The sequence below is a fragment of the uncultured Porphyromonas sp. genome, from assembly GCF_938046015.1.
In the GTDB taxonomy this organism is placed as follows: Bacteria; Bacteroidota; Bacteroidia; order Bacteroidales; family Porphyromonadaceae; genus Porphyromonas.
This window is the reverse complement of record NZ_CALIXW010000027.1, coordinates 1-57,016: the sequence shown is the minus strand read 5'-3', so window position 1 is coordinate 57,016 and position 57,016 is coordinate 1. Positions and strand designations below refer to the sequence as shown.

Sequence of the window (57,016 nt, the reverse complement as noted above, 5' to 3'; positions counted from 1 at the left end):
CCATACCGCCGTTGTACTCGCGCTCGTAGCTGGCCTGTCCGTAGGAGGCCAGGCCGACGATGACGTCCCCGGGGCGTATGCGGGCGTTGTCGATGACGTCGCTGCGACGCATGCGGCAGGTGACGGTGCTGTCGACGATGATGGTACGCACCAGGTCACCCACGTCGGCCGTCTCTCCGCCCGTGGCGTAGACGCCTATGCCCTGCTCGCGTAGCTCGGCGAGCAGCTCCTCGGTGCCGTTGATGATGGCGGCGATGACTTCGCCAGGGATGAGGTGCTTATTGCGCCCTATGGTGGAGGATACGAGGATGCCATCGACGGCGCCCACGCAGAGTAGGTCGTCGATGTTCATGATCAGCGCATCCTGCGCGATGCCCTTCCATACGGAGAGGTCGCCCGTCTCCCGCCAGTAGAGGTAGGCCAGCGAGGACTTGGTGCCCGCGCCGTCGGCGTGCATGATGTTGCAGTACTCAGGATCACCGCCGAGGATGTCGGGGATGATCTTGCAGAAGGCCTTAGGGTAGAGTCCCTTGTCTACGTTCTTGATGGCGGCATGGACGTCCTCCTTGCTGGCGGAGACGCCGCGCTGCATATAGCGTTCGTTCATATTCGGTGCGTGGTCACGAGGCAGCCGCTATCGCAGACGAAGGACATCGCCTTCCTCTGGAATGTAGTCGCCATCCTTATTGTTGAGCTTGTATAGTCGGTCCAGACGGATGCCGTAGCGCTGGGCGATGTCGTGCATGGAGTCTCCGATGCGGACGGTGTAGGTGCTATAGCGCGGAGTGGCCTCCGTGTTCTTCGTCTCGAGGTAGACGATGTCGCCCTCGCTGAGGGGGAAGTCCAGCGGCGTGTCGTTGTACTTAGCGAGCTTCTTGGCAGGGATGCCCATATCCTCGGCGATGCGCTCGTAGCTGTCGTTCTGATCCGCCAGCACATACAGCAGGCCGTAGCTGATGTAGGCACGGCGCTGGGGCTGGTCGTAGTGGCGCGCGGTGCGGAGCGGGCTACGGGCGCTGCGGGCCTCGGCACCAGTATACCAGCTGGGGGTATTGCCGTGGTCGAAGGTGTAGAGCTCGTAGTCCTCGATGACCTTGATGAGCATGTTGGCGTAGCCCTTGTTGGTGGCGTAGCCGCATAGCTGTAGACCCTGGGCCCAGCCACGGTAGTCGTCGTAGCGCAGGGCGAAGAGGCGCTGGTAGCGCTTGCCCTTGAGGAAGGCGGAGTGATCCTCGTAGGATTCCCTAGCCGAGGGGTAGGAGCGGAAGCAGTCGTTGGGGCGGTCGTCCTTGTGATAGGTGCGCTTGCCCATCCAGCTGTTGTGGCACTTGATGCCGAAGTGGTTGTTGTGCTCCAGCGCCAGTATGCTGGAGCCTGCGCCCGTCTCGATGAGCCCCTGCGCCAGGGTGATGCTGGCGGGGATAGCGTGGCGGTCCATCTGTCGCTTGGCCTCGGGGCTGAAGCTCCGTATATAGTCCATGTAGGACTGCTTACGCGGGGTCTGTGCGGAGAGCGTGACGAGGCTAAGGAGGCTCAGACAGAGGGCGAGAGCCATGCTGTAGAGACTCCGTGCGCGGCTGAGTGCGGGGCAATTATTCATCTATCTATAACTGTCGGACGTAGCTAAGAAATAGCTATATACGAGCACAAAGATACGAATAATGGACTAATCCCTTGAGCCGTGCGTAGCGGCCTCTCCTAGGGCTAGATAGCGCTGCGGGCTGCCTCGGGAGTGCGCTGCGCACTGCCTCGGGACGGCACTCCCATGATGCCCGCTGCGCCTCGGGGATCGGGATGGAGCTTCGCCCCAGCTATTCCTCGAGACTCCTAACTGATATCCCTCAGCCTCCTGACGGACGTCCCTCACGGTGCTGACTGATACCAGCGAGTGGGGCTGAGGGATATCGGTCAGCGCGGTGCAGGCTAAGGCGGCCCTTTGCCCGCCCGCGTAGCTCAGAGCGCTCGCATGGGGGAGAACTCGTACCTTTGTGTACAGCCCTGCCTTAGGTCAGGGCTAGCCCTCAGGGCCAGGACTTCACCTAGATAACCCTAGACATATACAATAATGAGTAGCAAGCGCATCATCCCCTCCTCCGAGCTGATCATCAATGCCGATGGCTCGGTCTTCCACCTGCACCTGCGTCCCGAGCAGCTCGCCGATAAGGTCTTCCTCGTCGGAGACCCTGCGCGTGTCGATATGGTGGCCTCCCGCTTCGAGCGTATCGAGTGCAATGTGTCGAGCCGTGAGTTCCACACCATCACGGGCTACTATCAGGGCAAGCGGATTACCGTCGTCAGCCACGGGATAGGCACGGACAACATCGACATCGTGCTCAACGAGCTCGATGCGCTGGCCAACATCGACTTCGAGACGCGTCAGATTAAGGACGAGCTGCGCCAGCTGACCCTCGTGCGTGTCGGCACCTCGGGCGGCCTGCAGGACGAGACGCCCATCGGCAGCTACGTGGCGGCGGTGAACTCCGTGGGCTTCGACGGCGTGCTCTACTTCTACGCCGATAGCCAGCGGGTGCGTCATCGTGCCTTCGAGGAGGCGCTCGTCCAGCAGCTGGACTGGCAGGTCGAGGGCCTGCGTCCCTACGTCGTGCCAGCAGATCCCTCCCTCATCGAGCAGATCTGCGGCAGCGATATCCTGCGCGGGAACACCATAGCGGCCAACGGCTTCTACGGCCCTCAGGGACGTCAGCTGCGCCTAGCCCTGCAGGATCCAGGGCTCAATGCCAAGATCCAGGCCTTCGACTATGAGGGCCTGCGCCTGACCAACTACGAGATGGAGAGCTCTTCGCTGGCGGGGCTCGCGGCCCTGATGGGGCACCGCGCCATGACCGTCTGCTGCATCATCGCTGGACGCAAGGCGCAGACCATGAATACCGACTATAAGGGCAGCATCGAGGGGCTCATCGACCTCGTCCTCGAGCGTATCTAGCCGCGCGAGGCGCTATGTCGGCACTCCCTGCTCCGCTGCCCGCACTGGGCCTGGCCTTCGTCGGTGGAGGCCTAGGCAGCGCGCTACGCTACCTGCTGGGGCTCCTCGGGGCTCAGCTCCTCGGGCAGCCCAGCCCGTGGATGACCTGGGGGATCAATCTCCTCGGTTCGCTCGCCCTTGGCTACCTCCTTGGGCTCTCGGATCGCACGCTGGGCTCGTGGAGCCCCGAGCTGCGTATCCTCCTCGGCGCGGGCTTCTGTGGCGGCTTCACCACCTTCTCTACCTTCTCAGCCGAGGCGCTGGGACTGCTTCGCTCGGCGGCCTATCTCGAGGCTGCCCTCTACATCCTGCTCAGCGTCGCGCTGGGGCTAGGGGCTAGTCTCCTCGGGCTCCGACTGGCGCAGGGCTAGTATCTCACGACCATGATCCTACTGGACGATCTCTATCAGCTCTATCTCGAGCACCCTACGGTATCGACTGATACGCGGCGCCTCAGCCCGGGCTGTATCTTCTTTGCCCTCAAGGGGGCGAACTTCGACGGCAACCGCTACGCCCGCCAGGCACTCGAGGCGGGGGCAGCCTACGCCGTGCTGGACGATCCCGAGCAGCTCATCGACGAGCGCACCCTCCTCGTGCAGGATGTCCTCATGAGCCTGCAGCAGCTGGCCGCTCACCACAGACGGCAGCTGGGGACGCCTATCCTGGCGATCACAGGTACCAATGGCAAGACGACGACCAAGGAGCTGACGGCCGCCGTCCTCTCCGCACGCTACCCCATCCTCTATACCGAGGGTAACCTCAATAACCACATAGGCGTGCCGCTGACGCTGCTCCGCCTGCGTCCCGAGCACCAGTGGGCGATCATCGAGATGGGGGCCAGTCACCCCGGGGACATTGCCGAGCTCTGCGCGATTGCCGATCCTGACTACGGGCTCATCACCAATATAGGCGCGGCGCACCTCGAGGGCTTCGGTTCGCTGGAGGGGGTACGGGCGACCAAGGGCGAGCTCTATGACCATATCCGCGCCAAGGGCGCTCAGCTCTTCGTCCACGCCGATGATCCCATGCTGCTGGAGATGAGCGCGGGCGTCCTACGCCATACCTATGGGACGAGCCCCGAGGCCGAGCTCCGAGGTGAGGTGCTCCATGAGGGCAGCTCGCTGCAGCTAGCACTCCGCTACCGCTCGGGCGACTATGAGGGGCATCTAGCCACCCAGCTCGTGGGGGACTACAACCTGCCCAACGTGCTGGCGGCGCTCGCTGTGGGGAGCTACCTAGGCGTGCCCTATGCCGCTATGGAGGAGGCCTTAGCCCGCTATGCGCCCAGCAACAGCCGCTCCCAGCTCATCGAGACCGCCCGCGGCAATCGCCTCATCGCCGACGCCTACAATGCCAATCCCTCTAGCATGCACACTGCCTTGCAGAACTTCCTCGCCATCCCTCAGACTCCAGGGCAGGGGCGCGTCCTCATACTCGGGGATATGAATGAGCTCGGCGCCGCGAGCGAGTCGGCACACCACGAGCTCCTCGAGGAGATCCGTCGCGCAGGGCAGCCGCTCCAGCTCTACCTCTGCGGGCCCTGCTGGATGCGTGAGCTGGCGGCGCACCCCGACCCTGCGGTCGCTGTATTCGCCGAGGTAGGGGAGCTCATCCGCAGCCTCGAGGCCGCACCCATCAGCGATAGCCTCATCCTCATCAAGGGCTCCAATGGGATCAAGCTCGGCAGCGTGCTGGAGCATCTGTAGCCCTTCTCCTGCCTTGCCCTAGAGCAAAGCAGCGCCGCCCCCTCACTCATAGCGAGTGAGGGGGCGGCGCCGTTTATAGAGGATCTTCGACTGCGCTCGGGGCAGCCTGCTGCGGGGAGCTTATTCGCCCTTGACCCAGACCTGATTATTAGCTACCGAGGTGAAGATCTGGTAGCGGCTATTGCTGGGGTCCTCGCTGAGCACGTAGGGCGACTGCGCCACGATGTAGGCGTAGAAGCGGTCCATCGCGCGGCGGCCGTAGAACCATGAGAGCCCCTGCTGGATCATGCGCGTCATGTGGATCTGCTTCGGCTCGTTGTAGACCGAGGTGAAGTCCGTGTAGTAGTCCACCCAGTTCCTGAAGTAGTAGCCCGCATCCAGGTAGCTGCCCATCACGGGCAGACTGCGCTGCATCATCCCTAGGTGCAGGGTGAAGATGTAGCTGCCGGGGTAGCTGTCCAGTGCCTGCGTCTGGTCGGCCTGTCGCGTCTCCGCCAGGAAGGGCTCTGAGGCATAGCCCTCGTAGAAGTAGAGCTGCATGTAGCGGCGCGTCAGGTCTACCTCGCCCTGATAGAGTGCCAGCTTCTGGCGGCCGTCGGCCGTGGTCATCGACTGCTTATCAGCACTGAGGTGGAGCGCTGTGAGACTGTCGCTACCTACGACGTAGGGGCGCAGCAGCTCGATGCCCTGAGGGGTGTAGTGGAAGGGGAGCAGCTCCTCCTTGCCGCCCGAGCGTAGGCTCAGCTGACGTGCGAAGCCGAAGATGGAGAGCTGGTACTGCTTGCCCCCGAGGGTGATCGGCGCCAGAGCCTTGCCCTGCAGCTCCTGTTTCATGGCGAAGCACTGCTGCAGCTGATCCTTGTCGGCGCTGGTGCGGCGCGTCAGGCGCATGGGCGTCTTGGTACGTGAGCCTTGCAGGTAGATGGTGTTGCGGTCGCGGCTGATGGAGTCCACGCGGAAGGTGAAGTCCCCGTTGTAGGAGTCGGGGACGCCCCAGCCAGGATTGGACCAGCTATGCAGCGCTACGTTGAAGGTGTCGAAGGTCAGCTGTATGCCGCCCCTGTCCGTCAGGTGGTAGGTGGAGCCGAACTCCGTCTTGGTGACCGCCTCTAGGTCGCTCGCGGGATTGGTCACTACGGAGGGGATGGTACCGCCCTTCTGGTAGGCCTCGCTGCTCATGACGACCTCCGAGGCGGAGGTGAAGCGCATGGAGAGGTTGATCCCACCGAAGTTGCCGCCGTCGGGGATGAGGACGAGGTCCCAGCCCTCAGTGCTGGAGCGCAGCGCCGTGTGGATCTCCTCGAGGCCCCGAGCGATGCGGGCCGAGGGGTACTGATCGTGGCTGGGAAGATCCTCGTACTGGGCACAGGAGGCGAGGAGGCCTAGGGCTAGCAGGCCAGAGAATAGGGGATAGGTGCGCATGATCTAGTATCCTTTAGGGTAGTGGGAGAAGTCCATCGAGCCGACCAGCGCCAGGCGGCGCTGCACCTCGGCACGCATCGCATCCAGGTCGGCCGAGTACTCGTCACGCAGGTACTTCTTCATAATCGCGACCTTCGCAAGTAGGATCTGGCGCCCTGTGTACTGGGCGTCGCTGCGGTTGCGCCCGTCGGCGCCCGTCAGCTTGGCCTGCCATTCGCTGTCTGAGTCAAGGAGGTAGTAGGCGAAGAGCTCGGCGAAGTCTTCGTCAGGGTCCGTGCTGGCGTAGTCCGAGACGAAGCCCGCACGCAGCGAGCTCTGTCCCGTACGTGTCCAGTAGAGGAAGGCGTCCTGCTTCTGATACTCGAGGGAGGAGAACTTATCGTACTCGGGCGGATAGGCGCGCTCCTCGTGTAGCGTGTGGGCCGACTCGTGGAAGAGCACGCTGATGAAGTTGCTTCGCAGCAGGCTGTTGTCCTGTATGTCGAGGTTATTGATGTCGTAGATCCAGATCTCGCCCTGCGGTGCGGCCCCCAGCATCTTACGGTCGATGCCGTAGCCCGAGGATCCGAAGAGGCTGAGGTACTTGATCGTGTGCTCCTCGAGATAGCCCGAGGGCGTCGCAGCGCGGTAGGAGCCGAAGAAGACGTAGTCCATGACGTTGAGGAACTCCAGTATCTTACCCTCGAGCGCTGGGGCGAGCAGGAAGCGGCGGTCGGTATTGCTGTCGTCGTAGCGGTAGCGTATCGAGACGTTGTACTCCTTGGCGAAGTGCTGCTCTATGTAGCGGTCCAGTCGGCTCTTGGACTGCGTCTGCTGGGTGAAGACCCTAGCCTTGCCGTCGACGATGTCGCTATCGGGCGAGCAGCCAGCCAGGAGGCCGAGCACGCCGAGGAGGGCAGTGGTGATGATTTTCTTCATTGCGGTGTGTCGGCTAGTATTTGTTGCCCTTGATCGAGCCCTGGACGGCGAGGTCGGGCAGCTGGATGGCGTGGCGGGGATCCTGGGCGGTGAGCTCAGCCTTGACGGTGTAGCGACCGCTGCCATCGTTCTGCCTGCGGTAGACGGGGATGCCGTAGCGCTTGATGTCCTGCCAGCGTAGGCCTTCGTGCAGCGTCAGGAGGCGGCGGCACTGCAGCAGGTGCTGCAGCAGGGCGTTCTCCTCGTCGCCCGAGATGGTGAAGCTGGGGCTGAGCGGCTTGCGCAGCGAGGCCGCCTCACGGCTGTCGACGTCGAGTGCCTGGTAGAACTTGACGATGTCCGCGCGGCTGAAGCTACGGGGCATCGAGCCCGTGCTGCCGCCGTTGAGGTAGCGGCTCGTCCAGAGGTTGAGGTCTGCGACCGCTGCGTCCCACTGCGCCTTCCCGAGGTGGATCTTGGCCTCAGCGCGTACCATCAGCGTCTCGTCTGTGGTCAGGGGGACGGCGAAGGTGACGTTGGCGTTGCTCGGGAGCTTGGGGTACTTCGGCTGCACGGTCTTGTTGATGTTCGTCTCCGTGTAGATGAAGGGCTGGAAGTAGTAGCGGTCGGAGTTGCCCCAGATGTTGCGGGCGTAGAGCGTCTCGGTACGCGTGAGCTCCTGCCCCTGCCCGAAGCGGGTGTTGAAGTAGATGACGCCGCTCGTCGTGATCGAGGAGAGGACGGAGTAGGTGCTGTGCGTCAGTAGGTTCGCGGGGTTCTTGCTGTCGTAGTAGGCCAGGGCATAGGACTCGTCGGTACGCGGCGTGGCGGTGAAGGCCGACCAGTCGCGCAGCACGCGTGTAGGGTCGTTGCCGAGCACCTTGTCGGCGTGGCTGACGGCCTCGCTCCACTTCTGATAGTAGAGGTAGAAGCGTGCGGCGAAGGCGTTGGCCGAGGCGGCGGAGAAGTGGTAGGGCTTGTAGCTCTCCGTATAGTGGAGGTACTTCTCGATGAGGGGGATGCCCTCCTTGAGGTCACGCTCGATCTGCTGGTAGGTCTCGGCCAGCGTACCGCGGGGGTAGTCGGGGCGTACGTTGGGGACGACGGTGGAGATATAGGGGATGCCGGGATCGGAGCTGCTGGCGGTCGGGCTGTAGGCCTTGCAGAAGAGGTTCGCCAGGCAGAAGTGCGCCCAGGCACGTGCTACCAGTGCCTCCCCGCGTAGGCCTTGGAGCTCCTCGTCCTGGCTGTCCAGCTTCTGGATGCTCGCTAGCGCCTCGTTGGCGTGGGCGATAGCCAGGTAGTGCGACTCCCAGATATTGTAGACGGCGTCGTACTCCCCGTCCGAGTTGAGCGCGGGACGCCAGTAGGCCACGGACTCGACGAACTGCGTGGAGAAGGGATTGCGTGTGCCGTCGTCGAGGGTGTTGTCGCTGGAGAGCTCCTCGATGTAGCACGTCGAGCTACGGGGATAGGCGTAGACCAGCAGGCCACGTATCCCAGTGGCATCGTGGGGCTCGACATAGTTGGAGCGGGGATTGGCGTCGAGATAGGAGTTGCAGGAGCTGACTCCCATTGCTAGGGTGAGGAGCGCCAGTGACGCCGTCAGGATGATGCTTCGCTTCATAGTGTACAAGTACTATAGTCGTCAAGGGCGCTTAGATCCCCACGACGCAGGTGAAGATGAGCGCGTGCGGGCGATAGTCGTAGGGCAGGGCTCCGTTGAGCTTCTTGCTCGAGTAGAGGAGGGCGACGTTGGAGGCCTGCAGCTTGAGGTCTATGCTGTGGATGAGGCTACGCGTCAGCAGACGTCTCGGGATGCTGTAGTTCACCGAGATGTCGCGCAGCTGTATGTAGTCCAGTGGTGCGATGCGCACGTCGGAGTAGTTATAGGTGCGGTAGGCACGCGAGAGGGTAGCGTTGTCGTAGAGCTGGGCGGCCGTCGGGATGGAGGGCACGTCGGTGGTGGCCTCATCGCCAGGGCGTACCCAGCGGCGGTTGAACTCCTTGCCGCGCAGCTCGTGGTCGTAGTACTGCGAGCTGAACTGTGTGGGCAGGCGGCGTACGTGCCCCATAGCGTAGAGCAGGTAGACGCTGAGGCGGACGTTGCCGATGCGTAGGCTATTGGTCAGCCCTCCCTGATCGGTCGGGGTGCGCGTCCCTGAGTAAACGAGGTAGTCGAGGTCGGTCGTCTGGCTGAAGTTGATGAGGTCGCGCGTCACCTTGCCATCGGCATTGCGGAAGAGGGGGAAGCCCTCGCTGGAGAGCCCATGGAAGGGGACGGAGAAGATCGAGGATAGGGGGTAGCCCTCGCGCGCTGCGCCAGAGGAGCCCGTCAGGACGGAGACGGAGGGTCGGGCATTGAGCTTGGTGATCTTGTTGGTGCTATGCGTGTAGCTGAAGTTCGTCGTCCACTCGAAGTCCTTGGTCTGGATCTGGTGCGTGGTCAGACTCAGCTCCAGCCCGTGTGCCTCCATGCTGGCCACGTTGGCATAGGGGCGGAAGAAGCCACCCGTACCCTGATTGTAGGAGACGTCCATGAGGTCGCGCCCCTGACGCTGGTAGAGGTTGAGCCCCAGGCTGACGCGCTCGCGCCAGAGTCCCAGGTGTAGCTCCCAGTTCAGCTCGTACATACGCTCGTAGGTGAGGTCCCTATTGGTCGGCTCGCTGATGGTGAGGCCGGGCTCGACGAGCTTATTGGGGCGGTAGGGCAGCTCGGCGATGATGCGGCGATTGGAGTTGTAGACGAAGGGTAGCGTCCCCGTCATCCCGTAGGCGATCTTGGTCGAGAGGGAGGAGAGGGGCTGCAGGTGGGAGAAGAAGGACTCACGGCCGAGGTCCCAGCCCAGGGCTACATTCCACGTCGGGGTCCAGCGGCTGGTGCGGGAGGCCCCGAAGCGGTTCGTCCCCTCGTAGCGCATCGATCCCTCGAGGCTGTAGCGTCCGAGGTAGGTGTAGGCGAAGTTCGCCAGGAAGGAGACGTTGCGGTCGAGCTCCGTCAAGCGGTAATAGTAGTTATTGTTGGCATCACGCAGCCAGGTGAAGGCGAGCGGGTCGAAGGTCGCGAGCTCCCCGAAGGCGAAGTTGACCCCGTACTCGTCGTGCCAGCCGTTCTTGCTCGTCTGGTCATAGAGGTCGAAGCCTGCCGTGGCCGAGAGCTGATGCCTGCCGCTCCACTCGTCGCTGTAGCTGAGGCGTCCCTGCAGGTCGAGGCGGGAGTCGCTGGTGCTGCTGATATTGCGCAGCCCCCCGTAGGGCATTACGCTCTGGGGGATGGCATAGACGTCGTCGGCGGGCTTATAGAGGTAGCTGTTGTTGTCACGGATGATGCGCTTCTGCATGGCGCGGTAGCGCTTGGCTACGTTGGAGTTCTCGGTGCGTATGTACTCGGTCTCGCTACCGCTGTACTGGATGGAGCCGAGGATGCTGGCCGATAGCTGTCGGATGGGCTGCCAGCGGAGTGAGGCCTGGAAGCGGAGGTTGGCTCCCTGTAGGTCCATATAGTTCTCCTTGAGCTCCTGCTTGGCGTTCAGCGGGGCGTATTCGTAGAGGTAGTAGAGCTTCGGGTCGTACTGGCGGGGCATAGACTGCGCCAGTGTGAGTGTCTTGAAGTCTCCCCCAGCGTGCTCCTGGCGGTAGGTCGCGTTGGCTATGGCATTGAAGGTCCAGTGGGCGTGCGGGCGGTAGGTGGCGTTGAGGTTGAAGAAGTAGCGCTTCGAGTGCTCGTCCTTCGCCCAGCCTGGGTCGAGGTCTGCGCCTATGCTGGTGTAGAAGTTGGCTCGCTGCGTCCCCGAGGAGAGGCTGACGGTGTGCTGGTGGCGTATGCTGTGCTGGTAGAGCTCGCGGAACCAGTCCGTATTGCGCTGCTCGGCGGCCGCTAGGTATGCCAGGCGTCCCTCCTCGGTGTTGTCCTGGGTGAACTTGCCGTTGCGGTACTTGAGCACATTATCATAGAGCCAGCCGTAGACCCCGTATTTGTTTTGGTAGAGGATATTGGCGGGGGTGAGGTTCCCGCCCGCCTCCAGCTCACGTAGGAAGGCCATCTGGTCCTGCGAGTTCATGATGTTGAAGTCGCGGTAGGAGGGGATGAAGCGGTAGGTGAGCTGGCTGGTGTAGGTCATGTGGCTGGTGCCCTGTCCCGCGCGTCGGGTGCGGACGGCGATGACCCCACCCATGGCTTGGTTCCCATAGAGGGCCGTAGCGGAGGCGTCGGAGATCACCTGGTAGCCCTCGATGTCCTGCTCGGAGAGTCCGGGCAGGGCTGAGGCGATGAGGCGCTTGGCGTCGGGGCTCGCCAGGTCAGCGGTGTTGAAGGTACTATCCTGTCGGTAGACGACGCCGTCGATGACCCATAGGGGGTAGTACTTGCTCTGGATGGAGGTCGCCTGACGCATGGTCGTCACCTGGCTCCCTTGCTCCTCGGCATCCTCGAGGGTGAGCTGTAGGCGTACGGGAGTGGCGAGGACCTCGAGCTGCTTCTTACCCTCGAGGCTGAAGAGGAGGATGCTGCGCTCCTCTGTCTGTATGGAGAAGGTACCGACGCTGTCGGTGCTCCCGAGTAGTTTGTTGCTCGCCTTAGTGGTGATCGAGACGCGGGGGAGCGGGGTGCCTCGTGAATCGCGGACCACTCCATGTACTCGTATGCTCTGTGCTAGAGCCGGAGTAGCGAGGAAGAGGAGCAGCCCTATACAACAGAGCAGTTGCCTGAGTCGATAGATCATATCCATACGGGAAGTAGCTGGATGGTTTAAGTAGTATTCCACTAGCAAATGTAAAGAAAAATCATTTTACCACGTATTCCTGCTCTAAAGTGTAATCATGAGGGTCGTGAGCGCCTGCTCCTCGACCTGCTGCGGCGGGGGCTAGATAGCCCCTCAGAGCCGAGCCTCGGAGTTGCCCGAGGGCTGCCGAAGCAAGCTGCCGCCTCTAGGGGGCGCGGCTGAGGGATATCCTTCACGGAGCTGACTGACGTCCCTCAGCGGCCTCACTGGCGTCCCTCAGTGTGCTGAGGGATATCCCTCAGCAGCGTGGCGGATCAGGCTCAGCGCCTCCGCCCTTAGCAGGGTACTCAGCTGCCCCCTTATGCTAAGGAGTGCGCCTCACCGTCCGAGGGGATGGATGACAAGCGTTGTACAAGCTTTGACGCGTAGCGATATTCACGGCCTACACCTAGCTATCGGCTCGGGAAAGTGGCTTCGTAGGGGCTTGTGCGACAGCTCTAGGCTTGCTCATACAGCTTGGCGAAGCCCCAGCGGGGCGACCCGCTCAAAGCCCAGGGTGAGGGAACGCTGCAGGCGTGACGGAACCCTGGGTCAGGCAGCACCATAAACAAAGAGCCCTACAGGGGCGACCCTCAAAACAGGTAAGAGCAAGGTCGAAGCGTATCTATTGTAGCCTTACGAAGGCTTTGAGGGTCGCCCCTGTAGGGCTTTAATATCTATTTGTCTGAGCTACCCAGGGTTTGGTCGCCCTTACAGGGCTGCGCACCCTGGGCTTTGGACGGGTCGCCCCTGAGGGGCTTTCCCAATCCGCTCGAGCAGCATGTAGGACTGGCCAGCTCATCCCGATCTATCCTATCCTTTGGCAAAATATCAAAGGGAGCGCTATCTGTCTGCTTGTTTGGAGTAGGCCTTGTTCCTAGGCCTTGTCCTGCCGTCTGTAGGCTGAGTGTAGCGAGTGCGCGGAATCAGGATAAGGGCTAAATGACTAACTTCGCAGTAAGCCTGATACCTAGTCTCGTCTACTACCTATGAAGCCAATGAATGACCTTGGAGCACAGCTCGTCCTCGTGCTGCTACTCTGCCTTTCCCTTCCTTATCCTAGCTTTGCGGAGGTCGCTATGCCCGCCGCAGACTCCCTCCCCGCGCTCAGTGCGCCTCGGGATAGCCTCCTCGGACGGGAGGCTTGGGGTGCTTGGATCGAGGAGCAGCAGGCCCTCGGTGTGCTCGAGGAGGACGAGGCGGGGCAGCTCTATGCTCTCTATGAGCGGCTGAGGCTCGCGCCGCTGGAGCTCAATATGCTGCATGAGGAGGAGCTGCGGCAGTTGCCCTTCCTCTCCGACTATCAGATCTATCAGCTGCTTCGCTTCCGTAGCGATCAGGGGCAGCTGCTCTCGATGGGGCAGCTGAGCCTAGTCCCAGGCTGGGATGCGGCGACGCTGCGGCTCTTCGTTCCCATAGCCGTCTGCCGCTACGCCCCGCCTACTGGCAGCCTCGCCGTCCTCGAGGGGCGCGGACAACTGGAGCTAGGCTACAGGCGGTGCGAGGGGCAGAGGCCGCGTGCGGGGCAGCTGGGGGCAGAGGATGCGGCGCTCCTCTCGGCCTACTATCAGCGGCAGGAGCGGCTGCAGCTCTATGTGGCGGGGGCGAAGGGCTACGGTGAGCCTTGGAGCTGGCGCGGGCGGCGCGGCTTCGACAGCTACAACCTCTCGCTGCGGCTGAGCCGTGAGGGGCTGCTGCGGCAGCTGGTGCTGGGAGACTACAGGATGGCGCGCGGCCTGGGACTCGTGCTCGGGCAGGGCAACTATCCGCTGGGGCTTCGCTCCTACCGCCCTAGGCTGGGGCGGGGACTAAGGCCCGTACAGCACGCCACCGAGCAGCGCTTTTCCCGAGGACTGGCCTGCGTGCTTGCTCCAGCACGGGACTGGGAATTGGGCTTCGGCCTCTCCCTGCGGGCACTTGATGCCACGCAGCGGGGCTCTTCGTCGCGTCTGCAGCTCAGCGAGGCGGGCGTACATCGGACGGCGAGCGAGCAGGCACGGCGGGGCGCCCTCGAGGAGCGGATGCTAGCGGGCTGGCTGCAGTACAGCCACGGGCGTGGGGCAGTGGCCGTGCAGGCGGCCTATCTGGATTGGGGGGATAAGGAGCTCCAGCTGCTGCCGAGCGCTCCTGAGCTCGGCGCGCGCCGCCGCCTTGTGCTGGGGAGCCTGAGCTACCACTGGCACAGCCCGCAGGCACAGCTGAGGCTGGAGGGCGAGCTAGCCTCTCAGAGCGGCGGAGGCTGGGCGCTGGCGCAGCATCTGAGCTGGGGGCAGGGGGTGCTGGGGGATCTAGGGCTCGGCTATTGGCGCCTCAGCCCCAGCTATTGGAATAGCCTCGGGCGCGGGCTGGAGCATGCGGCCTGGGTGCATGGCGAGGAGGGCGCACGCCTCTACTGGCAGCTACCCGAGCTGCTGGCCTATACGCGGCTCACGCTGCAGGCTGAGGCCTATCACCCGTTGGGTGCACTGCGAAGGGGGCAGAGGGAGGGTGGCCACTGGAGCTGGGTCGCCGAACTGAGGCATCAGCTCGACGCCGCAGGACGGAGCTTCCTTAGCCTCTGGTGGCGGCGTGCTCAGCGCGCCGAGGGGACGACGAGCCGCCTGAGGCTACAGCTCGAGCACAGCGGCCGTATGATGGAGCTGCGCTGTGGGCTCCAGCTTGTCCCGAGCGCGCTGCGACACGCCTGGGCGCTCTATGCCCGTATCCGTACGCAGCTGAGTCCCGCGCTTCGCCTAGAGCTCGGGGCGGACTACTTCGACGCCCCGAGCTGGCAGCAGCGGCTCTATGGCTACCTCCCGCGAGGGCGCCACAGCTACGCCCCGCAGCTGCTCTATGGTCGGGGCTATGATCTGGTGCTGCGCCTAGCTGGGCACCTCGGAGCTCGCTGGCAGCTGGAGGGCGAGGCCAGCTACCAGCGTCAGTTCGTCCCCGCACGCCCCAGCCTAATGCACTACGCCCTGAGCTGCATCTACCGCTACTAGCGGTGCGATGTGGCTCAGGGCGTAGCCTGATGGGAGGGGAGGCCTTGTCGGAGCGCCTTCTCTAGATCAGCGGATCTTCGTCTGAGCTGGGGCTGTAGGCGCTGAGATCGAGCTGGACCTCCTTCGCGGGGCTGCTGGCGGCGGGCGCAGCGGGCTGTACGGCGGCGCGCTGCTGCAGCTGTACGTGCTGGCAGACGATCTCCGTGGTGGGCTGACTGAAGCCTGCCTTGTCCGTCTCCCGTCCGTACTCGAGGCGTCCCGCCACGGCGATGGTGTCCCCCATAGCCACGTGCTGCTCGACGTAGATACCTGGGGCGCCGCGCAGCACGACGCGGTGCCAGGCACGCTGCTCATAGAGCTGACCGCCCTCACGCTGGGTGATCTGCTCGCGCGTCTCGAGCCGTAGGCGTACCTCGGGGTAGCCAGGGGCGAGGTAGTGCACGCGGGGGCTGTCGGTGACGACGCCCGTGAGGATGACCTGATTGATGGGGGTGGGGGAGCTGCTCATCGGTGGGCTAGCGCTGCAGGACCTTGTTCTTGGCTACGACGGCTACGTATTCCTTGAGGTAGTTGGGCGTCCAGTAGGCCGTGTCGACGAAGGTCTCCGCTTCGTAGAGCTGGGTAGCCAGCGCGACCATGTCCTTAGCCTCGGGATACAGCAGCTCCTCGAGGAGCTCGTAGTGGCCCTCTGGCCAGAGACCCTTGACCTTGAGGGCGCCGTCGCCGAAGAAGAGGTGCTCACCCTCGGTAGCGAGGCTTTGCTCTGCCTCCAGCACAAGGGCGCTGTCCTCACTGAGGCGTCGCCCCGCGGCGTCAAAGGTCGCGGTATAGATCTCCATGCGGCGTGCGTCCAGCATGGGATGCAGCGTGGCCTGCGTCTCGGGACGTAGGCGGCGAGCACCAGCGGTAAGGATGGCGAGTGTGTCCACGGCGATGAGCGGTAGCTGCATCCCCAGGCAGAGGCCCTTGGCGAGCGAGGTGCTGATGCGTAGCCCCGTATAGCTGCCTGGGCCTGCACTTACGGCGATGGCACGCAGCTGCTTGCCCTCAGCCTTCAGCTGCCCTAGTAGCTCCTCGACCATAGGGGCAAGGGCAGCGGCATGTCCCCCCTCGGGGGCGCTCACTGAGCGGGAGGCTAGGAGCTCTTCGCCCCAGCCTAGGGCTGCACTGCAGTGGCTGGTGGCGGTCTCGATGCAGAGTATCATGAGGGGCTTAGTCTAGGATGAGTTCGACGGGGCAGTGGTCGGAGCCGAAGACCTGATCGTGGATCTCGGCCGAGCGGAGACGGGGCGCTAGACGCGCTGAGGTGACGAAGTAATCAATACGCCAGCCTGCGTTGCGCTCGCGGGCTCTACCGCGGTAGGACCACCAGGAGTAGCGCTCCCGCGCCTCGGGGTGGAAGTAGCGGAAGGTGTCGACGAAGCCCGCGTCCAGCAGCAGCTGGAACTTGCCGCGCTCCTCGTCGGTGAAGCCCGCGTTGTGCCTATTGGTCTTGGGGTTCTTGAGGTCTATCTCTTGGTGCGCTACGTTGAGGTCGCCACAGACGATGATGGGCTTCTTGGCATCCAGTGCCACGAGGTAGCTACGGAAGGCATCTTCCCACTCCATGCGGTAGTCGAGGCGGCGCAGCTCATCCTGTGAGTTGGGTGTGTAGACCGTGATGAGGTAGTAGTCGGGGTACTCGAGCGTAATGACGCGCCCTTCCTGATCGTGCTCCTCCTGCCCGATACCATAACTCACGCTGAGCGGCTCGTGGCGGGTGTAGATGGCCGTACCGGAGTATCCCTTCTTGACGGCATAGTTCCAGTAGCTCTGATAGCCAGGGAGCTCGGCATCGAGCTGCCCTGCCTGCATCTTGGTCTCCTGTAGGCAGACGAAGTCAGCGTCGAAGCTGGCGATGATGTCCGGGAAGCCCTTGCCGAAGACGGCGCGTAGCCCGTTGACGTTCCATGAGATGAACTTCATTCCTGTGATGTGTGCTTGGGGTCTCTTCTATTCTAGATATGGGGTGGGGTCCTCGATACCAGCCTCGGCCATCGCCTCACGGCGCTCGACGCAGGTGCCACAGCGGCCACACTGTACGCTGCCACCCTCGTAGCAGCTCCAGGTCTCGGCATAGTTGAGGCCGAGGGCCTTGCCGTGGCGGGCGATCTCGCCCTTGCTGATGTCTGTGTAGGGGGCACATACCTCGACGCCGAGGCTGGTGCCCGCGGCAATCGCCTCGTGCATGGGACGGATGAAGGAGGCGCGGCAGTCGGGGTAGATGGCGTGGTCGCCGAAGTGATTGGCTATGTAGAGGCGCTGGAGGCCGCGGCTCTCCGCCAGGCCCGCAGCTATGGAGAGCATGATGCCGTTGCGGAAGGGGACGACGGTCGCAGCCATGTTCTCCTCGTCGTAGGCGCCCTTGGGGATCTCCCCGCCGCCCTCTAGGAGCGTGCTGCGGAAGTACTGGCCCATGAAGCCTAAGGGGATGATGATATGCTCGATGCCTAGGCGCTGGCAGTGCAGTGCCGCCATGGGGAGCTCCCGGGCGTTGTGCTTCGAGCCGTAGTCGAAGGAGAGGGCGAGGGCGATATCAGCCTGATACTCGTAGAGCAGCGTCACGCTGTCCATGCCGCCCGAGAGGACGATGAGTCCTTGCTTTGTATTCATTAGTCTCTGGTCTCTGTACTGGTATAATGCCCCGCTAGGCTGCTTGGTTCAGTGGCGCACCACTAGGGGAAGCGCCTAGACGAAGAAGCTGAGGAGGATCTGCGCCGAGATGATGCGCACGAACATCGCCACGGGGTAGACGATGGCGTAGGCTACGGAGCTGGAGCGCGACTCATTGAGTGACATCGCGTAGTCCAGGGCCATGGAGTTGGCCATCGCCCCGCAGAGCAGCCCTACGGTCTCGGCGTGCGTCTTGCGATAGCCGAAGAGCGACACGATGCCGACTAGCAGCGTGGGCAGCAGGGTGATGAGGAAGCCGAGGAAGATCCATAGCAGTCCGTCGCCGTGGATGATGGTCTCGAAGAAGTGCGCGCCGCTGGCGAGCCCCAGCCCCGCTAGGTAGAGGATGATGCCGAGCTGCTTGATCAGCTGCGTGGCGCTATTGGTCATGTAGGTCGCGATCCGCAGTCGTGGGCCGAAGGCACCCATGAGGATACCTATTATAATAGGCCCGCCAGCTAGCCCCAGCTTGATCGGCATGCTGAGCCCTGGAATTGCTACGGGGATCGAGCCCAGGATGCAGCCGAGGGCCAGCCCAGCGAAGAAGCTCACCAGCTTGGGCTTGTCGAGGGTGTTGATGGAGTCGCCGATGAACTTCTTCGCCTTGGCGATTTCCTGCGCCTCGCCTACGACCGTCAGGCGGTCACCGAGCTGTAGGTGCAGCTCGGGCGAGGCGAGGATCTCGATCCCAGCACGGTCGATGCGGGTGATGTTGATGCCGTACTCGTTGCGCAGACGTAGGGCGCCGAGCTTGATGCCATTGATCTTGCCGTTGGTGATGATCAGGCGCTTGGTGATGAGCTGGGCGTCGATGGCGTCCCAATCGATGTCGGGGCGGTTCCAGTCGCGCGACTCGGAGCGGCGTCCGAAGAAGGCCTCCAGCACGCCGAGATCCTCCTCGTGGATCAGCAGGAGCAGGTGGTCGCCCTCCTGCAGCAGAGTCTGTGAGGTGGGGACGATGAGCTTGTCGCCGCGCCAGACGCGGGAGATGATGAAGTGCTTCTCCTGTAGGCGGACCACCTCGAGGATGCTCTTGCCGAAGAGTCCAGGGTTCGTCAGCTCCAGCTCCGTGATGTAGGTGGTCTTGCCCTCGAGGCGGTCTTCCTTCTGCCGCTTGGGCTCTATGACCTGTAGGATGAGGATCGCGAGGATCATCCCCACGACGCCCAGCGGGTAGGTCAGGGCGCAGGCCAGCGCCAGGTCAGCTACCTGGCGGGTGCCCTCCAGCCCGACGATGTCCTGCAGGGTGCTCTGTACGGCCGCCAGCATGGGGGTATTGGTCACGGCACCCGACATGATGCCCATCATATTGGGCATGGAGATACCGAAGCAGTAGTGGAGGATGACCACCAGCAGCAGGCCCAGGGTGATGAGCAGCAGCCCAAGACCATTATATAGGATGCCCTGACTCTTGAGCGAGGGGAAGAAGGAGGGGCCCACCTCGACCCCTAGCGCATAGACGAAGAGCGTCAGCCCCAGCGTCTGAGCAAAGCTGCTCATCTCGGGCTGGACAACCACGCCGAAGTGCGCCGCCAGGATCCCGACGAAGAAGACGAAGGTAATGCCCAGTGAGATCTTGCCTATGCGCAGCTTGCCCAGGATCAGCCCCACGGCTGACACGAGGGTGAGTATTACGAGAGTCTGGAGTACCGACGGCTCGACGAAGACCATGCGGCACCAAGAGTAAACTGCCTCCATATGTCACTAATTAGCTAGCTGGGCGGCCCTGTCTAGCCGCCTTGGCCTGGACAAAAGTAGCACTTTTATAGCTAAGCCCACGCCGCCGAGCCTGAGCCGAGCGCCGCTCTCGGGTGTGTCGTAGCGCCTTGCCCCCTTACCTTATATACCGATAGAGCGCTTAGGCAAGCAGCCCCCTAGTCCGATCGTGGGCTAGGGGGCTGCTTGCTTAGGGGGGGAGGATAGGCTAGGCGAGCGGAGCTTAGTCCAGCAGCTCGAGCTGGGCGAAGCGCAGTAGGAGCTTCTTGGTGTCACCGGCGTCGAAGGCTACGGTGGCCTTGGCGTCGTCGCCTGCGCCCTCTAGCTCCATCACCTCGCCCTCGCCGAAGCGCTTGTGCAGCACGCGGGAGCCGATACGCAGCTTCCCGATGCGACTGACGGGCTGCGGCGCCTCTTCGCCTGCCTTCCTACGGCCGACGAAGACCTTGCGGCTAGGGCGTGCGGGACGGGCCTCGAAGACGGGGGCGGCGCTGAAGTCCATCGGCAGCTCCTCGCTGTAGCCTCGCCGCGCGCTGCCGTAGCCCGTGCTGCTACCCATGCTGAGTGATGTGTCCATACGGAGCAGCTCCTGGGGCAGCTCACGCAGGAAGCGGCTGGGGCGGCAGTACTCGGTACGCCCGTTGCGGAAGCGCTCGCGGGCGTAGCCTAGATGACAGCTGCGCTCGGCACGCGTCAGGGCTACGTAGAAGAGTCTTCGCTCCTCCTCCAGCTCGCGCCCTACATTGCTCATCATCGAGGGGAAGAGGTCCTCCTCCAGCCCGAGGATGAAGACGTGGGCGAACTCCAGCCCTTTGGAGGCGTGGATCGTCATCAGCGTCACGGCGTCATCCCCCTCGCCTGCGGTGTCCTGGTCGGTCATCAGGGCGACCTCGCTGAGATAGCTGCCGAGGGTGGGCTGCAGGTCAGCCTCGAGGCTGGTGCGTACGTATTCGTCGATGCCGCCGAGCAGCTCCTTGATGTTCTCCAGCCGTGCCTTGCCCTCGCCCGAGCTATCGGACTGCAGGTCGGCCAGGATACCCGTCTGGCGGATGACGCGCTCTACGACGGCATAGAGGTCCTGCTCGCTGCGGCTGTAGTCGCGGAGCTCATCGATGAGGGTGGCGAAGGCCTGGAGACGTGCTGCGGTAGGCTTGTTCACCGCTATGCCATAGCCCAGCGGGTCGTGTAGCACGCGGCTCAGGGAGACGGCCTCACGCTGGGCGGCCTCGCGTACACGCAGTACGGTGGTGTCGCCTATGCTTCGCTTGGGATAGTTGATGATGCGCAGTAGGGCCTCCTCGTCCTGCTCGTTGATCAAGAGGCGACAGTAGGCGATGACGTCCATGATCTCCTTGTGGTCGAAGAAGGAGCGCCCGCCGTAGATGCGGAAGGGGATACCGAGGCGGCGGAAGACCTGCTCGAGGGTGCGGCTCTGCGCATTGGTGCGGTAGAGCACGGCGATGCTGCTGTAGGGCTCGCCCGAGCGGACGAAGCGGCGGATCTCCTCGCCTGCCCAGAGCGCCTCGAGATCGCCCGTCATGGCCTCATGCACCTGGATGGGCTCGCCCTCCTCTTCCTCGGAGAAGACGGCCTTGGGGATCTGGTATTCGTTCTGAGCGATGATGCGACCCGCTGCGGCTACGATGGTCTGGGTGGAGCGATAGTTGCGCTCGAGCTTGAAGACACGTGCCCCAGCGAAGGTCTTCTCGAAGCTCAGGATGTTCTCGAGGTTCGCTCCGCGGAAGGAGTAGATGCTCTGGGCGTCGTCGCCGACGACGAAGATCTTGCCTTTCTCCTGCATCAGCTGCTTGGCCACCATGTACTGGGCGAAGTTGGTATCCTGGTACTCGTCGATCAGCAGGTAGTCGATGCGCTCCTGCCACTCGCGCAGCACATCGGGGTACTCGCGGAAGAGGATGTTGATCTGCAGCAAGAGGTCATCGAAGTCCATGGCGTTGGCCTGCTTCAGCTCCCGCTGGTAGTGGCTGTAGATCTCCGCTACACGGGGGATGCTGCTCTTGGCGTCGTAGGTCAGCAGCTCCTTGTAGGAGGGGTAAGCCTCGGCCGTGATCAGTCGGTTCTTGGCCGAGGAGATACGGCTGTGCACCACGTTCGGCTTGTAGATCTTGTCGTCGAGGCCGAGCTGCTTGATGATGCCCTTGATGCGGCTGCGGCTGTCACTCGTATTATATATGGAGAAGTCGGGCGTGTAGCCCAGTAGGCTGGCGTGCTGCCGTAGGATACGTAGGAAGACGGAGTGGAAGGTCCCCATACGGATGTGCCGCGCCGCAGCCCCCGCCCGCTGGCTGATACGCTCGCGCATCTCGCGGGCCGCCTTGTTGGTGAAGGTCAGTGCCATGAGCCCTTTGGGGTGGTAGCCCGAGTCGATGAGGTAGAGCAGCTTGTAGACCAGCACGCGCGTCTTGCCGCTGCCGGCTCCAGCGATCACGAGGGCTGGGCCATCGTCGTAGGTCACAGCGGCACGCTGGGCGTCATTGAGTTCGCTGAGGTAGGGGAAGTCGAGGGGGGCTGCGCCTTGCATAGGGGAGCTTGCTTAGGTCTATAGGGGAGATGAACGTAAGGGAGCGGGGCTGAGGTGGTAGGACCTCAGCCCCGCTCCTCTGAGGGCACAAAGATACGGAATTACCTGCGGGGCTCCGTTCGCTAGGGCTCGCGCTCGCGCTCCTTCATATCCACGTAGTGCCGCTTGTGGTAGGGGCCGTAGGGGAGCTCACCGATGCCGAAGTCCTGCACTCGGTCGATCGCGTGCCGTGGCGACCTGAAGAGGCTCGTCAGCGCATTGAAGAAGAACTGGAAGATGTGCGTGCCGACGGATTCGTCGCGGAAGTCCACCACGCTATCGTCGATCACTCCGCTGACGCGGCGATTGATGAGGGTCTCACCCGATCGGAGCGAACGTAGCTCGTAGCCAATGTCAATCCGCGTCTCCCCTTGGCCTCTATTCTGCTGCCAGTCGAGGATGGTCGTATAGAGGGCGGCATCAGCGCCGAAGAGCTCCACGAGGTAGTGGGGCTCCATCGTGCGGTAGAACTCCAGCCCGCCGACCCCGACGAGTGCCGAGACAACGCGCGGGCTGATGACGTAGTAGCCCTGCTCGCTCAGAGCGCGCACACTGGCCTGTAGTAGGGGCTGGTCCAGCTGGGCTCCTCCGCCCTTGTTGACCACAGGCATCAGGAGGATGGTGCGGGGGCGCTCGGCGTAGAGCTTGCTGTAGTTGTCCATGCGGCTGCGCTGCACGTGGGTGTTATTCTGTATGCTGCAGCTGCTCAGGGCGAGGAGGGCGCCTAGGGCTAGGCTAAGGGCGTGGAGCTTCATCCTTCTGTAGACGCTTGATGAGACGTGTGATCATAGGGCTGCTCTCGGGGTAGAGCTCCATCTCCTGGCGGAGGTAGTGTAGGGCCTCCTCCCGGCGCTCGAGTTGCCAGAGGAAGAGTCCGTACTCGGCGCAGCGTCCAGGGGCGGGGCGGCGTAGCTGGCCACCGGGCTGCTGTATGGCCTTGAGGTAGAGCTGCTCCAGGGTCTTGGCGCGGCTAGGGGTGAGCTTCTTGGGCTGCAGGTCGACCAGCGTGTCGTACTGTTTCCACGAGTAGAGCGTGCGGCGGCCGCAGCTGGAGGCGCTGAGCGTCAGCACGAGGGCGGCGAGGGCGCAGCCTAGGGGGAGGGTCCTCATATTATAGGTATATACGTGTCCTTGGGGGAGCGGCGGCGGGAGCCCGCCCTGCTCAAGGCGCAAAGATATAGGGAATTGCGCACGCGCGCAAGGGGGGCGCTGAGAGGCTTCCCGCAGGGGGGCGAGGCCTCCACGCTCTTCTGCCGTGCTCCTCCGCCTTATCCTTGAGGCGTTTTGAGGGATACCCCTCAAAGCGCCCACTGATATCCCTCAGCTCCCTGACTGCCGTCCCTCAGCTTCTTGACTGATATCCCTCAGAGGGCCTCGAGGCTAGGACGGCTGTCCGCTCAGTCCCTTAGCCTCGCCTGCGCGGCCTAGGTGGGCGGGTGCGTAGGAGTAGGGGAGAGGGTGGTTTGCAGGGAATTCTCGACCTTTGTGCCCAAGGAGGGGAGGGCGCTCCCCTCGGGCACCATTACCTGTCGTTCATTATGAAGCATCTCTTTATGACCCTCGTCTCTACCCTCGGACTCCTCTCCAGCACGACTGGCGAAGAGGCCATCCCCCTGCTCGCTCCTAAGGCCTTCCAGGCCGCTTTCCAGGTCGATAGCACGGCTGTGATCCTCGACGTACGTCGCCCCTCAGAGTTCGCCGAAGGGCATCTCAAGGGCGCCGTGCTCCTCGATTGGCTCAGTGATAAGGCCTTCGTCGAGGGGCTGGCGAAGCTCGATAAGAGCCGTACGCACTATGTCTACTGCCGCAGTGGCCATCGTAGCCATGCTGCTGCTACGCTGATGCAGTCCCGTGGCTTCAAGATCGTCGAGCTGAAGGGCGGCTACCTCGGCTGGGTCTCCGAAGGGCTCCCCGTAGAGAAGTGAGGCCCTCCCCACTAGACGCTCCTAGAGCTGCTGGGGCAGCCTCCTCCTAGGGTGAGGGGGCTGCCCCAGTGTGTCCTGCGTCGGGTGGGGCCTCGGGCGCCTCAGTATGGGGCAGGCGTGGAGCCTCATCCCCTGCAGTGGGGGACGCGGGTGGGGGAGGCGTGCTGCGGCCCTAGCTGGGGAGGTGTCTCGCTATACTGAGGCGACTTCCTTGGCCGTTTATTCGTCTGAAACTAGTATCTTTGCATGACCCTGCACCCGCGTGCATGGGTACAGACTAATGTATGTTATGATCAAGAGACTCTCTATAGCGGCCTTCGGGCTACTGCTCCTCTCCTCCTGCGGCGAGTACTATCGCGTGCAGAAGTCCACGGACGTGGCCGAGCGCTACTCCTATGCCAAGAAGAGCTACAACGAGCAGAAGTACGGCCGTGTGGTCAGTCTGCTGGAGGATGTCGTACCCTCGCTGGTCGGCACCGCCGAGGGGCCGCAGAGTACCTATCTCTTGGCTAACTCCTACTTCGAGCAAGGGCAGGAGGCCGACGCCGCCCGCTACTTCCAGAGCTACTACACGAGCTATCCCAAGGCTCCGATGGCCGAGGAGGCGCACTTCAAGGCTGGCTACTGTCTCTATAAGGCTTCGCCCGACGCGCGCCTCGATCAGTCCGCCACGCTCGGCGCGATCAAGGAGCTGCAGACCTACCTAGACCTCTACCCCGAGGGGGGACACAAGGGGGAGGTGGAGCAGATGCTCTTCGACCTGCAGGACAAGCTTGCCTACAAGGAGTACCTAGCGGCCAAGCTCTACTTCGACCTAGGCCTCTACCTGGGGAACAACTATGAGTCGGCCGTCATCACGGCGCAGAACGCACTCAAGGACTTCCCCTACACGCGCCACAAGGAGGATATATACTTCCTCATCCTGCGTGCCAAGTATGAGCAGGCCGAGCTCAGCGTCCCCGAGCGTCTCCAGGAGCGTATCCGTGAGGCTCTCGATAGCTACTACGCCTACGTCAACGACTTTCCCGAGGGCAAGTACCGTAAGGCCGCCCAGCGCATCTACGAGCGCATGAACAGCCGCAAGACGCAGGACTAGCCGCCGCCCTTCCCTCCCTCAAGACGATATCTACAGACAATAAAGAGAATATGCCCAAGTACAAGAAGAACGTACCGACCAACACGATCAGCCGTGACATGGTCAGCCTCAGCAAGGATACGGAGAACATCTACGAGACGGTGATGATCATCGCTAAGCGCGCCAACCAGATCGCTCAGGAGACGAAGCAGGAGCTGGAGGCGAAGCTGCAGGAGTTCGCCGTGTACACCGATGAGAACCAAGAGGTCTTCGAGAACGAAGAGCAGATCGAGCTGTCGCGTCAGTACGAGCGCCTGCCCAAGCCTACGCTCGTAGCGGCGAAGGAGTACGAGGACGGCGAGCTGTACTACAACATCGCCGGTCGCAACAAGAAGTAGTCCCCGACGTCTACCGCTATGTGGCAACGTATTCAGACCCTCTGGCTGCTCCTCGTAGCCCTGGCTATGGGCGTCTTCGCCTTCCAGGACATCGCCATCTTCACGATGGATGAGGGCACCTACTGCCTGCTCAATAACTGGGGCATCTATAACGGTGCCGACGGCCTCGTCCAGCACCGCGTCTACGCCATCGGGATCCTCAGCTGGCTCACCTGCCTCGGTGCGCTCGGCCTCATCGGGCTCTACAAGCGCCGCGTGCTGCAGATGCGCCTGACGATCCTCCTGGCGCTCGTCATCTTCGGCGAGCTGATCTACATCGGCTTCGTTAGCTATGCCTTCTGCTTCAACAATACGGCGAGCTTCGGCATACGCTTCCCGCTGGCTCTGCCCATCATCTGCCTCCCGCTGCTGTATCTGGCTGCGCGACGCATGATCTACGACGAGACCCTCGTCCGAGCCTCCAATAGACTCCGAGACTAGGCAGTGTATCCCCTCGTCCCGACCCCACAGTAGACGAAGCGAAGTCTTACCCCTTGCCCCTGCGGCAGCCTTGGTAGGACTTCGCTTTGTCGTATCCCCCCGCTTATCCTAGTCTACACTTCACCATCCCTAGACCCACAGTCACAGCTCATGCAGTTCGATTCCCTACAGGCGATCTCGCCTATCGATGGCCGCTATCGTGCCCAGGCCGAGGCCCTCGTCCCCTATTTCTCTGAGGAGGCCCTCATCCGCTACCGTGTACGCATCGAGATCCTTTACTTCATCGCCCTCTCAGGCGAGCTGCCCAATCTGCGCGGCGTCCTGAGCGAGGAGCGCCTAGAGCGTCTCCACGACATCTACCTCAGCTTCACGAGCGCTGACGCAGCACGTATCAAGGACATCGAGCGTATCACCAACCACGATGTCAAGGCCGTCGAGTACTTCATCAAGGAGAAGTTCGACGAGCTTGGACTGGCCGATGAGAAGGAGTTCGTACACTTTGGTCTGACGTCTCAGGACATCAATAACACCGCCTTCCCGCTGATGATCCGAGAGGCGGTAGAGCACGTCTATCTGCCCGAGCTGGGTGGGCTGGTCGATCAGCTGCAGTTCTATGCAGAGGAGTGGGCCGACGTGGCTATGCTGGCCCGCACACATGGGCAGCCCGCCTCCCCGACGCGCCTGGGGAAGGAGCTCGCGGTCTATGTCTACCGCCTGCAGGAGCAGATCAAGACGCTCGAGGCCCTGCCCCATACGGCTAAGTTCGGCGGTGCGACGGGCAACTTCAACGCCCATGCCGTGGCCTATCCAGGACGTGACTGGCGCCGCTTCGGGGCGGACTTCGTCCAGAGCCTAGGCCTGCAGCGCGAGGAGTATACCACGCAGATATCGAACTACGACCAGCTGGCGGCGCTCTTCGACGTCCTGACGCGCATCAACGTCATCCTCATCGACCTGGCGCGTGACTTCTGGATGTACATCTCGATGGACTACTTCAAGCAGCAGATCCGCGCGGGCGAAGTTGGCTCCTCGGCTATGCCGCACAAGGTCAATCCTATTGACTTCGAGAACGCGGAGGGCAACCTCGGGATGGCCAATGCCGTCTATGGCTTCCTGGCGCGCAAGCTCCCCATCTCTCGCCTGCAGCGTGACCTCACCGACTCGACCGTCCTGCGCAACGTCGGCGTCCCCCTGGCACACAGCATGATCGCCCTGAAGAGCCTACGCAAGGGACTGGGTAAGGTGCTCCTGAACAAGGAGGCGCTGTACCGCGACCTAGAGCACAACTGGGCCGTCGTGGCCGAGGCGCTCCAGACGATCCTGCGCCGCGAAGGCTACCCCAAGCCCTACGAAGCGCTCAAGGCCCTGACCCGCACCAATGAGGGCATCACCGAGAAGTCGATCTACGAGTTCATCGAAGGGCTGCCCATCAGTGCCGAGCTCAAGGAGGAGATGCACCGCATCAGCCCACACAGCTACACTGGGATCTAGGCTCCCGCCTTCCTTCCCTTAGCCTCTCTAGAGAGGCAGGAGCCCCGCAGTGATCTGTCCCTCCAGAGTGGAGCTGGGAGCGGTCGCCGCGGGGCTCGCTTGCCTCTGTAGTCTGGGACTATACGCAGACTCCTGGCTCCAGCATCCCACCTAGCTCCGCACCACTTGCTGGCCTCGCTCCCGCCTTGGGGGCCTTGGCTGAGCATCCTTTGGGACTTCACCTTCCCCTTTCACTTTGTATTAACATCTCCCTGCGGCATAGCGCTCGCGCTGAGCGCTCCTTTCACCTGCCGCAGGCGCTTACCAAGCTCTCCTATATGAGTATACTGCAGCGCATACGCGTCTTCCTCAACCTGCGTCCTGTCCTCGAGGACGAGCAGCTCGTCGTGGCCGAGATCACGCAGGGCGTCTCCTTCCGTGGGGCCAACCTATGGATCTTGATCTTCGCCATCTTCACCGCATCGCTGGGCCTCAACGTCAATTCGACGGCTGTCATCATCGGCGCGATGCTCATCTCCCCGCTCATGGGCCCTATTATAGGTATGGGGCTAGCGGTGGGGATCAATGACCCTGACCTCCTGCGACGGGCGGCGAAGAACTACACTCTCGCTACGCTGATCAGCGTCCTGACGGCTATGGTCTACTTCCTCATCAGTCCGCTGGGGGAGGCGCAGTCCGAGCTGCTGGCGCGTACCTCACCGACGATCTACGACGTGCTGATCGCCTTCTTCGGCGGTGCGGCAGGGATCGTGGCGCTGGCGACGCGTGGGGGTAAGAGCGGTAATGTGCTGCCGGGCGTGGCTATCGCTACGGCGCTGATGCCGCCGCTCTGTACGGCGGGCTACGGGCTGGCGACAGGGCAGCTGCTGTACTTCTTCGGTGCCTTCTACCTCTTCTTCATCAATACGGTCTTCATCGCACTGGCCACCATCATAGGCGTGCGGCTGATGCGCTTCACGCCGCACAGCTTCCTGACGCCTGAGCGTGCCAAGCGTGCGCGCCACATGCTCACCCTGATCGTCATCGCTACGGCGCTGCCTGCGCTGTGGATGACGGCCGACATCGTGCGCAGCAGCATCACGGCGGCCAACCTGCGGAGCTTCGTCAAGGGCGAGCTGACGCAGTCGGGTACGCAGATCCTCTCCAGCGACCTCGACCGCGGGGAGCGGACGCTACGTATCGTGGCCGTAGGCCGTGAGCTCAGCGAGCAGAGGCAGCAGGAGGCCGCCGCGCGCCTCTCGGACTATGGCCTCTCGGGCTATCAGCTCTCCGTGATCCAGGGGGTACAGTCCGATAGCATCCTAGCGTTGAGTAGCCAGCTGGAGCAGCGCCTGAGCGTGCAGGAGCAGCAGCGCCAGCAGCTGCTGCAGCTGACGCAGGAGCACGCGCTACTGACGGATCGCCTCGAGGGCTATATGCGCTACGAGGAGCTGAGTCGTCAGCTGCAGCCCGAGCTCAGGGCGCTCTTCCCTGGGGTGCAGCGCCTGGCGCTTGCCCCCGTGGCTGAGCCCGAGGGGGACAGTACGCTGCGCTATGTCCTGGGCCTGCTGAGTCTCGAGGGGACTGCGGAGCTCTCGGCAGCCGACCGCGAGCGTCTCGAGTCCTGGCTCCGTACGCGTCTCGGCGGGGATAGCCTCCTGCTCGTGGAGCGCTCCACACCGCGTGGGCGTCGTACTCGCTAGTTGCTCATGCTCGCGGGCTGGGCTCAGGCCACGGCCTACCCTAGCAGCCTCCTTCGTCTAGCCTCGCTTTAGGCGAAGGTGCTAAGAGATACTAGCAAAGACTTGGCCTTAGGGGGAGGCCTCCTGAGGGATATCAGTCAGCGCTCTTAGGGACGTCCCTCAGCACACTGACCGACGGCAGTGAGCTCCGCGAGGGATATCCCTCGTGGAGCTTTGCTTTAGGCGGCTACCTCGCTCCGCCGCCTTCCCGCCCTCGCTCCAGGAGCCTAGGGCGGAGCTTCGCACTCCGCGCTTGGCATCCCTTGCGGCGGCAGTAAGTACACAAAAAGCAAGGGACTGCGAACCTTTCAGGAGGCTCAGCGGTTTTATAAACGTTCACATACATATTACTCACACTTTTACCTGAACGTTATGAAGAGATTCTTTGCCTTTGCCCTAGCCCTGATCGCGATCTCGATCACCGCACTAAAGGCGGACAATGATCGCATCATCACCTTCAACCAGCTGCCCGTGGCAGCTCAGCAGTTCATTAAGTCTTACTTTCCTGATCGTACGGTCGCCTATGTCAAGGAGGATCGTGAGCTGACGGGTAAGACCTATGAGCTACGCCTCTCCGACGGCATCGAGATCGAGTTCGATGGCAAGGGGAACTGGCAGGACGTCGATGGAGACCGCGTGCACATCCCTACGGGCTTCATCCCCAAGGGCGTCCTGAACAGCCTGAACGCAGCACATCCCGGCGATCGCATCGTCAAGATTGAGCGCAAGTGGCACGGCTACTATGTCGAGCTTGCCTCGGGCCTGGATGTCCTACTCAACAAAAGCGGTAAAATCACCGGCTACGACGACTAAAACACACACAGCACACTTACACCACACACATCACAATCCCCTAACTCAATGAGACGATATCTCCTGACCCTACTCTTGGCTAGCCTCGGGCTACCGCTATCCACCTCCTCGACGCTGCAGGCGCAGACGACGAGCCCCGCCACCACCCAGAGCTACGAGCTCATCAAGCTGCCCTACGCTAGCGACGCCCTAGCGCCTGTCATCAGCAAGCGTACGGTAGAACTGCATCACGGCAAGCACCTAGCGGGCTACGTCTCCAAGCTGAACAGCCTCCTCAAGGAGTCGGGCATGCCAGGCTCCGACCTGGTGCGCCTGGTGCGCTACAGCTCGGGGGCTATCTTCGACAACGCGGGCCAGCTGCTCAATCATAACCTCTACTTCCTACAGTTCCGCCCTGCCACAGCCGAGGCGACCAAGCCCGTAGGAGCATTGGCCAAGATGATCGAGGCGTCTTATGGGAGCTTCGAGGCCTTCCAGAAGGCCTTCGAGCAGGCTGGGGTCTCTATCTTCGGATCGGGCTGGCTGTGGCTGGCCTGCGATGCCGAGGGCAAGCTCTACATCGATAAGGAGCCCAATGCAGGTAACCCCGTAGTACGTGGGCTCACGCCCCTCCTCGGGATCGACATCTGGGAGCATGCCTACTATCTAGACTATGAGAACCGCCGTGCCGAGCACCTCAAGCAGGTATGGCGTATCATCGACTGGGAGGTCGTGGGCAAGCGCTACGACCGCCGTGCCGAGGGTGTCCGTCCCTACTAGGCACTCCAGAGCTCAGCTATAGGAGCGGGGCGAGCATCCATCAGGGTGCTCGCCCCGCTCTCTTTTGGGCCCTAGCGTAGGCGGTGGGCGTCGCGTGCGGGGAGGGCGCCAGGGCACGGTGGACGAAGGGCGGGCGAGGCGATCGCCTGAGGTGAGGGAGCTGACAGACATCCCTCAGCCTCCTGACGGCTATCCCTCACGAAGCTGACGGACGTCCCTCAGCTTCTTGGCTGATATCCCACAGAGGCCTCTGCCTTAGGTATGAGCTTCGCGGGAGCTATGGCCTCCCTTTGCTGGGTCCTTAGCTGGGGGAGGGTGGGGGCTTGCTGGCTGCTTGGTTTACTCTAGGCGGGAGGAGAAGGCTGCCCAAGGGGAGCTACGCGCCGCGAGCGAACTGAACCCTGCCCCCCAAGGCTTGTTATAGCTATACATGACGACGCAAAGCAGATATCTCCACGCACTACGCCGCCGCCTCGGGCTGATGCAGCTCCCCTTGCCTACGGAGTTCTTCACCTTCCCCGTGGGGCTGGTGCTGAGCCTTTTCCTCCCGCCCTTGCTGGCGCTCCTAGGGGCAGCTCTCGGCCTGGGCCTCGGCATCCTGCTGCTCTGGCTGGTGGGTGGCCTAGCGGCCAATCGTCCCAGCGTGGGGCGCTCGCTCTTCGTCCTGCTGCTCTGGGCTGCACTGGCCCTGAGCTTCGATGACTTCTATGAGCACCCGCTATGGCTGCAGTCGCTGCTGCTCTTCAGCTACATCACCAGTAGCCTTGTGGCTGGGATCTATCGTTGGGGACGCGACCGCTGGGGTACGCTTAGCTGTGGCTGCCTGCGCTCGCGTATCCTTAGAGAGGAGCGGCTACGCTTCGAGCGCATCCTCATCGCCTTCTCTCTGGTGACCCTCTGTGCTATCTCGGCCTGCGTCCACCTCTGTCCCGTGGAGTGGGGAGCACTGCTGCAGTACTTCGCCATCTTCGTGGCGCTCTTCACCTGGGGTGTCTATGCCTTCGAGTCCCTGCACCTGCTGTGGGTCAATAAGCGCCTAGACCGCGAGCAGTGGATCCCCGTAGTGGGCGACCAACAGCAGCAGCTGGGGCGCGTGCCGCTCACCGATGCGCGTAGCGACCAGGGACGCCTGCCCGTGGTGCGCCTGATGGCTACGACCGGCGACATGCTCTACCTCGAGCACGCCGAGCGGGAGCAGCTGCCGATCGCCGCGGGCTATGATACGCCCTTCGTCAGCTGGCTCACCGAGGGCTGCCGCCCCGAGGCGCTGGCGCAGCTGCTGATCGATCAGCGCTTCTGCGGCGTACGCCGAGCCCGCCCGCGCTTCCTCCTGCACTACCATGAGACGCTAGAGGGGCAGCCGCTCAGCGTCTACCTCTACGCCGTCGATATCGCCGAGCCCAGCCAGCTGCTCGTAGACTGCCAGCCGCAGCAAGGGCGCTGGTGGCCGCTGGAGCACATCACCGCGCAGCTTGGGCAGCTGGACTTCGCTCCTTACCTACGTGCCGAGCTGCCCTATCTCGAGCAGACCATCCTCTTGGCGCAGCGCCTGCGTCAGGGCGCTAGCCTCTAGACCTCCCTGCCACTTACCCCTTCTATGATCTACCTCATCCCCGTACCGCTGGCGGACGTGCCCCACGAGACTTGCCTGCCCGAGTACAATAGGCAGCTGCTGCCCCAGCTGCGTCACTTCATCGTGGAGAACGTACGCTCGGCACGCCGCTTCCTCAAGGCGGCTGACCGCAGCATCGATATCGACGCCTGCACCTTCTACGAGCTGAACAAGCACACTCCCGCCGAGGAGCTGGCGCGCTACCTAGAGCCCGCCCTGAGGGGAGAGGACATGGGCATCATCTCCGAGGCGGGCTGTCCCGCCATCGCCGACCCGGGGGCGGATGTCGTGGCCCTAGCTCAGCATAAGGGGCTACGCGTCGTCCCGCTCGTCGGGCCCAGCTCCATCCTGATGGCCCTGATGGGTTCGGGCTTCAATGGGCAGCGCTTCGCCTTCCGCGGCTACCTGCCCATCGAGGAGGCCGAGCGTAGCCGTACGCTCCATGAGCTGGAGCAGCGCCTGCGCTCCACAGGGGAGACGCAGATCTTCATCGAGACCCCCTACCGCAATGTGCAGCTGGTGGAGCAACTGATCCGTCACTGCTCGGGCGACACGCTGCTCTGCATCGCCTCGGGGCTGACGGGGGAGGGCGAGCTCCTGCAAACGCGCCGCCTCAGTCAGTGGCGCGGGCATATCCCCGATATCCATAAGGTACCTACCATCTTCCTGATCGGACGCTAAGCCTATGCCCTTGACTACGCCGCTACCTGCCGAGTTCGTTCGGCTCATCCAGCAGCTCCTGCCTGAGGAGGCCGAGGCCCTGCTGGGCGCGCTCGAGGGAGAGGCCTCGGTCTCTGTGCGCCGCAATGCCGCCAAGTGCGCCGCCCTGCCCTCCGAGCTCCCGCTCGCTGGGCCCGTGGCTTGGTCCCAGGGGCTCGGCTACTACCTCAGTCGCCGCCCGAGCTTCACCGCTGATCCGCTGTGGCATGCGGGGCAGTACTACGTGCAGGAGGCCTCGTCCATGACCTTGGCCGCCATCAGCCCCTACCTCGGGGAGGAGCCCCTAGTAGCCCTTGACCTCTGTGCCGCCCCTGGGGGGAAGAGCACGCTGCTGCTGGACCTGCTTCCTGCGGGCAGTACCCTCGTGAGCAACGAGTACGTCCGCAGCCGCGCGCATATCCTCACCGAGAACCTCCAGAAGTGGGGTCCGCCCTACAGCATCGTCACCAGTACGGACGCTGCTAGCCTGGGGCGCATGCGCTCCAGCTATGATCTCATCCTCGTGGATGCCCCTTGCTCGGGCGAGGGGATGATGCGCAAGGACGAGGAGGCACGGCGTCAGTGGTCGCCCCAGCTGGTCAGTCAGTGCGCTGCCCTACAGCGCAGCATCCTCGAGGATATATGGCCGGCGCTCGCCCCAGGCGGGCTGCTGGTCTACAGCACCTGCACGCTGAACGGACAGGAGGACGAGGCGCAGGTGGCCTACCTCGTGGAGGAGCTCGGCGCCGAGCCGCTCAGGCTGCAGGCGCTGGAGCCCTTCGTCGCGCCCTCAGCCCTCAGTCCCTATCCCTGCTACCGTATGATGCCGCACCGCACACGTGGGGAGGGGCTCTTTCTTGCCCTGCTGCGCAAGCCCAGTGCAGCAGGCGAGGCGAAGTCCTCCCACGGGCGTAAGGCTAAAGGCGCCAAGGCGGGGCGCAGCGCGAGCGTCAAGCCCCCGAAGGAGCTCCTCCCGTGGCTCGAGCCCTCCCCAGCACTGCAGTGGCGCATGCTGGAGGAGACGCGCCTGCTGGCACTGCCTGATCCCACTGCCCGCCTCCTAGAGGAGCTCGAGGCGCTACGTATCCCCGTGCTGAGCGCGGGGCTGCAGGTGGCCGAGCTCAAGGGCCGTGACTGGCTGCCGCAGCCCGCACTGGCACTGAGCCAGCTGCTGGCTCAGGAGGCCTTCCCCCGTGTGGAGCTGACGCGGCAGGAGTGCCTGCGCTACCTCGCTGGCGAGGCCTTGACGCTGCCCCCCGAGACGCCGCGCGGCTTCGTCCTCATTTGCTATCAAGGTGCGCCCTTGGGCTTCGCGAAGCACCTCGGCAACCGTACGAACAACCTCTACCCCCAGCCCTGGCGCATCCGTCAGCTGGATGCCGTGCTGCGCCGACTAGAGGAGTCCCAGCCTGAGGAGGATGTCCAGTAGCGCGGAGATCTTCCACTTCCGCCAGTTCGAGCTCAGGCAGGGGCGGGCGGCACAGAAATGTGGGACGGATGCCCTGCTGCTGGGCGCTTGGCAGCCCACGCGTCTCACCCCCCCGCGCCGCGTCCTCGACGTCGGTACGGGTACGGGCGTGCTGGCCCTGATGCTCGCCCAGCGCTACCCGACGGCCGAGGTCGAGGCCTGGGAACTGGAGGCGGGGGCCGCAGCCGAAGCGGCGGAAAACTTCGCCGCCTCCCCCTGGAGCACACGCCTCAGCCTACGGCAGACGGACTTCCTCGCTGCGGCGACGACGGAGGAGCCTGCCCGCTATGATCTCATCCTCTCCAATCCTCCCTACTATACCGAGACGACCCTTGCCCCCGAGGCGAGCCGAGCGCTGGCGCGCCACACGCTCGGGGGGAGTCTCTCTCCCGCCCTGCTGCTGCGCTATGCACCCCGCCTCTTGGAGCGGGGTGGAGCACTAGCCCTCATCACGCCTGCCGAGCAGCTCGAGGCGCTGCGGCAGCAGGCCGTCAGGAGCGGCCTCTACCTGTCGGAGTGGGTCGCCGTCTCCTCGCGCCCCGCTCGCCCCGTGCGTAGCCTCACGCTCTGGCGCCGTATCGCCGAGCTCACGAGCTACCAGCCCTGTCTGTGCAGCGAGCTCGTCCTGCAGGAGGCAGACGGCTCACCGAGCCTCGACTACAGGCGCTGGACGGAGGCCTACCTACTGGGCTAAGGGAGCCGAGACTGAACCATTACGCTTGCTCCTCGTTATTAAAGGGTAAGCAAGTAATCAGTACAACAACTAATCAACACCTAAGTACTATGCAATCTGCATTCCTGTCCTTCCTCGAGTGTGCCAGTAAGCTGCGCGGGCTCGGCCTGAAGCTCATCCGTGTCGCCATCCTCATCATCTTCGTCTGGATCGGTGGTCTGAAGTTCGCCAACTACGAGGCGAATGGCATCATCCCCTTCGTGGCCAACAGCCCACTGATGAGCTTCTTCCTCAAGAACGCTAGCAATAAGGTCACTACCGACGAAGGCAAGGTCGTCAAGGAGTACACCCTCAACAAGGTCCCCGAGGGCAAGTACGATCAGGCCAAGCATGACTGGCACGTCGAGAACCGTACCTACCTCTTCTCGCACGGCCTCGGTATCCTCATCATGACGATCGGTATCCTGGTCTTCCTCGGCCTCTTCAGCCCCTACCTCGGCATTATCGGTGAGCTGCTGTGCATCATCATGACCATCGGCACCCTCAGCTTCCTCGTCACGACGCCCGAGACCTTCGTCAGCGCCTCGCCCGAAGCTCTGGCCGCTGGTGAGTGGGCCAATGGCTTCCCCTTCCTCTCGGGTGCTGGCCGTCTGGTGATCAAGGATACGGCTATCCTCGCGGGTGCTGTCGTCCTGCTCTCTGACTCGGCGAGCAAGATCCTGGCACGCCTCAAGAAGTAGGCCCGCCCCTACAGTATAGATCTAAGTGCAGCGTCTCGACCTTCGCGGTCGGGGCGCTGCGCTTTTTTTGCTCTAAGGGTGAACCAAAGTCCTCGCCTGCTGTTACCTCTACGTAAGTAAGCCCTGGGACAGGGCCTAAGAAACTCAAGATATATTCCCAATGAACGTACTCGTCATTTATTCGCACACCTACCAGAGTCAGAGTCACGCTGGTAAGGCCATCCTCGAGGTGCTCGAGGCACAGCCCGGCATCACCGTCCGCAAGCTCGAGGAGCTCTATCCCGACAATCGCCCCATTGATGTGGCCGCCGAGCAGGCAGCGCTCGTGGCAGCTGACGTCATCGTCTTCCAGCATCCCCTCTTCTGGTTCGCCACGCCCGCGCTCATGAAGCGCTATATGGACGAAGTCTTCCAGTACGGCTTTGCCTACGGTGCTGATAGCTTCAAGCTCGCTGGTAAGAAGTTCGTCCACAGCTATACGACAGGCGCGGCTGCGGAGGTCTACACCGGTGGTCTGCACCTGGATGTAGAGGCCGCGCTGCGTACCTCGGCAGGCTACTGCCGTATGGAGTACGCTGGTGCCTTCCCCCTCTACGGGCAGCTGGCACTGGAAAATCCCAACGTCGCTGCCGAGGCTAAGGCACACGCTGAGCGCCTTGTCGAGCTGCTCAAGACGCTCTAGGCCTCCGAGCACCTAGCCTAGGGGAGGACAAGAAGCCGCAGCGCTTCGTCCGCCTCTCCCTTCGCCCCCAGCTGTCCGCTATACGGTGGACGGCTGGGGGCGAAGTCTTTTGCTGGCTTCCCTTAGTCTAAGTGGAGTAGAAGGCTCGCTAGGCTGCCCGCCCGCTAGCGACTAAGGGCGAGCGCTCCTGACTGCTATCCATCAGCGCTCCTCAGGGATATCAGTCAGCTAGGCCAAGGGATATCAGTCAAGGAGTTGAGGGATATCCATCAGAGCGCTGAGGCTTTACCCTCGCCCGAGGGTGAAGCCTAGAGTGAGCGCCCCGAGTAGCTGCTAGCAGCTCAGCGACAGAAGGAGCGAGCTGCGGCCGAAGCCTCCTCCGTTCGCCCTTCTGCCCGTGCGGGGAGCCGCTGGTGGACGAACTGCCGTATCTTTGTAGCGTGAAGAAACGAAAGCAAGAGCTCGATCTCCCGAGCTTCCACTTCCCGAGCTACCTGACGCAGGCGGCGAAGGGACAGCTGCAGCGCCTCGACCCTACGGGCGTGCTGCGCATCTCTGGCCTCTATGGCAGTGCCTTAGCCCCGCTCACGGCGGAGCTGCATGCGCTGTCTCCGCTCCTCGTGCTGCTGCGCGATGAGGAGGAGGCGGGCTACCTCTATTCCGACCTCGAGCAACTGCTGGGGCGTGAGGCCGTCCTCTTCTTCCCCTCCGCCTACCGCCGTGCGCTACGCTACGGCCATAGAGACGAGGCGCAGGTACTGCTGCGCTCCATGGTGCTCAGCCGTCTCAGCGAGGAGGGCGGACGCCTGCCCATCATCATCTCCTACCCCGAGGCGGTGCAGGAGCTGGTACCGCCGATGCGAGAGGCCAGCTACGAGCGCTATACGCTCCGCCAGGGGCAGCTGGTAGATCGCGACGAGCTGCGCGATAGGCTGCTGGGCTGGGGCTTCGAGCGCGTGGACTATGTCTACGAGCCGGGCCAGTTCGCCATCCGCGGGAGTATCTTCGACATCTATTCCTTTAGCTCCGAGCTGCCCTATCGCTTGGACTTCTTCGACGACGAGCTGGAGAGTCTGCGCCTCTTCGAGGTGGATAGCCAGCTCTCGGTGGAGCGCCTTCAGGAGCTGACGCTGAGCCCTGACCTAGGGCAGGCCGAGGATGGCGCTGTATCGCTGCTGGAGCTGCTGCCTGGCGAGCTACGTATCCTCTATAAGGGTAGGGGAGGGCTGCGCGCACGCCTCGTGACCAACTGGCAGACAGCCCCCGTGTACCAGGAGGAGGGAGGCTTCCGCTCGCTGGAGGAGGTACAGCGTATGCTGCGCTCCCCCGAGGCCCTGGAAGAGGAGCTAGCACGCCATGCCAGCTACGAGCTGACGAGTGACCATGCGGCCGCCGACCTCGTCTACGCCACGGCAGCCCCGCCGCACTCCCGCAAGGACTATGCGGCGCTGGCGGCCCAGCTACGCCACTGGCAGGAGGCGGGCTATCAGCTGTGGCTGGCAGCGGCGAGTGACAGCGCCTACGAGCGCGTCGTGGAGCTCCTCGCCCCACATCTCGCCCCGAACTACCTGCCGCAGCGCGTGGAGGCGACCTACCATGAGGGCTTCGTCGACGAGGCGCATCGCTGGGTGCTGCTTACCGAGCACGAGCTCTTCGACCGCTACCATAAGTACAGCCTGCGCAGTGACAAGGCGCGCTCGGGCAAGGTCTCTCTCTCGCTCAAGGAGCTGCAGAGCTTCCACCGCGGCGACCTCGTGGTACATGCCGATCACGGCGTGGGGCGCTTCGACGGCCTGGTGACGATGGAGCAGCAGGGCCGCCCGCAGGAGTTCGTCAAGCTCATCTACAACCGCGGCGACAGCATCTATGTCAACCTCCACAGCCTGCACAAGCTCTCGCACTACCGCGCCGGTGGCGAGCAGTCCGAGGCGAAGCTGAGTACGCTCGGCACGAGCGCCTGGCAGCGCATCAAGGATAAGACCAAGAAGCGCATCAAGGACATCGCCCGCGACCTGATCAAGCTCTACAAGGAGCGCCGCGAGAGTGAGGGCTTCGCCTTCAGTCCCGATAGCTATCTGCAGCACGAGCTCGAGGCGAGCTTTGCCTTTGAGGACACGCCCGACCAGGCCGCAGCCACGGCGGCGGTCAAGGCCGACATGGAGCGTGCCTTCCCCATGGACCGACTGCTCTGCGGGGACGTGGGCTTCGGCAAGACGGAGATCGCCGTGCGGGCGGCCTTCAAGGCTGCGACCGATGGTCGGCAGGTAGCCGTACTGGTGCCTACGACGGTGCTTGCCTACCAGCACTACCGCACCTTCTCCAAGCGCCTGGCGGACTTCCCCGTCCGTGTGGACTATATCTCACGGGCACGCACACCTAAGGAGCTCCGTGCCCTGCTGGCGGAGCTAGCGGAGGGCAAGATAGACATCATCATCGGCACGCACCGCCTGACGAGCAAGGACGTCCGCTTCCGTGACCTCGGCCTACTGATCATTGACGAGGAGCAGAAGTTCGGTGTCGCCGTCAAGGAGCGCCTGCGTCAGCTGCAGGTCAACGTGGATACGCTGACCATGAGTGCCACGCCTATACCCCGTACCCTGCAGTTCTCGCTGATGGGCGCACGGGACCTGTCGAACCTCAACACGCCGCCCGCCAATCGCCGACCCGTCGAGACCATGCTCAGCCAGACCTCGCCCCAGGTGATCCGCGAGGCCGTGAACTACGAGCTGAGCCGCGGGGGGCAGGTCTATTTCGTCAATAGCCGCATCGAGAATATCGAGAGTCTGGCAGGCCTCATCCAGCGTGAGGTACCCGACGCGCGCATCGCCGTGGCGCACGGCCGACTGGCGCCCAAGGAGACCGAGCAGATCCTCACCGCCTTCGCCGCACACGAGTATGACGTGCTGGTCGCGACCAAAATCATAGAGAACGGCATCGACGTGCCGAACGCCAATACCATCATGATCCACGACGCCCACCACTACGGCCTGAGCGAGCTGCACCAGCTGCGCGGCCGCGTCGGGCGCAGTGACCGCAAGGCCTACTGCTACCTGCTGACGCCCCCGCTGTCGGGCCTCAGCGAGGACGCCCAGCGGCGTCTGCGCGCCATCGAGAGCTTCAGCGACCTCGGTAGCGGCATCCGTATCGCGCTGCAGGACCTCGATCAGCGCGGCGCGGGCAACGTGCTCGGAGCCGAGCAGAGTGGCTTCATCACCGACATGGGATACGAGACCTACCAGAAGGTCTTCGATGAGGCAATCCGCGAGCTCAAGGCCGACGAGTTCGCCGAGGTCTACGCCGAGCAGGATCAGCGCTCGGGGGCGGAGACGGCCGACCGCTTCGTCGTGGAGACGCAGGTAGAGAGTGACCTCGAGCTCAGCTTCCCTCAGGACTACGTGCCGCAGGACGGCGAGCGCATCCTTCTCTATCGCGAGCTGGACGGGCTGACGGAGGACGCGGAGCTGGAGGCCTTCCGTGGGCGCATGATCGACCGCTTCGGGCCGCTGCCCGAGGCTGCCGAGGCGCTCATCCAGGTGCCGAAGCTACGCCGTCTGGGGCGTCACCTCGGCATCGAGAAGCTCGTCCTCAAGGGCGGCTCCATGAGCCTGCACCTCATCGCCGACACCGAGAGCGCCTACTACAGCACCGAGGTCTTCGGACGCCTGCTGGGCTATGTGGCGCGCAATAATAGACGCTGCGAATTCGTCCAGCGCTCCGGTCGACACATCATCCGCATACAGCATATACCCACCATTGCCCTAGCCCTCGAGACGCTAGAGCACATCCTCGGGGGCAAGGACTCCGAAGCGACGACCAAGGCATGACGACCATACATCTGATCACAGGCGGCGAGCGCTCGGGCAAGAGTGCCTATGCTGAGGCCGAGGCGCTAGGCCTCAGCCCTCAGCCCGTGTATATCGCCACGGCACGCATCTGGGACGAGGAGTTCGCCGAGCGCGTACGCCGACACCAGGAGCGGCGAGGTCCCGAGTGGACGAATATCGAGGAGGAGAAGGCCCTCTCGCGGCCCCCGCTCTCGGGGCGCACCGTGCTCATCGACTGCGTGACACTGTGGGCGACGAACTTCTTCTTCGACCTCGAGCAGGACATCGACCGAGCCCTCCAGGAGATGAAGGCCGAGCTGGAGCTCCTCTTCGCCCAGGACGCGCACTTCATCCTCGTGACCAATGAGATCGGCCTCGGCGGTGTCCCGATGGATCCCGTGCAGCGTCGCTTCACCGACCTGCAGGGCTGGATCAATCAGTATATCGCCGCGCGGGCAGACCGCGTGACCCTTATGGTCTGCGGCATCCCTGTGCCCGTCAAGGGGGCCCCCCTATAGCTAGAACTATGAGACACTATGATATCAAGCCCCTGAGTGACCAGGCTCTCCTGCAGGCTCAGGGCTACATCGACCGCATCGCCAAGCCCCTTGGCTCCATGGGGCGCCTCGAGGCGCTGGCCGCACGGCTGGCCGCTATCCAGGATACGCTACGCCCCGAGCTGAGCCCACGGGAGCATTTCGTCTTTGCTGCCGACCATGGCATCGCCGAGGAGGACATCAGTAAGAGCCCCAAGGAGGTCACCCGTCAGGTCGTCTACAGCATGCTGCACGGCGGGGCAGGCATCTGCTTTCTCTGCCGTCAGCACGACTTCCGCCTGCATCTGGTGGATGTGGGGGTGGACCATGACTTCGGTGACGAGCCGCAGCTGATGCACCGCAAGCTCCGCCACGGCACACGCTCCTACCTGAGGGAGGCAGCGATGACGAAGGAGGAGGCGACCAAGGCGCTGGAGATCGGCGAGCGCTGCGTGGACGAAGCGCTAGAGCGCGGCTGCCGCCTCCTCAGCTTCGGCGAGATGGGCATTACCAATACCTCCTCCTCGGCGCTGTGGATGTACTACCTGACGGATCTGCCGCTGGAGGCCTGCGTAGGCCGTGGCAGTGGGCTCGATGACGAGGGCATGCAGCGCAAGCTCGCTGTGCTGCGCACGGCCGTGGAGCACTATATTGGGGTGGGCGATGCGTGGAGCGTGCTCTGCTACTTCGGCGGCTATGAACTGGTGACGACCGTGGGTGCGATGCTGCGCGCGGCCGAGCGGCGTACACCCTTCCTCGTCGATGGCTTCATCATGACGGCCTGCGTGCTGATGGCACGTAGCTTTGCCCCCGCGGTGACGGACTACGCTTTCTACGGGCACGTAGGCGACGAAGCGGGCCATGCACGCCTGCTGCGCTACCTCAATGCCCAGCCCATCCTGAACCTCGGGCTGCGTCTGGGCGAAGGCACGGGCGCCATCTGCGCCTTCCCCATCCTCGACTCGGCGGCGCGTATGCTGCGCGAGATGGCGAGCTTCACCACCTCGGGCGTCACGGACTACATTGGCGTCATGGAGGGCTAGCCTTAGGTTGCATACCCGCAGCGGGGTGGGGCAGAGCGCACGGATAGCCTTGTCCGAGCCCTGTGAGGGCTATCCCTCAGCTCTCTGACCGATACCCCTCAGCACGCTGACTGACGTCCCTCAGCCTGCTGACTGATATCCCTCAGAAGGCCTCCCCCTTAGTCTGGGGCGTAGTGCGGGTCTTAGCCCAATACACCCAAACCGGATATAAATAGCGCGCCCAGCGATAGCAGAACTATCGCTGGGCGCGCTATTTGCTTTGCTTAGGCTGTGCAGTGGGGCGGCTGATGCCCTACTCGGCGTAGGTCCAGATGTCGCGAGCCTCAAGGATGCCGCTGTGCTGGGAGCGGGCGAGTGCGTGCATGCAGCGCGCTACGACGCTCGTCGGCATGGGGCGAAGGGCGCGCAGGAGGCCCAGTGTGTTCAGCCCCCGAAGGATGGCCGCAGCGAGGCGCTCGCCGCCGCGCGTGGATCCCTTGCGCTCGAGAAGCGGCGGGCGGAGGATGCTGATGTGTCGGAAGGGTAGCGCTTGGACGGCGGCTTCCAGTTCGCCCTTCATTCTGGTATAGAAGCTGCGGGAGCTGGCCTTAGCACCCCAGGCCGAGACGAGGACGTAGTGCGGGACGCCTCGGGCAGCAGCGCGGCGCGCCACTTCGTACTGATAGCCGTAGTCCACGCGGTACTGCGCAGCTTGACTCCCCGCATCGCGTAGCGTCGTGCCGAGGCAGGAGAAGAGGACGTCTGCCTCGGGGAGCTCGGGCCACTGCTCGGGCTGGTCGAAGTCGAGGACCTGGATCTTGAGCTTGGGGGAACTGAGTCCCTCGGGGATGCGGCGCACGAGGAGGTAGAGCTCGGTGACACTTTCGTCCTGCAGCAGCTGGTGGACAAGGTCGCGTCCGATAGCGCCCGTAGCGCCTAGGATGATGGCCTTCATTGTGTGGGGGATAGGGGAGTGCTTAGGTGGGGGAGTGCTTGGAGCCCTTAGCGGGAGGGGCTAGGGTGCTAATGTAAGCGGGAGCGCTAGGGCGCTAGGGCTCGGCCTCGAGGAGGGCGCGCTCGATCTTGGCGGTGAACTCAAAGTTCTTCCAGCCCCAGCGCGGTGCCAGCAGCAGCTCGGGAGGGGACTGCGAGACGAAGCGCTCGATGACGAGCCCACGGGGGAGGCGGCGCACGAAGTCGACGCAGAGGGCGATGTACTCCTCCTCGGTGAAGAGGTGGAAGTCCTCGGGCTGGCGGAGGTATTCGCCTGCCATCAGCGTGCCCTTGATGATCTGCAGCTGGTGTATCTTGAGGGTCGTTAGCGGGAGTGCCCCGAGGCGGTCGGCATGGCTCAGTAGCTCCTCACGGCTCTCGCCAGGCAGGCCGAGGATGATGTGCGCCCCGACCATGATGCCTGCTCGGTGCGTACGCTCGATGGTCTCTACGCTCTCGGCCCAGCTGTGCCCGCGCTGGATGCGCTCGAGACTGCGGTCTAGCGTGCTCTCCACGCCGTACTCGATGAGGACGAAGCGGCGGCGTGCCAGAGCGCTCAGATAGTCCAGTAGCGGCTCGGGCATGCAGTCGGGGCGCGTGCCTATGATCAGGCCCACGACCCCGGGATGCGCTAGGGCCTCCTCGTACTTGGCTATGCAGTCCTCGACGGCGCCATAGGTATTGGTGTAGGACTGAAAGTAGGCCAGGTACTTCATCGCGGGGTACTTGCGGCTGAAGAAGCGTATGCCCTCGTCGAGCTGCTCGGTGATGCTGCGCTGCTTGGCGGCGTAGTTGGGACTGAAGCTCTTATTATTGCAGTAGGTGCAGCCACCCTTGCCCCGCGATCCGTCGCGCGTGGGGCAGGAGAAGCCTGCCGTCAGGGTGATCTTCTGCACCTTCTCACCAGGGAAGTGCTCCGCGAGGAAGCTCGAGAAGCTGCGGTAGGGGAGTGTCGCTGTGCTCATAGGGGCTACTTGGCTCGGCCTATAGGGGCGTGGATCCAGTCGGGATGCTCGAAGTGGGTCTCCCGCTGCTCGCGTATGTAGTCCTCCACCTGTGGGCGGAAGTCCAGCGGATAGAGGGCTCCTGCATGGCGGCGCTCTAGCTCGGAGAGGATGCTGGCCTTGAAGTCCTCCATGGTGAAGCCTGCAGGGAGGTGCGGCCTGAGGTTCGTCACCACGGAGCGCACCGAGGCCACTCGGGATCGTGCCTCCGTCTCGGGGACAGTGAGGATACGCTCCAGTTCGTCGAGGTCTGTGTCGAAGAGCAGGCAGATGTGGTACAGCATGCGGCTGCGTGAGGTGGCCTCGGCAGCGCCGCCGACCTTCAGCCCGTCGAGCCTGAGGTCCCCGCGGGGCGAGCGTACCACCTCTACGCCGAGCGTGGCGAGAGCAGCCTGCACGGGCTCGGGGAAGGCCTTGAGGTCGAAGCCGTGGCCCGTATGGTCGTTGCTGATGACCGAGAAGTTGAGGTTGCCTAGGTCATGGTAGACCGTGCCGCCACCCGAGCTGCGGCGAAGCAGAGCGATCTGTCGCTCCTCGAGGTAAGCCATGTCCAGCTCGGCCTCGGCGCACTGGTAGCGCCCCATGAAGACGGAGGGGCGATTGACCCAGAGCATGTAGATCGTGTCCAGCGGACGTAGCTGGCGGTAGAGGTAGTCCTCGAGGGCGATGTTGTAGTAGGGGTCAGTCGAGGGGCTGACGTAGTAATAGGCGTGCGCGGGACGGTCGTGTATCATCTTTGTCCTAAGTGCTGGGGGCGGGCTGAGGGCTCGTGGATAGGCTCCTAGGGAGTGGGTGGGAGCAGGGCTCCAAGCGGGCTGCCCTCGCCGCGATATATAGGAGCGAGCGCACAGCCTCTAGGGGTAGAGGCTGTGCGCTCGTGCTGTGCTGGCGTCTTGCTAAGCTCGAGGCCTAGGCATCGATATTGGCGTGGATGGCGTTGGCCTCGATGAACTCACGGCGCGGCCCTACCTCGTCGCCCATCAGCATGGAGAAGATGGCATCGGCCTCGGCGGCGTTCTCGATGGTGATCTTGCGTAGGGTGCGGTTCTCTGGGTTCATGGTCGTCTCCCAGAGCTGCTCTTCGTTCATCTCCCCAAGACCCTTGTAGCGCTGTACGTGGACGCGCTTCTCGTCACCCCCACCGAAGCGCTCGACGAAGGCCTGACGCTGCTGCTCGGTCCAGCAGTACTCGCGCTCCTTGCCGCGCGTGCAGAGGTAGAGCGGCGGCGTAGCGATGTAGACATAGCCGTTCTCGATAAGGGAGCGCATGTTGCGGAAGAAGAAGGTCAGGATCAGCGTGGCGATATGGCTGCCGTCCACGTCGGCATCGGTCATGATGACGATCTTGTGGTAGCGCAGCTTGGAGAGGTTGAGCGCCTTGCTATCCTCCTCGGTGCCGATGGTGACGCCTAGGGCGGTGTAGATGTTGCGGATCTCTTCGCTCTCGAGCACCTTATGCTGCATGGCCTTCTCTACGTTGAGGATCTTACCGCGCAGAGGTAGGATGGCCTGGTACTCACGGTCGCGTCCCTGCTTGGCCGTACCCCCTGCCGAGTCACCCTCGACGAGGAAGAGCTCGGAGAGCGCAGGGTCTTTGGACGAGCAGTCGGCGAGCTTGCCGGGCAGGCCACCGCCTGAGAGGGGTGACTTGCGCTGCACCATCTCGCGCGCCTTGCGGGCAGCCTGACGGGCGGTAGCGGCAAGGATGACCTTGTCTACGATCACCTTGGCCTCCTTGGGGTGCTCCTCGAGGTAGATCTCTAGGGCCTCGCTGACGGCGACGTCTACGGCGCCCATCACCTCGTTGTTCCCCAGCTTGGTCTTGGTCTGCCCCTCGAACTGGGGCTCGGCTACCTTGATGCTGACCACGGCGGTGAGCCCCTCGCGGAAGTCGTCCCCCGTGATCTCGACCTTGACCTTGTCGAGAAGCTTGGAGTCGGTGGCGTACTTCTTCAGCGTACGCGTCAGCCCACGGCGGAAGCCTGCCAGGTGCGTGCCGCCCTCGATCGTGTTGATGTTGTTGACGTAGCTATATACGTTCTCGTTGTAGGACGTGTTGTAGGTCATCGCCACCTCGACGGGGATGCCCTGCTTCTCCGTGATGATGTGGATGACGTCCTCGATGAGGTGCTCCTTGGAGCGGTCGATATAGCGAGCGAATTCCTCGAGCCCAGTCTCGGAGTAGTATTCCTCGGTGAGCGGCGTGCCTGCCTCGTCCAGTACGCGCTCGTCGACCAGCGTCAGGCGGATGCCGGCGTTGAGGAAGGCGAGCTCGCGTAGACGGTTGGAGAGGATCTTGAACTGATACTCTGTGACGGTGAAGATGGTCTCGTCGGGCTTGAAGATGACCGTCGTACCCGTACGATCGGTCGTGCCTACCGTGAGGAGCTCGGTCGTGGGGACGCCGCGACTGAAGTCCATGGTGTAGATCTTACCCCCGCGGTGGACGATGGCCTTCAGCGAGGTGGAGAGGGCATTGACGCAGGAGACCCCTACGCCGTGCAGCCCGCCCGAGACTTTGTAGGAGCCCTTGTCGAACTTACCCCCTGCATGCAGGACGGTCAGGACGACCTCGAGGGCGCTCTTGCCCTCCTTCTCGTGCAGGTCGACGGGGATCCCACGACCGTTATCTTGGACCTCTATGGAGTTGTCAGGGTGGATGATGACCTTGATGTCGGTACAGTAGCCAGCTAGGGCCTCGTCGATGGAGTTGTCCACGACCTCATATACCAGGTGGTGTAGCCCCTTCTCGCCGATGTCACCGATGTACATGGCAGGGCGCTTGCGCACGGCCTCCAGCCCCTCGAGGACTTGGATACTGCTCGCCGAGTATTCCTTGGGCTGGGTAGCCTCTAGGTCAAATAGCTCTTCGCTCATTTAGATTACGTGCTTGTTTACGTATATATAATATGTAGACAAAGATACGAAAAAGCCCCCAGCTGGCCAGCCCCAGAGGCCCTCCCGCGAGGTAGCCCGTGCGGTGCGTGCCCTAGCCCGCTTTGCCGCGCCTCTAGTAGGGCATACATCCTCAGCGGGCTCCTCGGGAGCTGTGGGCCTCGGGGCGGCGAGCTGCCCCGAGGGGCTCGTCGGGGATTCTTATATTACTTTGCGGCAAAAGTTATATTATTTTCGGCGAAATGTTATATAACATTTGGCGGAAAGTTATATTACTTTTCCCTGAATATTATATTACTTTTCTCCCTCCGAGCAGTGTCTCAGCTCCGTTCCCCCTTATCCTGCACCGCGCTGAGGGGCTCCTCGCGTCGGCAGGGCCTACGTAGTTGCAAAAGCTTCGTACCTTTGTCTAGCTCATATAATAGCACCCACTACCGTATATCCAATGAAGAAGATAAGTCCTATCCGCTCCCTCCTGCTGCTGGCGCTCCTCTTGGGGGGCGTGGCCTGCAGCTCAGGCTCGAAGGAGCAGAAGCCCGACCCCGTGCAGCTCCTGCTAGTGGAGGCACAGAGCCTTGCCCGCCTCGAGCTGGCGACGACCAAGCTGCGTACGACGGTCGTCATCGATCCCAAGCAAGATGGCTTCCTCGGCTGGAAGCGCCTCTTCGGCACGCGTCGCACCGAGCTCGAGCTGACGAGTCAGGCCTCCGTATCCTGTGACCTCAGCAAGCTCACCGAGTCCATGATCCACAGCGTCAACGATACGCTGGTGGAGCTGACGCTGCCTCCACTAGAGGTGCAGCGCGAGCTGGAAGGCGTCCATCGCAAGGTGCGGCGTGAGGCCGACCCGCTACGCTCCTCGCTGACAGCCAATGAGGTCAACGAGCTGCTCCGTCAGCGCAAGGAGCTCATCGAGGAGACGCAGGAGCGTGCCCTCATAGAGGCGCGCCCACAGCTCTTCCGTGCCGCCGAGCGGAGTGCCCGCACGCGCCTAGCGCCGCTCTTCGCTAAGCTCGGCCTCGGGATGCGCGTCTCCCTCGCGCCTCAGGATGCTGCCTACCTCGCCCCGAGTGACGAGACGAACCCCCAATAGCTAGACAACGATGACACTCAAGTCTTGGCTACGCCTCGTCCAGGGGCTCATCGTACTGGTCCTAGCCCTCGGCCTCGGTGGCTACATCCTCTATACCTGCCGCTCTAGGGAGGCGGAGCGCCAGCCTGAGGTGACACCCCAGGAGATCCAGATGGAGATCACCGAGCGCCTCCGACTGATCACCCAGCGCATCACCTACCGCAGGCAGATCTACATCCGCGACGGGGCCTACAGCGCCGAGGGAGTGGCGGATCTAGCGGCCTACAGCAAGTTCGACCTCGAGCGGCTCAAGGTCCAGCGCGGCCCAGGCGATACCATCTACATCTCGCTGCCCGAGCCACAGGTGGAGCTGGGGCAGACGCCTGGGGGTTCGCACAGCGTCAAGTACTACGAGTATAGCCAGGGCCTCTGGGGGACGCGTCGCAAGGCTACGAGTGATCGCCGCGCCGTGAAGCGCCTCGACGACTCCATCATGAGCCGTGCCTGGCGTGAGATCCAGGCGGACCCCCAGCTCGTGCCGCAGTCCAAGGTGGAGGCGCGGGAGCGCCTGCAGAGCCTCGTCAGAGCGCTCTACCCCCAGCAGCATATCATCGTCACCGAGGAGCTCCTGCTGCCCGGTGTCGAGACCAGAACGAACATAGCGCCTCAATGATCAGCGTCAACAAGCTATCCGTATACTTCGGGGCTAAGCCCCTCTTCGAGGATCTTTCCTTCGTCATCTCAGCGCGGGAGCGCATCGCCCTCGTGGGCAAGAACGGGGCGGGTAAGTCCACCCTCCTCAAGCTACTGGCAGGCGTCTCCTCCCCGACGGAGGGGACGATCGCCTTCCCCAAGGGGCTGCAGATCGGCTACCTGCCGCAGGTGATGCAGCTCAGCGATGAGCGCACCGTGCTGGAGGAGTGCCAGCAGGTCTTCAGTCACATCACCGAGCTGGAGGAGGAGGTAGCGCAGCTGGCGGCCGAGATGGCCGAGCGCACCGACTACGAGAGCGAGGCCTATATGGAGCTCATCGAGCGCCACGCCCAGCGCTCGGACCTCTTGCTGATGCATGGCTCGGGCAACTTCCAGGCCGACATCGAGCGCACGCTCCTCGGGCTGGGCTTCGAGCGCAGTGACCTCGAGCGCCCGACCTCGGTCTTCTCGGGCGGCTGGCGTATGCGTATCGAGCTGGCGAAAATCCTCCTGCAGCGCCCCGATATCCTCCTGCTGGACGAGCCGACCAACCACCTCGACATCGAGTCCATCCGCTGGCTGGAGCGCTTCATCGCCTCCAGCAGCTCGGCGCTCGTGCTCATCAGTCACGACCGTGCCTTCATAGATGCTACCACCAGCCGCACCCTAGAGATCGAGCTGGGCCGCCTACACGACTACCGCACGAACTACAGCCACTACCTCGAGCTGCGCGAGGAGCGCCTGGAGCAGCAGCGTCGCGCCTACGAGAACCAGCAGAAGGATATCAAGGACACCGAGCGCTTCATCGAGCGCTTCCGCTACAAGCCCTCCAAGAGCGATCAGGTACAGAGCCGCATCAAGCAGCTGGCCAAGATCGAGCGTATCGAGGTCGAGGACGTGGATCGCCGCGCCATGCACTTCTCCTTCATGCCTGCCGTCACCTCAGGCGCCTACCCCGTCATCATCGAGAACCTCAGGAAGGACTACGGCGAGCACACCGTCTTCTCGGGCGTCAATATGACCATAGAGCGCGGGGAGAAGGTAGCCTTCGTCGGGAAGAACGGCTCGGGGAAGTCGACGTTGGTCAAGTGTATCATGGGACTCATCAACGATTACCAGGGCGAGCTACGCCTAGGGCACAATGTCGAGGTCGGCTACTTCGCTCAGACGCAGAGCCAGGAGCTCGCGGGGGACTACACCGTCTACGAGACGATCGACCGCGAGGCGCAGGGCGAGATACGCACGCGCATCAATGACCTCTTGGGAGCCTTCATGTTCGGCGGCGAGGAGGCGGAGAAGAAGGTCAGCGTCCTCAGTGGCGGTGAGCGCGGACGTGTCGCGCTCATCAAGCTGCTGCTCCGTCCCGCCAACCTCCTGATCCTTGACGAACCGACCAACCACCTGGATATCCGCTCCAAGGAAGTGCTCAAGGAGGCCATCCTACGCTTCACGGGCACGGTCATTGTCGTCTCGCACGACCGCGAGTTCCTCGATGGGTTGGTGAGCCGCGTCTATGAGTTCCGTCGCGGCAAGGTCACCGAGCATATCGGTGGCATCTATGACTGGCTGCAGGCACGTGACCGCGAGGACAGTACAGAGGCCGCGACTCCGCGCCCTGGGAGCACAGCGGGCGCCTCTTCGGCCGCAGCTCCCAGCCCCAGCAGTGGGGCGGAGGACTATCAGCGGCAGAAGGAGCTGGCGAAGCAGCGCCGCAGCCTGGAGCGCGAGCTCAAGGGGCTGGAGGAGCGCAGCGAGGCGATCGACGCCGAGCTGGCCGCCCTGGAGGAGCAGCTGGCCCAGCCTGAGCACGCTACGGACGCGAGCCTTTTCCAGCGCTACTCGAGCCTCAAGAAGGAGCAGGAGACGACCCTCGAGCGCTGGGCCGAGCTTAGCCTCGAGCTCGAGGGCGCCTAGGCAGAGGCGCTCCAGCCTTTTTCCGTAACTTTGCGAAGAAGGAACCTCAAGTAAAGATTCACTACATAGATCAGTATGGCAGAAGACGAATTCGACGGCTACGATGACGCTGCGTCCGTAGCCTTCATACGCAACTATATCCCCCAGGAGATGAAGGAGCTGCTGAGTGACGATGATATCGTCTACTTCGTGGACCTTATCTACGACTACTACGAGAGCCGTGGCTACATGGACGAGGACCTCGATGAGGACGAAGCCATAGAGGTAGATGAGGACGAGCTCGTGGAGTATGTCGTGCGCAATGCCCGCAAGGATGGTGTCGGGAAGTTCGAGCCCGAGCAGATCCGCTTCGTCGTACAGGGCGAGCTAGAGTATTGCCAGAGCATCAATCTCTTTGACTAGGCGCGCGGGTGGGAAAGAATAAGCTGGCGAAGTTCGCCGAGATGGAGACCTTCCCCCATGTCTTCCAGTATCCCTTTGCGCGTCTACAGCAGGAGGACTTCCCGCTGCGTGGTCGCTGGCGGGAGGACTTCTTCCACAACGATCACCCCATAGTCCTCGAGCTGGGCTGTGGCAAGGGCGAGTACACGGTAGGCCTCGGCGAGGTCTATCCCGAGAAGAACTTCATTGGCGTGGACGTCAAGGGGGCACGCATCTGGACGGGGGCTAAGGCTTCGCACGAGGCAGGGATGAGCAATGTGGCCTTCCTGCGTGGCGAGATCGAGTCCCTCGGGCGCTTCTTCGCCCCTGGGGAGGTGGACGAGATCTGGATTACCTTCCCCGACCCGCAGATGAAGAAGGTGACCAAGCGCCTGACCTCCTCGCGCTTCCTCCTGCGCTACCTCGAGGCACTCAAGCCTGGCGGTATCATCCACCTCAAGACGGACAGTCCCTTCCTCTATACCTATACTAAGGCCTTCGTCACGCTCAACGCTCAGGAGATCATCACTGACACCGACGACCTCTACAGCGGAGCCTACGAGGACAAGATCCTCGGGATTAAGACCTACTACGAGCGTCAGTGGCTGAGCCGCGGCCTTACGATCAAGTATCTGAGCTTCCGCCCTGCGCTCCCCGCGGGAGGCTTCGTGGAGCCCGACATAGAGATCGAGCCCGACAGCTACCGCAGCTTCAGCCGTTCGCGCCGCGTACAATAGATGAGCACTATGGCCAAGACCCTATATCCTAATCTGATCCTCGAGGCACTCGCCAAGGTACGCTACCCGGGCACGGGGAAGAACCTCGTCGAGTCGGGCATGGTGGAGGATGACATCCGCATCGAGGGAATGAAGGTGAGCTTCTCCCTGATCTTCGACAAGCCCAATAACCCCTTCGTCAAGTCCGTCGTACGGGCTGCTGAGACGGCTATCCTTACCCATATCGGCCCTGAGGTCGAGATCGTAGGGAATATCTCGGTAAAGCAGCCCGAGCTCGTCTCCCAGGAGGAGCAGCCCCTGCTGCCCGAGGTGCGCAATACGCTGGCGGTCTTCTCCGGTAAGGGCGGCGTCGGTAAGAGCACCGTCTCGGCTAACCTTGCCGTAGCCCTAGCACAGGCTGGCTACAAGGTCGGCCTACTGGATGCCGACATCTTCGGTCCCTCGCAGCCCAAGATGTTCGGCTGTGAGGATGCCCGTCCCGTCCTCGAGACGACGAGCTCGGGGCGCGAGCTGATCGCCCCCGTAGAGCGCTACGGCGTCAAGCTCCTCTCCATCGGCTTCTTCGTCAACCAGGAGAGCCCCGTCCTCTGGCGAGGCAGCATGGCCAGCAATGCCCTCAAGCAGCTCCTCACCGAGACGAACTGGGGCGAGCTAGACTACCTCCTCATTGACCTCCCCCCAGGGACGAGCGACATCCACCTGACGCTCGTGCAGACGCTGGGCCTTACGGGCTCGATCATCGTCACGACGCCGCAGCAAGTGGCGCTTGCCGATGCCATCAAGGGCATAGGTATGTTCACCGACGAGCACGTACAGGTGCCCATCCTCGGACTGGTAGAGAACATGGCTTGGTTCACCCCTGCCGAGCTGCCCCAGAATAAGTACTACATCTTCGGCCGCGAGGGGGGCAAGGAGCTGGCCGAGGAGCTTGGCCTGCCGCTGCTGGGGCAGCTACCCCTCATCCAGAGCGTATGCAGCTCGGGCGACGAAGGGCGGCCTATAGCCACCGACGAGACCAGCCTCATGGGCATCTACTTCCGCACGCTGGCGCGCAACGTCGTCGAGCAGATGGAGGCGCGCAATGCCTCCGCCGCGCCGACGCAGCGGGTCGAGGTGCAGCGCTAGCTAGGCTCGACACATCATCATAGTCAAGTAGCGTCGCAGTGGGGCGGTCTGTCGCTCCTCCCCCAGCGGGAGGTGAGGAACGTCCGGGCAACGCAGAGCACCATGCTTCCTAACGGGAAGTCGTCCGTGAGGGCGAAGTAGCGTAACAGAGAATGACCGCCCGAGGCTTCGGCTACGGGTAAGGGTGAAAAGGTGCGGTAAGAGCGCACCGAGCCTGTGGTGACACGGGCTGCCGTACGCCTGATGGGTTGCAAGATCATGTATACCGACGCCACGAGGCTTGCTCGGCCCATGTCGGAGGGTAGATCGCTTGAGAGGAGTGGTGACACTCCATCCAGATAAATGGCAGACGCCGAGCCTTAGCTCGGTACAGAACCCGGCTTATAGCCCCACTGCCGCTGCTTGACTTCCCCTTTATTCCCCCTTCTATATGAGTAGTAGCATACGTAGATTCACCGCACTAGGCCTAAGGAGCTATCGCTTCCTCAGCCTCGATATGTGGCGCCTTCGTCCCGAGGGCCTCAGTTCGACGAGACGCTGTGGGGTCGCGACGCTGCGCGTGCTCTACATGACGATCCTCAGCTATATCGAGCAGGGCATAGGCACGCTGGCGGGTTCGCTGACCTACAGCACGGCACTCTCCATCGTCCCTCTGCTGGCCGTCATCATCGGTGTCGCGAAGGGCTTCGGCCTGCAGGAGATCGTGCGTGATGCCCTGATCCAAGGGCTCCCAGGGCATGAGGTGGAGCTGTCGAAGGCCTTCTCCTACGTGGAGAACTATCTAGCGCAGGTGCAGGGCGGGCTCTTCATCGGCGTGGGGCTAGCAGTGCTCTTCTACACCGTGCTGATGCTCATCTCGACGATAGAGGATAGCTTCAACCGCCTATGGCAGGCGCCGAGCGCGCGTCCCTGGGGGCGTAGGATCATGGGTTACCTCAGTGCCTTCCTACTGCTGCCCCTACTGATGACTATCTCCAGCGCTACGACCATCTTCCTCTCGACGCTCAACCATACCTACCTCGCTCAGCTAGGGCTCATCTCCACGGTGACCAATCAGCTGCTGCAGCTGCTGCCCTTCGCCATCCTCATCATCCTCTTCACGCTGCTCTATTTGTTGATCCCCAATGTGCGGGTACGCTTCGTCCCGGCGCTCATCGCGGGCGTCATCGCGGGGCTGGCCTTCCAGTGCTTCCAGGCGCTGTACATCAATGGGGTGCTGTGGATCTCCAAGTACAATGCCATCTATGGGAGCTTCGCTGCCGTACCTCTGGCCTTGCTGTGGACGCAGCTCTCCTGGGTTATCATCCTGCTGGGGGCGCAGATCAGCTACGCGGTGCAGCATGTGTGGTACTTCACGACGCCGCCTCTGAGCGGGCGGCTCTCCCGTCGCTACGAGGATCTCATCCTCATCTCGGTCGCGGCTACGACCGCACGCCTCTTCGCCGAAGGCTACCGTCCGCTGCCTGAGGCTACGACGCTGGCCGAGCGCAGCCGTCTGCCGCTGCGAGAGACGCAGGAGGCGCTGCTCAGGCTGCTACGTCTCGGCGTGCTAGCCGAGGTACGTACCCTGCAGCACGGTGCTGAGCAAGTCGGCTACCAGCCAGCCCTGCCGCTGGATAGGCTCACGCTGGGCTACCTGCTGGAGCTACTCGATCGGGGAGGGGAGGAAGTGCTGCCGCTGGAGCTCGACGGGCGGCACGAGACCCTCTGGCAGCTACGTCGTCAGCTCTATCGCCCGCTCTTCAGGAGCGCGGCTCAGCTTCGCATTTGTGATATCGATTTAGACACTTAGACCTTATGCAGACATTGATCAAGATCTTCGCGATCTTCCTCTTCTATTGGATAGGGGAGTTTGTCTCCACCTTGATGGGCGGCTTTGTCCCGGGGAGCGTCCTTGGGATGGTCTTCCTCTTCCTTGCCTTGCAGCTCAAGTGGGTCAAGGAAGACCAGGTGGACACCCCCGCCAAGGCCTTGACCGACAATATGGGCCTTTTCTTCATCCCCGCTGGTGTAGGCCTCATGGCACAGATGGATACTGTGCGGGAGAACTGGTGGGTGATCCTCGTGGCGGTGCTGGTGAGCTCGGTGCTCGTCATCGCCTCGGTAGCATACATTCAGGAACACATGGAGCGTAGGAGGAGTAAGTAATGATACAGCAGTTCTTCAACAGTGAGGTCTTCACCATCACCTTCGTCATCGCCCTCTACCTACTCAATTACAAGCTCTATCGCCTGGCGGGGACGACGCTGCTGCACCCTGTGCTGCTAACGATCATCGAGCTCATCGTCCTGCTGATGTACCTAGATGTACCCTACGACACCTTCAAGAGCGGCAGCCGCATGATCCACTTCATGCTCGGCCCCTCGGTAGTCTCGCTAGGCTACATCCTGCACCAGCAGGTAGCTCACCTCAAGGGCAACGTCATCTCCATCATGGTCGCCATCACCGTGGGGGCTATGATCGGCATCGGCTCCATCATCGGTATCGGTCAGCTCCTCGGGGCGCGTCAGACGCTCATCGCTTCGCTGGCGCCGAAGTCCGTGACGACCCCGATCGCCATGGAGCTCTCGGGCAATACGGGCGGCATCCCAGGGCTCACGGCCGTCATCGTCGTCTGCGCAGGGATTCTCGGCAGCATCATCGGCCCCCCGATCATGAAGCTCATGCGGATCAAGAGCCCTGTGGCCAAGGGGCTCGCTATGGGCGCCTCCTCGCACGGCATCGGTACGGCAGCTGCCATACAAATGGGTGCGATCGAAGGCGCACTGAGCGGCCTGGCTATCGGCATCATGGGACTCATCACGGCGCTGCTGCTGCCGCTCTTCGCCCGTTGGTTCGGCTAGCTGTCTCCTAGAGTAGCCCTCATCTTGCCTCCCCGCAGGGTCGCAGCCTCGAGCTGTGGCGCTGCGGGGAGGCTTCTTTTTGTCCCTAGCCTCGGTCTGTGCTTCGTCCCGCCTCCGTGAGGGATATCCCTCAGCTGTCTGACTGCTATCCCTCAGCCTTGTGACTGACGTACCTCAGTGCGCTGAGGGATATCCATCAGAAGGCCTCCCCGCTACACGTAGCCCCCTCGGGCTTGTTTCTTCCCCCTTTACCATAAAGGCGAAGGAAGCGCCGAGGCTCGTCCTTAGACCACTGCCCAGACGAGGTAGCGCCGTGCGTGGCGACGCCTCAGGACTTTTGTATCTTTGCAGCAGAAGCATTTCCCCAAGCTAAGCATTCATGTCAGATCAATATATCGTCTCGGCCCGTAAGTATCGCCCCGATAGCTTCCACAGTATCGTGGGGCAGGGGGCTATGGCCTCGACACTGCGTACGGCGGTGCTGGAGCGCAAGCTCGCACACGCCTATCTCTTCTGTGGCCCGCGTGGGGTGGGGAAGACGACAGCGGCGCGCGTGCTCGCCAAGACGATCAACTGTACCAACCTCCAGCCCGACGGCGAGGCCTGTAACGCGTGCGAGAGCTGCCGCGCCTTCAACGAGCAGCGCTCCTTCAACATCTTCGAGCTCGACGCCGCGTCCAATAATTCGGTCGACGACATCCGTACCCTGACCGAGCAGGTAGCCATGCCGCCAGCCCTTGGGCGCTACAAGGTCTACATCATCGACGAGGTGCACATGCTCTCGGCGGCAGCCTTCAACGCCTTCCTCAAGACGCTCGAGGAGCCGCCCAGCTACGCCATCTTCATCCTCGCCACGACGGAGAAGCACAAGATCCTACCCACGATCCTCTCGCGCTGCCAGATCTATGACTTCAAGCGTATCACGGTTGGGGACATCACCCAGCACCTGCGCTACGTCGCCCAGCAGGAGGGGATCGAGGCCGACGAAGCGGCCCTGGGGCTCATCGCCGAGAAGGCCGATGGGGGGATGCGTGACGCGCTGTCGATGTTCGACCGCATCGCCAGCTTCTCCTCCGGGCATATCAGCTACCAGCATGCGCTGGAGAGCCTGAACGTCCTGGACTACGGCTACTTCATCCGTATCTACGAGCAGCTGCTGAGCGGGGACTTCCGCACGCTGCTGCTGCTCGTGGACGAACTGCTGGCGCGCGGCTTCGAGGGGCAGCTGATCCTCAATGGGCTGGCTGCCTTCACCCGCGACCTGCTCGTGGTGCAGCACCCCGATACGGCGCAGCTTCTGGAGAAGCCCGAGGGCGTGGCACGGCAGTACCAGAGCCTCGCGCAGCGCTGCACGGCGGCACAGCTCTTCGGCGTGCTGAAGGTACTCGTCACGGCCGATCAGCAGTGGCGTGCGGCCACCAGCAAGCGCCTGCTGCTGGAGCTCTCGCTGCTGCAGCTCGTGGCGCTCTTCCCCAGCTCGGGGGAGCTCGCCGCTCCTGCTCCCGAGCCTAGTGCCGCTCCGAGGACGAGCCCCAGCCCTGCGACTCCTAAGGCCGCCCCTGCTCCCACCCCGACGCCGAGCGCTGCCCCGACAGCCCCCCCCGTCTACGCTCCGCCCAATCGCCTGCCGCGCACCTTTACGAG

The 57,016-nt window shown here is 63.0% G+C and carries 49 protein-coding genes and 1 other RNA gene (1 of these 50 cut by a window edge); 32 read left to right on the top strand and 18 right to left on the bottom strand.

From position 1 onward, the window contains the following. Positions 1-592 carry the 5' portion of an AIR synthase-related protein gene (locus Q0248_RS03105; protein WP_299319621.1) on the bottom strand. It extends 560 nt beyond the left edge of the window, so 592 of the gene's 1,152 nt are visible here — the first part of the coding sequence; it begins with the start codon at positions 590-592; its stop codon lies off the left edge, out of view. A 42-nt stretch (positions 593-634) separates the two neighbouring features. After that, on the bottom strand, positions 635-1,555 hold the full coding sequence (locus tag Q0248_RS03100; protein WP_299319619.1) for a glucosaminidase domain-containing protein: 921 nt from the start codon (positions 1,553-1,555) through the stop codon (positions 635-637). Positions 1,556-2,065: 510 nt separating this feature from the next. Between Q0248_RS03100 and Q0248_RS03095 the strand changes: the two genes are divergently transcribed. The 3 genes from Q0248_RS03095 to murF are packed head-to-tail and all read left to right on the top strand — an operon-like array spanning position 2,066 to position 4,689. Continuing rightward, entirely contained in the window at positions 2,066-2,944 is an 879-nt protein-coding gene (locus Q0248_RS03095; protein WP_299319612.1) for a nucleoside phosphorylase, read from the top strand. Positions 2,945-2,958: 14 nt separating this feature from the next. Continuing rightward, positions 2,959-3,354 (top strand): fluoride efflux transporter CrcB, encoded by a 396-nt coding sequence (crcB, locus tag Q0248_RS03090; protein WP_299319611.1) that lies wholly within the window; start codon positions 2,959-2,961, stop codon positions 3,352-3,354. Positions 3,355-3,369: 15 nt separating this feature from the next. Beyond that, entirely contained in the window at positions 3,370-4,689 is a 1,320-nt protein-coding gene (gene murF / locus Q0248_RS03085) for a UDP-N-acetylmuramoyl-tripeptide--D-alanyl-D-alanine ligase (RefSeq protein ID WP_299319617.1), read from the top strand. A gap of 120 nt (positions 4,690-4,809) precedes the next feature. Here murF and Q0248_RS03080 read toward each other — a convergent pair whose 3' ends face one another. Genes Q0248_RS03080 through Q0248_RS03065 form a run of 4 tightly spaced genes read right to left on the bottom strand, consistent with a single transcriptional unit; the run spans position 4,810 to position 11,636 of the window. Further along, complete coding sequence (locus Q0248_RS03080; protein ID WP_299319609.1) at positions 4,810-6,111, bottom strand: DUF4302 domain-containing protein; 1,302 nt, start codon at positions 6,109-6,111, stop codon at positions 4,810-4,812. A 3-nt stretch (positions 6,112-6,114) separates the two neighbouring features. Beyond that, positions 6,115-7,029: a putative zinc-binding metallopeptidase gene (locus Q0248_RS03075; RefSeq protein ID WP_299319606.1), complete on the bottom strand. Its 915-nt coding sequence runs from the start codon at positions 7,027-7,029 to the stop codon at positions 6,115-6,117. Positions 7,030-7,042: 13 nt separating this feature from the next. Then, on the bottom strand, positions 7,043-8,635 hold the full coding sequence (locus tag Q0248_RS03070; RefSeq protein WP_299319603.1) for a RagB/SusD family nutrient uptake outer membrane protein: 1,593 nt from the start codon (positions 8,633-8,635) through the stop codon (positions 7,043-7,045). A gap of 31 nt (positions 8,636-8,666) precedes the next feature. Next, positions 8,667-11,636 (bottom strand): energy transducer TonB, encoded by a 2,970-nt coding sequence (locus tag Q0248_RS03065; RefSeq protein ID WP_299319601.1) that lies wholly within the window; start codon positions 11,634-11,636, stop codon positions 8,667-8,669. Positions 11,637-12,757: 1,121 nt separating this feature from the next. On the opposite strand from Q0248_RS03065, the gene Q0248_RS03060 reads away from it, so the two are divergent. Further along, a complete protein-coding gene (locus Q0248_RS03060; protein ID WP_299319599.1) occupies positions 12,758-14,749 on the top strand; it encodes a hypothetical protein in 1,992 nt (663 codons plus the stop codon). 61 nt (positions 14,750-14,810) lie between these two features. On the opposite strand, the gene Q0248_RS03055 is transcribed toward Q0248_RS03060, so the two are convergent. The 8 genes from Q0248_RS03055 to Q0248_RS03020 form a co-directional block, all read right to left on the bottom strand. After that, positions 14,811-15,257, bottom strand: coding sequence for a single-stranded DNA-binding protein (locus Q0248_RS03055; protein ID WP_299319598.1), 447 nt, complete (start codon positions 15,255-15,257; stop codon positions 14,811-14,813). A gap of 7 nt (positions 15,258-15,264) precedes the next feature. Next, the gene (gene tsaB, locus Q0248_RS03050; RefSeq protein WP_299319595.1) at positions 15,265-15,954 is read right to left on the bottom strand and encodes a tRNA (adenosine(37)-N6)-threonylcarbamoyltransferase complex dimerization subunit type 1 TsaB; all 690 of its coding nucleotides are present in this window, start codon (positions 15,952-15,954) and stop codon (positions 15,265-15,267) included. Between the two features lie 7 nt (positions 15,955-15,961). Next, positions 15,962-16,714, bottom strand: coding sequence for an exodeoxyribonuclease III (locus Q0248_RS03045; RefSeq protein ID WP_299319594.1), 753 nt, complete (start codon positions 16,712-16,714; stop codon positions 15,962-15,964). 27 nt (positions 16,715-16,741) lie between these two features. Beyond that, positions 16,742-17,401 carry a 7-cyano-7-deazaguanine synthase QueC gene (queC, locus tag Q0248_RS03040; protein ID WP_299319592.1) on the bottom strand — a complete coding sequence of 220 codons (660 nt, stop codon included), beginning with the start codon at positions 17,399-17,401 and terminating at the stop codon, positions 16,742-16,744. Between the two features lie 75 nt (positions 17,402-17,476). After that, on the bottom strand, positions 17,477-19,159 hold the full coding sequence (locus tag Q0248_RS03035; protein ID WP_299319590.1) for a putative transporter: 1,683 nt from the start codon (positions 19,157-19,159) through the stop codon (positions 17,477-17,479). Positions 19,160-19,400: 241 nt separating this feature from the next. After that, the gene (locus Q0248_RS03030) at positions 19,401-21,719 is read right to left on the bottom strand and encodes a UvrD-helicase domain-containing protein (RefSeq protein WP_299319588.1); all 2,319 of its coding nucleotides are present in this window, start codon (positions 21,717-21,719) and stop codon (positions 19,401-19,403) included. Positions 21,720-21,841: 122 nt separating this feature from the next. Further along, positions 21,842-22,513: a GNA1162 family protein gene (locus Q0248_RS03025; RefSeq protein WP_299319585.1), complete on the bottom strand. Its 672-nt coding sequence runs from the start codon at positions 22,511-22,513 to the stop codon at positions 21,842-21,844. Further along, positions 22,494-22,868 (bottom strand): DUF4810 domain-containing protein, encoded by a 375-nt coding sequence (locus Q0248_RS03020; RefSeq protein ID WP_299319582.1) that lies wholly within the window; start codon positions 22,866-22,868, stop codon positions 22,494-22,496. Before Q0248_RS03020 ends, Q0248_RS03025 begins: the two co-directional genes overlap by 20 nt. A gap of 428 nt (positions 22,869-23,296) precedes the next feature. On the opposite strand from Q0248_RS03020, the gene Q0248_RS03015 reads away from it, so the two are divergent. The 17 genes from Q0248_RS03015 to cobT all read left to right on the top strand — a co-directional run bounded on the left by Q0248_RS03015 (position 23,297) and on the right by cobT (position 41,697). Continuing rightward, positions 23,297-23,683: a rhodanese-like domain-containing protein gene (locus Q0248_RS03015; protein WP_299319580.1), complete on the top strand. Its 387-nt coding sequence runs from the start codon at positions 23,297-23,299 to the stop codon at positions 23,681-23,683. 289 nt (positions 23,684-23,972) lie between these two features. Beyond that, entirely contained in the window at positions 23,973-24,779 is an 807-nt protein-coding gene (bamD, locus tag Q0248_RS03010) for an outer membrane protein assembly factor BamD (RefSeq protein ID WP_211788983.1), read from the top strand. A 50-nt stretch (positions 24,780-24,829) separates the two neighbouring features. Further along, entirely contained in the window at positions 24,830-25,156 is a 327-nt protein-coding gene (locus Q0248_RS03005) for a DNA-directed RNA polymerase subunit omega (RefSeq protein WP_211788984.1), read from the top strand. A gap of 18 nt (positions 25,157-25,174) precedes the next feature. After that, complete coding sequence (locus tag Q0248_RS03000) at positions 25,175-25,636, top strand: DUF4293 domain-containing protein (protein ID WP_299319575.1); 462 nt, start codon at positions 25,175-25,177, stop codon at positions 25,634-25,636. Between the two features lie 150 nt (positions 25,637-25,786). Continuing rightward, the gene (purB, locus tag Q0248_RS02995) at positions 25,787-27,127 is read left to right on the top strand and encodes an adenylosuccinate lyase (RefSeq protein ID WP_299319573.1); all 1,341 of its coding nucleotides are present in this window, start codon (positions 25,787-25,789) and stop codon (positions 27,125-27,127) included. Positions 27,128-27,444: 317 nt separating this feature from the next. Next, on the top strand, positions 27,445-28,809 hold the full coding sequence (locus tag Q0248_RS02990) for a DUF389 domain-containing protein (RefSeq protein WP_299319570.1): 1,365 nt from the start codon (positions 27,445-27,447) through the stop codon (positions 28,807-28,809). 411 nt (positions 28,810-29,220) lie between these two features. Then, positions 29,221-29,661 carry a PepSY-like domain-containing protein gene (locus tag Q0248_RS02985; RefSeq protein WP_299319567.1) on the top strand — a complete coding sequence of 147 codons (441 nt, stop codon included), beginning with the start codon at positions 29,221-29,223 and terminating at the stop codon, positions 29,659-29,661. A gap of 48 nt (positions 29,662-29,709) precedes the next feature. After that, positions 29,710-30,420, top strand: a complete 711-nt coding sequence (locus Q0248_RS02980; protein WP_211788989.1) for a superoxide dismutase — start codon at positions 29,710-29,712, stop codon at positions 30,418-30,420. Between the two features lie 430 nt (positions 30,421-30,850). After that, on the top strand, positions 30,851-31,993 hold the full coding sequence (locus Q0248_RS02975) for a hypothetical protein (RefSeq protein WP_299319563.1): 1,143 nt from the start codon (positions 30,851-30,853) through the stop codon (positions 31,991-31,993). 24 nt (positions 31,994-32,017) lie between these two features. Further along, on the top strand, positions 32,018-32,713 hold the full coding sequence (locus Q0248_RS02970) for an SAM-dependent methyltransferase (RefSeq protein WP_299319560.1): 696 nt from the start codon (positions 32,018-32,020) through the stop codon (positions 32,711-32,713). 4 nt (positions 32,714-32,717) lie between these two features. After that, complete coding sequence (locus Q0248_RS02965; RefSeq protein WP_299319558.1) at positions 32,718-34,160, top strand: RNA methyltransferase RsmF; 1,443 nt, start codon at positions 32,718-32,720, stop codon at positions 34,158-34,160. Next, positions 34,150-34,893 carry a methyltransferase gene (locus tag Q0248_RS02960; protein WP_299319555.1) on the top strand — a complete coding sequence of 248 codons (744 nt, stop codon included), beginning with the start codon at positions 34,150-34,152 and terminating at the stop codon, positions 34,891-34,893. Before Q0248_RS02965 ends, Q0248_RS02960 begins: the two co-directional genes overlap by 11 nt. A gap of 89 nt (positions 34,894-34,982) precedes the next feature. After that, the gene (locus tag Q0248_RS02955; protein WP_299319553.1) at positions 34,983-35,612 is read left to right on the top strand and encodes a DUF417 family protein; all 630 of its coding nucleotides are present in this window, start codon (positions 34,983-34,985) and stop codon (positions 35,610-35,612) included. A gap of 160 nt (positions 35,613-35,772) precedes the next feature. Beyond that, the gene (locus tag Q0248_RS02950) at positions 35,773-36,294 is read left to right on the top strand and encodes an NAD(P)H-dependent oxidoreductase (protein ID WP_299319551.1); all 522 of its coding nucleotides are present in this window, start codon (positions 35,773-35,775) and stop codon (positions 36,292-36,294) included. Between the two features lie 440 nt (positions 36,295-36,734). Then, the gene (mfd, locus tag Q0248_RS02945) at positions 36,735-40,118 is read left to right on the top strand and encodes a transcription-repair coupling factor (RefSeq protein ID WP_299319548.1); all 3,384 of its coding nucleotides are present in this window, start codon (positions 36,735-36,737) and stop codon (positions 40,116-40,118) included. After that, on the top strand, positions 40,115-40,636 hold the full coding sequence (cobU, locus tag Q0248_RS02940) for a bifunctional adenosylcobinamide kinase/adenosylcobinamide-phosphate guanylyltransferase (RefSeq protein WP_299319546.1): 522 nt from the start codon (positions 40,115-40,117) through the stop codon (positions 40,634-40,636). The genes mfd and cobU overlap by 4 nt, the downstream gene beginning before the upstream one ends. An 8-nt stretch (positions 40,637-40,644) precedes the next feature. After that, on the top strand, positions 40,645-41,697 hold the full coding sequence (gene cobT, locus Q0248_RS02935) for a nicotinate-nucleotide--dimethylbenzimidazole phosphoribosyltransferase (protein ID WP_299319543.1): 1,053 nt from the start codon (positions 40,645-40,647) through the stop codon (positions 41,695-41,697). Between the two features lie 292 nt (positions 41,698-41,989). On the opposite strand, the gene Q0248_RS02930 is transcribed toward cobT, so the two are convergent. The 4 genes from Q0248_RS02930 to gyrB form a co-directional block, all read right to left on the bottom strand. Further along, the gene (locus tag Q0248_RS02930) at positions 41,990-42,631 is read right to left on the bottom strand and encodes an NAD(P)H-binding protein (RefSeq protein WP_299319540.1); all 642 of its coding nucleotides are present in this window, start codon (positions 42,629-42,631) and stop codon (positions 41,990-41,992) included. Positions 42,632-42,725: 94 nt separating this feature from the next. Continuing rightward, complete coding sequence (locus Q0248_RS02925; RefSeq protein WP_299319538.1) at positions 42,726-43,634, bottom strand: TIGR01212 family radical SAM protein; 909 nt, start codon at positions 43,632-43,634, stop codon at positions 42,726-42,728. A gap of 5 nt (positions 43,635-43,639) precedes the next feature. After that, entirely contained in the window at positions 43,640-44,407 is a 768-nt protein-coding gene (locus tag Q0248_RS02920; protein WP_299319535.1) for a biotin/lipoate A/B protein ligase family protein, read from the bottom strand. 175 nt (positions 44,408-44,582) lie between these two features. Further along, a complete protein-coding gene (gene gyrB / locus Q0248_RS02915) occupies positions 44,583-46,550 on the bottom strand; it encodes a DNA topoisomerase (ATP-hydrolyzing) subunit B (protein ID WP_299319532.1) in 1,968 nt (655 codons plus the stop codon). Between the two features lie 463 nt (positions 46,551-47,013). Between gyrB and Q0248_RS02910 the strand changes: the two genes are divergently transcribed. The 11 genes from Q0248_RS02910 to dnaX all read left to right on the top strand — a co-directional run. Next, positions 47,014-47,661 carry a DUF4230 domain-containing protein gene (locus Q0248_RS02910; RefSeq protein ID WP_299319530.1) on the top strand — a complete coding sequence of 216 codons (648 nt, stop codon included), beginning with the start codon at positions 47,014-47,016 and terminating at the stop codon, positions 47,659-47,661. Positions 47,662-47,671: 10 nt separating this feature from the next. Beyond that, a complete protein-coding gene (locus Q0248_RS02905) occupies positions 47,672-48,313 on the top strand; it encodes a hypothetical protein (RefSeq protein WP_299319527.1) in 642 nt (213 codons plus the stop codon). After that, positions 48,310-50,247, top strand: coding sequence for an ABC-F family ATP-binding cassette domain-containing protein (locus tag Q0248_RS02900; protein ID WP_299319524.1), 1,938 nt, complete (start codon positions 48,310-48,312; stop codon positions 50,245-50,247). The genes Q0248_RS02905 and Q0248_RS02900 overlap by 4 nt, the downstream gene beginning before the upstream one ends. A 75-nt stretch (positions 50,248-50,322) precedes the next feature. Continuing rightward, entirely contained in the window at positions 50,323-50,649 is a 327-nt protein-coding gene (locus Q0248_RS02895) for a hypothetical protein (RefSeq protein WP_211789005.1), read from the top strand. Between the two features lie 8 nt (positions 50,650-50,657). Continuing rightward, positions 50,658-51,404: a tRNA (guanosine(46)-N7)-methyltransferase TrmB gene (trmB, locus tag Q0248_RS02890; protein ID WP_211789006.1), complete on the top strand. Its 747-nt coding sequence runs from the start codon at positions 50,658-50,660 to the stop codon at positions 51,402-51,404. A gap of 9 nt (positions 51,405-51,413) precedes the next feature. Then, positions 51,414-52,529 (top strand): Mrp/NBP35 family ATP-binding protein, encoded by a 1,116-nt coding sequence (locus Q0248_RS02885; RefSeq protein WP_299319518.1) that lies wholly within the window; start codon positions 51,414-51,416, stop codon positions 52,527-52,529. A 35-nt stretch (positions 52,530-52,564) separates the two neighbouring features. Next, positions 52,565-52,929, top strand: an RNA gene (rnpB, locus tag Q0248_RS02880) — RNase P RNA component class A. A gap of 30 nt (positions 52,930-52,959) precedes the next feature. Beyond that, the gene (locus Q0248_RS02875; protein WP_299319516.1) at positions 52,960-54,321 is read left to right on the top strand and encodes a YihY/virulence factor BrkB family protein; all 1,362 of its coding nucleotides are present in this window, start codon (positions 52,960-52,962) and stop codon (positions 54,319-54,321) included. A 5-nt stretch (positions 54,322-54,326) separates the two neighbouring features. Then, positions 54,327-54,677 (top strand): CidA/LrgA family protein, encoded by a 351-nt coding sequence (locus Q0248_RS02870; RefSeq protein WP_299319513.1) that lies wholly within the window; start codon positions 54,327-54,329, stop codon positions 54,675-54,677. Beyond that, positions 54,677-55,372, top strand: coding sequence for an LrgB family protein (locus Q0248_RS02865; protein ID WP_299319511.1), 696 nt, complete (start codon positions 54,677-54,679; stop codon positions 55,370-55,372). The genes Q0248_RS02870 and Q0248_RS02865 overlap by 1 nt, the downstream gene beginning before the upstream one ends. Before the next feature lie 379 nt (positions 55,373-55,751). After that, positions 55,752-57,016: DNA polymerase III subunit gamma/tau (gene dnaX, locus Q0248_RS02860; protein WP_299319509.1), on the top strand; the 1,265-nt coding region annotated here is incomplete at its 3' end.

Excerpts from the sequence above, each read along its gene's own strand:
- Q0248_RS03100 (WP_299319619.1), bottom strand. The coding sequence starts at position 1,555 with ATGGCTCTCGCCCTCTGTCTGAGCCTCCTTAGCCTCGTCACGCTCTCC.
- Q0248_RS03095 (WP_299319612.1), top strand. The coding sequence starts at position 2,066 with ATGAGTAGCAAGCGCATCATCCCCTCCTCCGAGCTGATCATCAATGCC.
- crcB (WP_299319611.1), top strand. The coding sequence starts at position 2,959 with ATGTCGGCACTCCCTGCTCCGCTGCCCGCACTGGGCCTGGCCTTCGTC.
- Q0248_RS03080 (WP_299319609.1), bottom strand. The coding sequence starts at position 6,111 with ATGCGCACCTATCCCCTATTCTCTGGCCTGCTAGCCCTAGGCCTCCTC.
- Q0248_RS03075 (WP_299319606.1), bottom strand. The coding sequence starts at position 7,029 with ATGAAGAAAATCATCACCACTGCCCTCCTCGGCGTGCTCGGCCTCCTG.
- Q0248_RS03070 (WP_299319603.1), bottom strand. The coding sequence starts at position 8,635 with ATGAAGCGAAGCATCATCCTGACGGCGTCACTGGCGCTCCTCACCCTA.
- Q0248_RS03060 (WP_299319599.1), top strand. The coding sequence starts at position 12,758 with ATGAAGCCAATGAATGACCTTGGAGCACAGCTCGTCCTCGTGCTGCTA.
- Q0248_RS03055 (WP_299319598.1), bottom strand. The coding sequence starts at position 15,257 with ATGAGCAGCTCCCCCACCCCCATCAATCAGGTCATCCTCACGGGCGTC.
- tsaB (WP_299319595.1), bottom strand. The coding sequence starts at position 15,954 with ATGATACTCTGCATCGAGACCGCCACCAGCCACTGCAGTGCAGCCCTA.
- Q0248_RS03045 (WP_299319594.1), bottom strand. The coding sequence starts at position 16,714 with ATGAAGTTCATCTCATGGAACGTCAACGGGCTACGCGCCGTCTTCGGC.
- queC (WP_299319592.1), bottom strand. The coding sequence starts at position 17,401 with ATGAATACAAAGCAAGGACTCATCGTCCTCTCGGGCGGCATGGACAGC.
- Q0248_RS03035 (WP_299319590.1), bottom strand. The coding sequence starts at position 19,159 with ATGGAGGCAGTTTACTCTTGGTGCCGCATGGTCTTCGTCGAGCCGTCG.
- Q0248_RS03030 (WP_299319588.1), bottom strand. The coding sequence starts at position 21,719 with ATGCAAGGCGCAGCCCCCCTCGACTTCCCCTACCTCAGCGAACTCAAT.
- Q0248_RS03025 (WP_299319585.1), bottom strand. The coding sequence starts at position 22,513 with ATGAAGCTCCACGCCCTTAGCCTAGCCCTAGGCGCCCTCCTCGCCCTG.
- Q0248_RS03020 (WP_299319582.1), bottom strand. The coding sequence starts at position 22,868 with ATGAGGACCCTCCCCCTAGGCTGCGCCCTCGCCGCCCTCGTGCTGACG.
- Q0248_RS03015 (WP_299319580.1), top strand. The coding sequence starts at position 23,297 with ATGAAGCATCTCTTTATGACCCTCGTCTCTACCCTCGGACTCCTCTCC.
- bamD (WP_211788983.1), top strand. The coding sequence starts at position 23,973 with ATGATCAAGAGACTCTCTATAGCGGCCTTCGGGCTACTGCTCCTCTCC.
- Q0248_RS03005 (WP_211788984.1), top strand. The coding sequence starts at position 24,830 with ATGCCCAAGTACAAGAAGAACGTACCGACCAACACGATCAGCCGTGAC.
- Q0248_RS03000 (WP_299319575.1), top strand. The coding sequence starts at position 25,175 with ATGTGGCAACGTATTCAGACCCTCTGGCTGCTCCTCGTAGCCCTGGCT.
- purB (WP_299319573.1), top strand. The coding sequence starts at position 25,787 with ATGCAGTTCGATTCCCTACAGGCGATCTCGCCTATCGATGGCCGCTAT.
- Q0248_RS02990 (WP_299319570.1), top strand. The coding sequence starts at position 27,445 with ATGAGTATACTGCAGCGCATACGCGTCTTCCTCAACCTGCGTCCTGTC.
- Q0248_RS02985 (WP_299319567.1), top strand. The coding sequence starts at position 29,221 with ATGAAGAGATTCTTTGCCTTTGCCCTAGCCCTGATCGCGATCTCGATC.
- Q0248_RS02980 (WP_211788989.1), top strand. The coding sequence starts at position 29,710 with ATGAGACGATATCTCCTGACCCTACTCTTGGCTAGCCTCGGGCTACCG.
- Q0248_RS02975 (WP_299319563.1), top strand. The coding sequence starts at position 30,851 with ATGACGACGCAAAGCAGATATCTCCACGCACTACGCCGCCGCCTCGGG.
- Q0248_RS02970 (WP_299319560.1), top strand. The coding sequence starts at position 32,018 with ATGATCTACCTCATCCCCGTACCGCTGGCGGACGTGCCCCACGAGACT.
- Q0248_RS02965 (WP_299319558.1), top strand. The coding sequence starts at position 32,718 with ATGCCCTTGACTACGCCGCTACCTGCCGAGTTCGTTCGGCTCATCCAG.
- Q0248_RS02960 (WP_299319555.1), top strand. The coding sequence starts at position 34,150 with ATGTCCAGTAGCGCGGAGATCTTCCACTTCCGCCAGTTCGAGCTCAGG.
- Q0248_RS02955 (WP_299319553.1), top strand. The coding sequence starts at position 34,983 with ATGCAATCTGCATTCCTGTCCTTCCTCGAGTGTGCCAGTAAGCTGCGC.
- Q0248_RS02950 (WP_299319551.1), top strand. The coding sequence starts at position 35,773 with ATGAACGTACTCGTCATTTATTCGCACACCTACCAGAGTCAGAGTCAC.
- cobU (WP_299319546.1), top strand. The coding sequence starts at position 40,115 with ATGACGACCATACATCTGATCACAGGCGGCGAGCGCTCGGGCAAGAGT.
- cobT (WP_299319543.1), top strand. The coding sequence starts at position 40,645 with ATGAGACACTATGATATCAAGCCCCTGAGTGACCAGGCTCTCCTGCAG.
- Q0248_RS02930 (WP_299319540.1), bottom strand. The coding sequence starts at position 42,631 with ATGAAGGCCATCATCCTAGGCGCTACGGGCGCTATCGGACGCGACCTT.
- Q0248_RS02925 (WP_299319538.1), bottom strand. The coding sequence starts at position 43,634 with ATGAGCACAGCGACACTCCCCTACCGCAGCTTCTCGAGCTTCCTCGCG.
- Q0248_RS02920 (WP_299319535.1), bottom strand. The coding sequence starts at position 44,407 with ATGATACACGACCGTCCCGCGCACGCCTATTACTACGTCAGCCCCTCG.
- gyrB (WP_299319532.1), bottom strand. The coding sequence starts at position 46,550 with ATGAGCGAAGAGCTATTTGACCTAGAGGCTACCCAGCCCAAGGAATAC.
- Q0248_RS02910 (WP_299319530.1), top strand. The coding sequence starts at position 47,014 with ATGAAGAAGATAAGTCCTATCCGCTCCCTCCTGCTGCTGGCGCTCCTC.
- Q0248_RS02905 (WP_299319527.1), top strand. The coding sequence starts at position 47,672 with ATGACACTCAAGTCTTGGCTACGCCTCGTCCAGGGGCTCATCGTACTG.
- Q0248_RS02900 (WP_299319524.1), top strand. The coding sequence starts at position 48,310 with ATGATCAGCGTCAACAAGCTATCCGTATACTTCGGGGCTAAGCCCCTC.
- Q0248_RS02895 (WP_211789005.1), top strand. The coding sequence starts at position 50,323 with ATGGCAGAAGACGAATTCGACGGCTACGATGACGCTGCGTCCGTAGCC.
- Q0248_RS02885 (WP_299319518.1), top strand. The coding sequence starts at position 51,414 with ATGGCCAAGACCCTATATCCTAATCTGATCCTCGAGGCACTCGCCAAG.
- Q0248_RS02875 (WP_299319516.1), top strand. The coding sequence starts at position 52,960 with ATGAGTAGTAGCATACGTAGATTCACCGCACTAGGCCTAAGGAGCTAT.
- Q0248_RS02870 (WP_299319513.1), top strand. The coding sequence starts at position 54,327 with ATGCAGACATTGATCAAGATCTTCGCGATCTTCCTCTTCTATTGGATA.
- Q0248_RS02865 (WP_299319511.1), top strand. The coding sequence starts at position 54,677 with ATGATACAGCAGTTCTTCAACAGTGAGGTCTTCACCATCACCTTCGTC.